This window comes from Streptomyces abikoensis, from assembly GCF_014648775.1.
Lineage (GTDB): Bacteria > Actinomycetota > Actinomycetes > Streptomycetales > Streptomycetaceae > Streptomyces > Streptomyces abikoensis.
In genome coordinates this window covers 730,859-785,131 of the sequence record NZ_BMRT01000004.1, presented here as the reverse complement: position 1 = coordinate 785,131, position 54,273 = coordinate 730,859, and the positions used below count along the sequence as shown (strand labels likewise).

Genomic DNA, 54,273 nt, shown 5'->3' with positions numbered 1-54,273 from the left:
CGCCGACGTCGTCGCCGAGGACGAACTCAACGCGAACTACATCATCCCCAGCGTCTTCAACGACAAGGTCGCCGGGGCCGTCGCGGGTGCCGTCCGGGAGGCCGCCAAGGCCGCCGGGGCCGCTGTGACAGGCACCACGACGGCCTGACGCACGGCGCGTCGAGTGGCGCGACGCCGCTGGGCCCCCCATAAGGTGTCGGGCAGACATCGGGCCGCAGAAATGCGGCCTCATCCGAGGCTGTGGCAGCTGGCCGTGGCGCTTTCCGTGTGACTCTCCAGGGTGCCGGATTGGCTTTCCCGCCACTGGTGGGGGCAGGATGCGTAACCGGGCGCGAGGGTCTGGCATACGGACCCGGGTCCGGGGACTGTCCGAGGGCCCTGGCAGCATCGGCTTCGATCTCACGCCTCATTGGCAAGAAGAACACGGGAGTACAACATGAACCGCAGTGAGCTGGTGGCCGCTCTGGCCGACCGCGCCGAGGTGACCCGCAAGGACGCCGACGCCGTTCTGGCCGCGCTCGCCGAGACCGTCGGCGAGGTCGTCGCCAAGGGCGACGAGAAGGTCACCATCCCCGGCTTCCTGACCTTCGAGCGCACCCACCGTGCCGCTCGGACCGCGCGCAACCCGCAGACGGGCGAGCCGATCCAGATCGCTGCCGGTTACAGCGTGAAGGTCTCCGCGGGCTCCAAGCTCAAGGAAGCCGCGAAGGGCAAGTAAGCCTTCAGCTCGAAGGGCGGCCACCCGGGGGTGGCCGCCCTTTTGGCGTATCAGGGGAGCATGCCCCGCCGCGTTGCCGCGTAAACGGCCCTTGCGCGGCCCGTAAAGCCCCTAACACCCCGTCAGGGTGCTCGGGCCCCACCCCGGGTCCGTTCGGGGCGCTGACGGCCCGGCAGGGGAGTCGTGCCCCGGTCCCGCCCTTTCGCCGTTTCCCGGGGCTGCCGCCCCGGCCCCCGCAGGCCCGAGGGCTTCGCCCCGGGCGCGGGTGCCCGTAAAACGCCGGACGGGGCTGACATGCGTCAGCCCCGTCCGGGGGTTCGAGGGGGCGGAGCCGCCTCGGAAACGGTGAAGGGGCGGGACCGGGGCCGGCCCCGCGCAGCGGCACCGTCAGGCGTCGGAACCGCCCGGCATCTCGACGTTCGCCCCGAGATCCCGCAGCTTCTGCATGAAGTTCTCGTAGCCGCGGTTGATCAGGTCGATGCCGTGCACCCGGGACGTGCCCTCCGCGGCCAGGGCCGCGATCAGGTACGAGAAGCCGCCGCGCAGGTCGGGGACGACCATGTCCGCGCCCTGGAGCTTCGTCGGGCCGGAGACGACGGCCGAGTGGAGGAAGTTGCGCTGGCCGAAGCGGCAGGCGGAACCGCCCAGGCACTCGCGGTAGAGCTGGATGTGCGCGCCCATCTGGTTGAGCGCGGAGGTGAAGCCCAGGCGGGACTCGTAGACCGTCTCGTGGACGATCGACAGACCGCTCGCCTGCGTCAGGGCCACGACCAGCGGCTGCTGCCAGTCCGTCTGGAAGCCGGGGTGGACGTCCGTCTCCAGCGCTATGGCGTTGAGCGGGCCGCCCGGGTGCCAGAAGCGGATGCCCTCGTCGTCGATCTCGAAGGCGCCGCCGACCTTGCGGTAGGTGTTGAGGAAGGTCATCATCGACCGCTGCTGGGCGCCGCGGACGTAGATGTTGCCCTTCGTGGCCAGCGCGGCCGACGCCCAGGAGGCCGCCTCCAGGCGGTCGGACAGGGCGCGGTGGTTGTAGCCGCCGAGCTTGTCGACACCGGTGATGCGGATCGTCCGGTCGGTGTCCATGGCGATGATCGCGCCCATCTTCTGCAGCACGCAGATGAGGTCCTCGATCTCCGGCTCCACGGCCGCGTTGGACAGCTCCGTGACGCCCTCCGCCAGGACGGCGGTCAGCAGCACCTGCTCGGTCGCGCCGACCGAGGGGTAGGGCAGGCGGATCTTGCAGCCGCGCAGCCGCTGCGGGGCCTCCAGGTACTGGCCGCCCTCGCGCTTCTCGATCGTCGCGCCGAACTGGCGCAGCACCTCGAAGTGGAAGTCGATCGGCCGGCCGCCGATGTCGCAGCCGCCCAGGCCCGGGATGAAGGCGTGGCCGAGGCGGTGCAGCAGCGGGCCGCAGAGCAGGATCGGGATGCGCGAGGAGCCGGCGTGGGCGTCGATGTCCGCGACGTTGGCGCTCTCCACGTACGTCGGGTCGAGAACCAGCTCGCCGGGCTCGTCGCCGGGGCGGACGGTCACACCGTGCAGCTGGAGCAGACCGCGCACGACGCGGACGTCACGGATGTCGGGCACGTTGCGCAGCCGGCTGGGACCGTGCCCGAGCAGGGCGGCGACCATGGCCTTCGGCACGAGATTCTTCGCGCCGCGGACGCGGATCTCTCCCTCGAGCGGGGTGCCGCCGTGGACAAGCAGGACATCGTCAGGGCCGGTCATGGATCTCGCGTTCCTGGAGTTGGGCAGGGGGCAAGAAGAAAGGGTAATGCGACCCGGGGGCCCTTCTGGCGCCCTGGAGGGCCGGAAAGCACGTCATGGGTTTGTCACAACACTCTGTGTTTATGGAACGGTCGCTACCGGTTATCGCCGGGGCGTCGCCGGACCGCCCGGCGGGCCCGTGCTCGCGCCCTGGACGGCGTTTCCGGCGCTTTCCGTGGCCGTGAGGTCGCTTTCGGTCACTTGCGCGGGCGCTGCTCTCGTACGCCCCCTACCCGCCCCGGGCGGGGGCACTCGTCCACTCCCCCCGAAGGGGCGAAATGGGGGATCATGTGCCCATGACCGAGGTGTCCTCGCTCACAGGGCGACTGCTTGTCGCGACGCCCGCGCTGTCCGACCCCAATTTCGACCGCGCGGTGGTGCTGCTGCTCGACCACGACGAGGACGGCTCCCTCGGCGTGGTCCTGAACCGCCCGACCCCGGTCGGCGTCGGCGACGTCCTGGAGCCCTGGGCCGCGCTGGCCGGGGAGCCGGGGGTGGTCTTCCAGGGCGGCCCGGTCTCGCTGGACTCGGCGCTGGGCGTGGCGGTGGTGCCGGGCGAGGCCCGGGAGCACGAAGGGGCGTCCCCGGCGGGCGGGGGCGCCGGCGCGGGCCCGCCGCCGTCGTCCGCCATGGGGGATCCCGTCGGCTGGCGCAGGGTGCACGGGGCGATCGGCCTGGTCGACCTGGAGGCCCCGCCCGAGCTGATGGCCAGGGTCCTGGGCTCGCTGCGGATCTTCGCCGGTTACTCCGGCTGGGGCCCGGGGCAGCTGGAGAAGGAGCTGGCCGAGGGCGCCTGGTACGTGGTGGAGTCGGAGCCCGGCGACGTGTCGTCCCCGGACCCGGCGCGGCTGTGGCGGGCCGTCCTGCGGCGTCAGCGCAGCGAGCTGGCGATGGTCGCCACCTATCCGGACGACCCGAGCCTCAACTGACCCGCCCCGTCCCCAGTACTCTTGGAGACCATGAGCACTCTTGAGCCCGAGCGCGGGGCAGGTACCGGCACCCTCGTAGAGCCGACGCCGCAGGTGTCGCACGGCGACGGCGACCACGAGCGCTACGCCCATTACGTCCAGAAGGACAAGATCATGGAGAGCGCGCTCTCCGGCTCCCCGGTCGTCGCCCTGTGCGGCAAGGTCTGGGTGCCCGGGCGCGACCCCAAGAAGTACCCGGTCTGTCCGATGTGCAAGGAGATCTTCGACGGCATGGGCGCCGGCGGGGACGACAAGGGCGGCAAGGGCGGCGACAAGAAGTAGGCCCCCTCCCGCTTCTCACCCTCGGGTTCGCCGACGGCTCCCAGGGCGCGTGATCGCGCCCTGGGAGCCGTTTCGCTGTTGTCGGATTCGCTCTTGTCGGAGCGCCGTCACCCCGCTTAGCCTCCTCTCAGTTGTGCGCTGCGAAACGTCCATTGCGTATGTTGCAACGCCCGGGGGGCCTCATGGCGTGGCCGTCGACGACGACGCCGGCATCGTTACGAACGCTCGTCCTGGTCGTGGTGGGAGCGCTGCTGTGCGCCGCGGGCGCCGGCGGCTGCGCGCCGCGCACGCCGGCTGGCGGCGCGGGCGGGGACCGCGCGACCGGCACCCTGCGGGTCTGGCTCTTCCGCGAGGTCGACAACGCGCCCAAGGCGGCGGTCGTCGACGAGGCCGTCGCCGCCTTCGAGAGGGCCCATCGCGGGGTGCGGGCCGAGGTCACCCACATCCCCGTCGAGACCCGGGCCCAGCGGATCAAGGCCGCGTTCAACGACCCGCGGAGCGCCCCCGACGTCGTCGAGTACGGCAACACGGACACGGCCGGGTACGTCCGGGACGGCGGGCTGGCCGATCTCACCGCCGACCTGGCGGCCTGGGACGACGCCCGCGCCCTCGACCCGGCCGCGAAGCGGTCCGTGACCGTGGACGGCAAGCTCTACGGCGCGCCGCTCCTCGTGGGCGTCCGGGCCCTGTACTACCGCACCGACGTCTTCCGGGAGCTGGGCCTGAAGCCCCCGGCCACCCTGGACGAACTGGCCGCGACCGCCCGCCGCGTCCACGCGGCCCGCCCCGGGCTGTACGGGCTCGCGGTGGGCGGCGCGTACACCTACGCGGCGCTGCCCTTCGTCTGGGCGCACGGCGGGGACGTCGCCGAGCGGAAGGGCCGGTCGTACGAGGCCACCGTCGACGACCCCGCCGCCAGGCGGGGCATCGCGGCCTACACGAGCCTGTTCGGCGACCACAACTGCCCCGCGAGCCGGTGCGCCCGGATGACCGGCAACGAGACGGTCCAGGCCTTCGCGTCCGGCAAGGCGGCCATGGCCATCGCCGGTGACTTCAGCCATCAGGCCATGGAGAACGGCAAGGTCAAGGGCGCGTACGCGGTCGTACCGCTGCCCGGGACCCGGGAGGGGCGGATCGCCCCCGCCTTCGCGGGCGGGAACAACCTCGGAGTGCTCAGAAGCAGCACCCATCGCACCCTCGCCGTGGACCTGCTGAAGTCCCTGGCCGGCAAGCGCACCCAGGCCCGGCTCTTCGACGCCATGGGCTTCCTCCCGGCCTTCACCGACGTCCGCGCCGAGGCGGCGCGGAAACGGCCCTTCGTGGAGCCGTTCGTCCGGACGCTGGCGTCGGGCGCGCGGAGCGTACCGGTGACTCCGGCCTGGGCCGCCATCGACGCCGGGCAGGTGCTGCCGACCCTGCTCCAGGAGGTCGTGAGCGGACGCGCGGACGTGGACGCGGCGACGGCCGGGGCGGCACGGAAGATGAACGCCGCCTTCCGGAAGAACGGACTCCGGTCATGAGGGCCCGAGCCATGGGAGGGACGGGAGGGAAGGGCGGCACCCCCTGGCTCCACCTCGCCCCGGCGCTCGTCGTCCTCGGCGGACTCCTCGTCTACCCGGTCTACGAGCTGGGCCTGATCTCCTTCCTCGAATACACCCAGGCCCAGGTCAGCGGGGGAGAGCCGACCAGTTTCCAGGGACTGGGCAATTACCGCGCGCTCTTCACCGACGCCCGGTTCGGCCAGGTCCTGCTGACGACCGTCGTCTTCGCGGCGGCCTGCGTCGTCGCCACCCTCGCCGTCGGCTGCGCGCTGGCGGTGCTGCTGACGCGGATCCGGGCCCTGCCGCGGCTGGCGCTGACGCTCGCCGCGCTGGGGGCCTGGGCCACGCCCGCCATCACCGGCTCCACGGTGTGGGTCTTCCTTTTCGACCCCGACTTCGGCCCGGTCGACAAAGCGCTCTCCCGGCTCGGGCTGAGCGGATTCGACGGCTACGCGTGGACCTACGACCGGTACAGCGCCTTCGCGCTCGTCCTGCTGGAAATCGTCTGGTGCTCGTTCCCCTTCGTCATGGTGACCGTCTACGCGGGCATCCGGGCGATTCCCGGGGAGGTACTGGAGGCGGCGGCGCTGGACGGGGCCTCGCAGTGGCGGATCTGGCGGGACGTCATGGCGCCCATGCTGCGCCCGGTCCTGGTCGTCGTCACGATCCAGTCGGTCATCTGGGATTTCAAGGTCTTCACGCAGATCTATGTGATGACGAACGGCGGTGGTATCGCCGGACAGAACCTGACACTGAACGTCTACGCCTATCAGAAGGCGTTCGCTTCCTCGCAGTACGGCCTCGGCTCGGCGATCGGCGTGGTGATGCTGCTGATCCTGCTGGCGGTGACGCTCGGATACCTGCGGCTGCTGAGACGGCAAGGGGAGGAGATATGAGACGACCCCGAGGTCGGCTCCTGGCGGAATCGGTCGCGCTGCTGTGCGCGGCGGCGGTGGCCTTTCCCCTCTACTGGATGGTGCTCTCGGCCTTCAAACCGGAAGACGAAGTGCTGTCGGAGGACGCCCGGCCGTGGACCGCGCACCCCACCCTGGACGCCTTCCGGCGGGTCTTCGGCCAGCAGGACTTCGGCCGCTACCTGGGCAACAGCCTGCTGGTCGCCGTCGTCGTGGTCGTCGCCTCCGCGCTGATCGCCTTTCTGGCGGCCGTGGCCGTCACCCGGTTCCGGTTCCGTTTCCGGACGACGCTGCTCGTCATGTTCCTCGTCGCGCAGATGGTGCCGGTCGAGGCCCTGACGATTCCGCTCTTCTTCCTGATGCGGGACCTCGGTGACGTCACCGGAGTGCCCGGCGTCGGCCTCAATACGCTGGGTTCGCTGATCCTCCCGCACATCGCCTTCTCCCTCCCCTTCGCGATCTGGATGCTGCGCGGCTTCGTGCGGGCGGTGCCGGAGTCACTGGAGGAGGCGGCGTACCTCGACGGGGCGAGCCGGGCCCGTTTCCTGTGGCGGATCCTCTTTCCGCTGGTCTTCCCGGGACTGGTGGCGACGAGCGTCTTCTCCTTCATCTCGACATGGAACGACTTCCTCCTCGCCAAGTCCTTCATCATCAGCGCCACCGAGAACTCGACGCTCCCGATGGCACTGCTGGTCTTCTTCAAGGACGAGGGCAACGACTGGGGCGGCATCATGGCGGCGTCGACCGTGATGACGATTCCGGTGCTCGTCTTCTTCGTACTGGTACAGCGCGGGCTCGTCTCGGGCCTCGGCGGAGCGGTGAAGGACTGAACTGAACCATGGACGATCCCGACCTCGATCGTGACCCGGGCCTCGATCTGATTCCGGCGCCGGTGTCCGTTCGCGAAGTGCCGCCCTCCGGGCGGTACGTGCTCGACGAGGAGACGCGCGTCGAGGCGCGCCCCGGCGCCGAGGGCGTGGCGCGCTGGCTGCGCGCGACCGTCGGCGCGGCGACCGGGCTGCCGCTGGCCCCGGGCGACGATGACGACAACCGCATCGTGCTCGCCGTCGACCCGGCCCTCGGGCGCAGGCTCGGCCCCGAGGGCTACCGCGTCGTGGTGGACGGCCACGCCGTGCGCGTCGACGGAGGCAGCAGCGCCGGGGTCTTCTGGGGTGCCCAGACCCTCCGTCAGCTGCTGGGCCCGGCGGCCTTCCGGCGGGCACCGATCGGCGCCCGCACCGGATGGGAGCTCCCGATGGTCGCCATCGAGGACGCCCCCCGCTTCGTGTGGCGCGGCGTCCTCCTCGACGTCGCCCGGCACTTCCTCCCCAAGGACGGCGTCCTCCGCTACCTCGACCTCCTCGCCGCCCACAAGCTCAACGTCCTCCACCTCCACCTGACGGACGACCAGGGCTGGCGCATGGAGATCCACCGCTACCCGGAGCTGACCCGGACCGGCGCCTGGCGCGCCCGCACCAAGCTCGGCCACCGGGCCTCGCCGCTGTGGGACGAGCGCCCGCACGGCGGCTACTACACGCAGGACGACCTGCGCGAGATCGTCGCGTACGCCGCCGAGCGGCACATCACCGTCGTCCCCGAGATCGACCTGCCCGGCCACTCGCAGGCCGCCATCGCCGCCTATCCCGAACTGGGCAACACCGACGTCGTCGACACCGCGGCCCTCACCGTCTGGGACACCTGGGGGGTCAGTCCGAACGTCCTCGCCCCCACCGACCACACCCTCGCCTTCTACGAGAACGTCCTCGCCGAGGTCCTCGACGTCTTCCCCTCGCCCTTCGTCCACATCGGCGGCGACGAGTGCCCCAAGGACCAGTGGAAGGCGTCCCCGGCGGCGCGGGCCCGGATGGCGGCGGAGGGGCTGGCGGACGAGGACGAGCTCCAGAGCTGGTTCATCCGGCACTTCGACCGCTGGCTCGCGGAACGCGGCCGCCGGATGGTCGGGTGGGACGAGATCCTGGAGGGGGGCCTGGCCGAGGGTGCCACCGTCTCGTCCTGGCGCGGCTACGCGGGCGGCATCGCCGCCGCGCGGGCGGGCCATGACGTCGTGATGTGCCCCGAACAACAGGTCTACCTCGACCACCGCCAGGCGCCCGGCGCCGACGAGCCCGTCCCCATCGGCTACGTCCGCACCCTGGAGGACGTCTACCGCTTCGACCCGGTGCCGGCGGAGCTCACGGGGACCGAGGCCGCCCGGATCCTCGGCGCCCAGGCCAACCTCTGGACGGAGGTGATGGAGGACCAGCGGCGCCTCGACTACCAGGCGTTCCCCCGCCTGGCCGCCTTCGCCGAGACCGTGTGGTCCCCGCTGCCCGCCCCCGCCGCCCGCGACCACCCCGCCTTCGAACGCAGGATGGCCGCCCACTACGCCCGGCTCGACGCCCTCGGCGTCGACTACCGGCCGCCCGGCGGCCCCCACCCCTGGCAGCGCCGGCCCGGAGTGCTCGGACGCCCGATCGAGGGCGCGCCCCCGATCGTGTGAGCCGCGCCGGAAGCTGACGAACCGTGCGACGGCCCCTGGCACGGTGGTCCTCCGCACACTGCCGTAAGTCGTACAAGGGCCGTACAAGAGTCAGCAAGCACCGCAATACGCTGGCAAAGCGCCCACAGTGGTGAGAGTCTCCCAACCCGGACTTTCTCCACTGGGCGGGTACGCGACCACGGCTTGCGGACCCTCGCGACAGCGGAACCGGAAGATGTGCCAAAGTTTCCACGTCCGGGCCGACAGCACGTACCGTACGGCGAGGACCTGACGGAACAGTCGGGCCCACCGGGAAGGGGCACCTGGGTTGACCACGCACGCACCGCAGGCGGCGCACACGGTGACGTTGCCGGGCTCGCTGGACGAGGCCGTGGCGGCGCTGGCCGCCATGCCCACGGCCGTGCCCGTCGCCGGCGGCACCGATCTCATGGCGGCCGTCAACTCCGGGCTGCTGCGCCCCGCGGGCCTCGTCGGCCTCGGCCGCATCAGCGAGATCAAGGGCTGGCAGTACCAGGACGGCGCCGCCCTGCTGGGCGCCGGCCTCACCCACGCCCGGATGGGCCGCCCGGACTTCGCCGCCCTCATGCCGGCGCTCGCCGCCGCCGCCCGCGCCGCCGGACCGCCCCAGATCCGCAACGCCGGCACCCTCGGCGGCAACATCGCCTCCGCCCAGCCGACCGGCGACACCCTGCCCGTGCTCGCCGCCCTCGAAGCCTCGCTCGTCATCGCCGGCCCCGGCGGGACGCGCCGCGAGATCCCCATCGGCCGCCTGCTGGCCGGGCTCGACATGCTCCGCCCCGGCGAGCTGATCGGCTACGTGCGCGTACCGCTGCTGCACGCCCCCCAGACCTTCCTCAAGGCGACCGGCCGGACGGGCCCCGGCCGCGCCATCGCCTCCGTCGCCGTCGTCCTCGACCCGGCGCGGCGCAGCGTGCGCTGCGCGGTGGGCGCGGTGGCGCCGATGCCGCTGCGGCCCTTCGACGCCGAACGCTGGGTGTCCTCGATCGTCGACTGGGACGGCGACCGCACGCTCGCGCCGGACGCCCTCGCCGCCTTCGGCGACTACGTCGCGGCCGCGTGCATCCCCGATCCGGTGCCCGAGCCGCCCAACCCGCTGTCCCCCCACGACCCCCATGACCCTCATGCCCCTCGTGACGGAGCCGAGCCCGGTACCCTGCCGCCGGCCGTGCTGCACCTCCGTCGTACGGTGGCGACCCTGGCCCGCCGAGCACTGGGGAGGGCACTCGCGTGAGTGACGACCAGCAGCGACACACCCATGCCCCCGCGCCCGGCGCGGGCGGCTGGCAGCCGATCCCGCAGGGGGCGGGCCTGGAGGCCGAGGGCACGACCTTCGTCCAGCTCCCCCCCGAGCTCCTGGCCCAGACCGGCCCCGGAACCGGCGCGGGATGGAGCCCCCTGGCGGCGCCCGGTACGGGCTACGCGCCCCCGGTCGTGGACTCCTGGCAGCAGCAGGCGCCGCAGCACCCGGCCCCGCATCAGCATGAGCCGCAGGTGCCGGCGCAGCAGCACTGGGACGCGTACGAGCACCGGTATGTGCCGGAGCAGCACGTTCCGGAGCAGCATGTACCGGATCGGCATGTTCCGGAGCAGCATGTTCCGGGTGCGGACGACGGTGGTGCCGCCGATCCGCACGCCACGGCGCAGTGGCAGGTCTCCTTCGCGGCGGACGAGGCCGTGAACGCCACCGGTCCGGAGCCGGTGAGCCACCCGGGGCCCGGGGCCACGGGGCAGTGGTCGGTCCCGGCCGCCGGTGACGATTCGGTGGAGGAGTCCGGGGAGTACGCGCTGCGCGGTTCCGCCGAGCAGCAGTGGACCGTACCGGCCGCGCGGGAGGCGTCCGCCGGGTACGGAACGGGTGTCGCCGACGTCATCGCCGAGGACCGCCCGGTCACCGGTGCGGGCGATAATCCGACCGACGAGTGGACGGCTGCGGCCGAGCCCGTCGTGGCCGGTGAGGCGACCGAGACGGCCGAGGCTGATGCGGAGGCCAAGGTCGAGGCCGAGGTCGAGGCGCAGCCGGAACAGGAACCGGAAGCGGAGCCGGCCGACGGCCAAGGCCAGGGCGAGGCTGAAGTCCTGGAACAGGGCCAGGCTGAGGGCCAGGCCGAGGCCCAGGAGCAGGAGGATCGGCCCCTGGCCTCCGACATCCCGCCTGCCGATATCCCTCCCGCTGACGCCCCGGCCCCCGCCGACCCGCAGCCCTACCTCCTCAACGAGCACCCCTGCGCCTCGTACGTCCTGCGCGTCAACGGCACCGACCGTCCCGTGACCGACGCGTGGATCGGCGAGTCGCTGCTCTACGTCCTGCGCGAGCGACTCGGCCTCGCGGGCGCCAAGGACGGCTGCTCGCAGGGGGAGTGCGGCGCGTGCTCCGTCCAGGTGGACGGCCGGCTGGTCGCGTCCTGCCTCGTGCCGGCGGCGACGACGGCGGGCTCGGAGGTCCGTACGGTCGAGGGCCTCGCGGCGCACGGGCAGCCGTCCGACGTCCAGCGGGCGCTCGCCGAGTGCGGTGCCGTGCAGTGCGGCTTCTGCGTACCCGGTCTCGCGATGACCGTGCACGACCTGCTCGAGGGCAACCACGCCCCGACCGAGCTGGAGACCCGGCAGGCCATCTGCGGCAACCTCTGCCGCTGCTCCGGTTACCGGGGGGTGCTCGAAGCGGTGCGCCAGGTCGTCGACGAGCGCGCCGAGACGGCCGCCCTGGAAGAGGAGACGGCGGCGCAGGAGGAACAGGCCCAGGGCCTTCAGACCCCGGACGCGGGCCCGGACACGATGGGCATCCCGCACCAGCAGCCCGGCCCGTACGGCGACGGCTCGTACGTCGACGGGGCGTACGCCCAGGCGCCGCCGTACGGCGAGGGAGCGTACGGAACCTACGACACGGGCGCGTACGACACGGGCTCCTACGGCAGTGGTGGCCCCTACGGTGACGGCCCCTACGGTGACGGCCCGTACGGGGACGGCGGCGCCGGCAGTGGCTTTGGAAAGGCAACGGCATGACGGGAATGGGCGGGATGACCGGTACGGGCGGAATGGCGGGCGGCGCGGGCGCGGGCGACATCCCGGCATCCGTCACCACCGCCACCCTCGTACCGCCCGCCACCCCCGAGGAGCCCCTCCTCGGCATCGGCGTCTCCCTGCCCTCCACCGACGCGGCCGCCAAGGCCCAGGGCACCTTCCCCTACGCGGCGGACCTGTGGGCGGAGGGCCTGCTGTGGGCCGCCGTGCTGCGCTCGCCGCACCCCCACGCCCGCATCGTCTCGATCGACACCTCGGCGGCCGCGACGATGCCGGGCGTCCGGGCCGTCGTCACCCACGCCGACGTGCCGGGCGAGAACAGGTACGGCCGGGGCGTCGCCGACCGGCCCGTCTTCGCCTCCGACCTCGTGCGGCACCACGGCGAGCCGATCGCCGCCGTCGCCGCCGACCACCCGGACACGGCCCGCCTCGCCGCGGCGGCCATCGTGGTGGAGTACGAGCCGCTCGACCCGGTCACCGACCCCGAGCAGGCGTTCGCCGCCGAACCGCTGCACCCCGACGGCAATCTGGTCCGCCACATCCCGCTGCGTTTCGGCGACCCGGAGGCGGTCGGCGAGGTCGTCGTCGAGGGCCTGTACCGGATCGGCCGGCAGGACCCCGCGCCCATCGGCGCCGAGGCCGCGCTGGCCGTGCCGCGCCCCGACGGCGGCGTCGAGATCTACACCGCCTCCACCGACCCGCACGCCGACCGCGACCTCGTCGCCGCCTGCCTGGGCCTGGAGAACGACCGCGTCAAGGTCGTCGTCACGGGCGTCCCCGGCGCCATGGGCGACCGCGAGGACCCGGGCATCCAGCTCGCCCTGGGCCTGCTCGCCCTGCGCACGGGCCACCCGGTGAAGCTGGTGGCGACGCGCGAGGAGTCCTTCCTCAGCCACCCGCACCGCCACCCCACCCTGCTGCGCTACCGCCACCACGCGGACGCCGAGGGCAAGCTCGTCAAGGTCGAGGCCCAGATCCTGATGGACGGCGGTGCCTACGCCGACTCCTCCTCGGACGCGCTGGCGGCGGCCGTGGCCTTCGCCTGCGGCCCGTACGTCGTCCCGCACGCCTTCGTGGAGGGCTGGGTCGTCCGCACCAACAACCCGCCCTCCGGGCACGTCCGCGGCGAGGGCGCCATGCAGGTGTGCGCCGCGTACGAGGGCCAGATGGACAAGCTCGCGGAGCGGCTCGGCCTGGACCCGGCGGAACTGCGCATGCGCAACGTCATGGCCACGGGCGACGTCCTGCCCACCGGCCAGACCGTCACCTGCCCGGCCCCGGTCGCCGAACTCCTGCGCGCCGTCCGCGACTACCCGCTCCCCGCTCTTCCCAAGGACGACCCCGACGACAACGAGGACGACTGGCTCCTCCCCGGCGGCCCCGACGGCGCGGGCGACCCGGGCGCGGTGCGCCGGGGCGTCGGCTACGGCGTGGGCATGGTCCACATGCTGGGCGCGGAGGGCGCCGACGAGGTCTCCACGGCCACGGTGAAGGTCTCCGGCTCGGTGGCCACGGTCATCTGCGCCGCCGTGGAGACGGGCCAGGGCTTCGCCACGCTGGCGCGGCAGATCGTCCAGGAGGTCCTGGGCATCGAGGAGGTCCACGTCGCCCCGGTCGACACCGACCAGCCGCCGTGCGGCCCGGCCGCGCACAGCCGCCACACATGGGTTTCGGGCGGCGCGGTGGAGCGCGCGGCGAGAATGGTCCGTACGCAGCTCCTCCAGCCGCTGGCCCACCAGTTCGGCATGTCGACGGAGCTGCTGACCATCGCCGACGGCAAGATCACGTCGTACGACGGCGTCCTCAGCACGACGGTGGCCGAGGCCCTCGACGGCAAGGAACTCTGGGCCACCGCCCAGTGCCGCCCCCACCCCACGGAGCGCCTGGACGACTCCGGCCAGGGCGACGCCTTCGTCGGCATGGCCTTCTGCGCGGTCCGTGCCGTGGTGGACGTGGACGTCGACCTGGGCTCGGTGCGCGTCGTCGAACTGGCCGTCGCCCAGGACGTGGGCCGCGTCCTGAACCCGGCACAGGCGAGGGCCCGCGTCGAGGCGGGCGTGATCCAGGGCGTGGGCGCCGCGCTGACGGAGAACCTCCGCACCAACACCGGCCAGGTCCGCCGCCCCGACCTGATGTCCTATGCCCTCCCGACGGCACTGGACGCCCCGGAGGTCCACATCGTCAAGCTGGTGGAGGAGCGCGACGTGGTCGCCCCCTTCGGCGCGAAGGCGATCAGCGCGGTGCCGGTCGTGACTTCCCCGGCGGCGGTGGCGGGGGCAGTACGGGCGGCCACGGGCCGCCCGGTCAACCGCCTGCCGATCAGGCCGCAGACGGCGGCGGTGAACGCCTGAGTAGACGTACTCAGGTGAATGTCGGTGGCAGTCAGTAGTCTTGTGGCTCTTGCTATGGGCGAGAACTGACGGCGCGACATGAGGGGCGAGGCGGGGACCGTGAGTGGGGCATCGGGGCTGCGGGCGGAACTGGAGTCCCTCGAATCCTTCAAGGGCAGGGTCGACGCCCTCCTGACCTACCTCCAGGGCACGGAGGCGTCCCCGCACCGCATGGCGGACAACCACCTGGTGCCCGCGCAACTGGGCGTGGGCTTCGCGGAGGTCGAGTCCCTCTACAGCGCGTACAACGAGGTGCACGCCCAACTCAAGGCGCTCTCCCAGCTCCTGAGCGACCAGATCGAGGCCCTGGGCACGGCGGTCCACGCGGCCAAGGTCGGCTACGCGAACGTCGACGCGGACCTCCGCGACCGCATGTGGGCGATCCAGGCCCGGACGAGGGAACTGTACGAGCCGAGCCGCGACCCCAACGCGCGGCACACGCCCGCGGCCACCCCGTCCCCCCGCCCGCAGGGCGGCAGCAACGAGGGGCAGATCTGATGACGACGCCGACGAACCCGACCCCTGCCATCCGGAAGCCCAGCAGCGGCCTGTTCACGACATCGAACTTCGAGTCGATGTCGCACGAACAACTCCGCGCGATGATCGAGCACGCGGACCCCGCGGGTACCCAGAACCTGGGCGTCAAGCTCCAGGTCGCGGCCGCCACCATCAGGAAGATCGGCGAGGACCTGAAAGGCCACATGGCCAAGGTGGAATGGGCCGGCCAAGGCGGCGACTCCTTCCGCGAGTGGGGCACCGACATGGCCAACGCGGCGCTCCGACTCGGCGAGTTCAGCCACAACACGGGCTCGTGGATGATCGACGCGGCGGCAACCCTGTCCGGCGTGAAGTCCGCGATGCCGGAGGTCTCGACGGAGTCGAAGACGGTGCTGGACTCCTTTCGGGCCAACTACCCAGGGCAGGTGGGCGCCACCGTCCCGGCACCGGACCAGGGCGGAGCCCTGTCGGCGACCGCTTCCGGCCCCTCGCAGGCACAGGCGTACGCGGCCCAGCAGCGGCTGGACGCGGACCGCGCGGAGGCGGCCCGGCTGATGCGCAAGCTGGCGGAGTCGTACTCGTGGTCGGCGCACCAGATTTCTGCGGGGGAGAGGCCTACGTTTCGGCCGATGCCCAATACGATTCCCGGCGACGGTGATGTGAGTCACGACCGGGAGTACGTCGGAGGTACAGGTGGCAGCCGGCAGGGGTATCAGGGCGGAGCAGGCAGCCCGGCGATGAGCTTGATCAGCGGCGGGTCCCGAAGCGGGGATCGAGCTGGAGTGGCCATGCCCGGTGTGGGTGGTCCCGGAAGCGCGGGCGGGGCCCCGAGCGAAGGACGTCGTGCCCCAGTTCCGCCGGATGGGAACGTCGGCACTGAGATCGATGGCGTTGCTCCGATGCCGACCGCTCCCTCCACCCTGCCAGCAGGCCATGCGGACAGCCATGCAGGCGGCCGGGTCGACGGGGGATCGCCCTCTCTGTCGGGTGTCGTTGTACCCTCCACGGCGCTGCCTGGGAACCCAGCCAGCCGCAATGGCATTCCTCCGTTGACGCGACAGCCCATGTCAACTGGACCAGGGATGGGTGCAGGACGGCCTGGCTTGGCGGTGCCGCGTATTGCCGACCCTGGGATTGTCGGGGGTAGGCCTGTTTCGCCCGGCCAGGGGCTACCGACTGGCCAGGCGTCGCGTGGCACGGCCATCGGGGCGGAAGGCCAGGGGCAAGCCCAAGGTCGACTGCCAATGGGAGCCGGCCCTGTCGTGGGTGGCTCGCCTGGGGCAAGTAATAGGACGGGCATGGTGACCGGACGGCGCTTGGCCACGGAGCCAGGCGGTGTCGTCGGTGGCCGCCCGGTCCAGCGTCCCGGTGCTGCTGGAGAATTTACCCCTGGTGGAGCGGGTTTGGTCCGGAGCCATCCGACGGCGGAAGGCAGCGCATTGCCGCGAGGCGGTGTGCAGGGGAGTGCCTTCCTGGCGCCAAGCGCGGCAGGAGGTGCCCCCTCGCGGCGTGGCCGTGGCGGGCAGCGTCCTGACTACCTTGTCGAAGATGAGGAGACCTGGTCGCAGGTCCATCGGCGTGTTGTTCCGCCGGTCATCGAATAGTGCGCCGAAATGACGAAAGGGCTGACATGCGTCGTGTCGAACGCAACGGGCTCATGAGGCGCGGGGCGATCGTAAGCTCGGCTGCCGTACTCCTTGCCTTCGCTGCCCCTGCTCCTCTGACCCAAGCTGACACGATCCGTTCGCATCAGTGGTATTTGGACGCGATGCGGGCCGAAGAAATGTGGCGGACGAGTACAGGATCCGGCATGACCGTGGCCGTGGTCGACAGTGGAGTGGATGCAGAGCTGCCGGACCTTCAAGGTCAGGTGCTTCCCGGCAAGGATTTCTCGGGCTTGGAAGGGGACGCTCACTCCGACTATGACGGCCATGGGACGAGCATGGCTGTTCTCATCGCTGGAACTGGGGGAGGCAACGGAGAAGCAGGAGCCTTTGGCCTGGCTCCCAAGGCCAAGATCCTTCCTCTGCGTGTCGTCAACGCCAAAGTGCCTGCGCCGAAGGTGCTGCCCGCAACTTCTATCGCCACGGCGATCCGATATGCGGCTGACTCTGAAGCCAGAATCATCAACGTGTCCATGGGCGGATCGTTCGAACATGAGGATGAAGCGGAGGCGGTTAGGTACGCCGTTAGCAAGGGAAAGTTGGTCTTTGCGGCAGTCGGTAACACCGGCAACGAACGTAACCTGCCCGAATACCCGGCCGCTTTCCCAGGCGCGGTGGGCGTAGCCGCCGTCGACCAGGACATCAAGGCGACCGCCGAGTCTCAGCACGGCCCCCAGGTCGACCTGGCCGCCCCCGGCGACAACATCGTCGCCACCTGCAAGGGCGGCACAGGCCTTTGCCGAAGCCACGGCACCAGCGACGCCACCGCCCTGACCTCCGCCTCCGCCGCTCTCCTCTGGTCCGCCCACCCCGACTGGACCGCCAACCAAGTCCTCCGCGTCCTCATCAACACCGCCGGCGGTCCCAAAAGCGGCGAGAAGCGCAGCGACTCCATCGGCTACGGCGTCGTCCGCCCCCGCATCGCCCTGCAGAACCCCGGCGACCCCGGCCCCGCCGACATCAGCCCTCTCCCCGAGCTGGCAGCCGCCAAGTCTCCTGCCCCCCAAGTCGCCGCGCCCCCCGCTAGCAAGCAGACCGACAAGGCGGACGGCAGCCTGCTGTCCAAGCGCAACCTGATTGCGGTCGGCGCCTGCAGCGCCGTAGCGGCAGCAGTCACGGTGGCCGTCCTCGTCATCCGGCGCCGGCGGACACTCACCAGGTGAGGAGCGGCACCTACGGCTGAACCCGTTGGTTCGGCCCAGTGGGAGCCCCCGCGCCCGCACAGACACCGAGACGATGCGGGGTGACCTACGCAGTGACGGCCGCGAGGTGCCGGCTGCTCGCGGGCCAGCCACAGGGCGGTCATAGCTTGAGCACTCCGCGCCAAGTCCACCCCGCACTGAGGACGACCTTTCGCAGCGCGTTCCTCATCTCCCGTGTGTCCAGCCGATACGTCTCGACTCGGCGTCGACGACCATCAGGTCCTCGCTCGTACGTCCATTGCCGTTCAACCGTGTGCCCTCGCCCACGGCTGTACCCGCCCGATTTGGACAGCTGGCTCCTGGCGGAAGTCCACTGCTCCTGGAGAATCCGCACCTCGTGCTCCGAAGGGGTCAGGCGCATCCGAATCCTGAGCCTCTGCTCCACCTGCTCACCGAAGGAGGAACGCGGCGGGATCCGCCACTCCGCCACCAGGTCGGCCTTCTCCCAAGGGTTGGCCTTGCGTACGTGGTACGGCACCGCTGAGCCGTTGACGGCGAGCAGAGCATCCCGGACCTCTGCTGCGGAAAGTGGTACGGCACCACTGCCGGGATATTGGGTACCGAGCCATTTGTCCCAAAGGCGGCCCATCATCGGATCCCCGTCCCGGTATCCGGGCGTACCGTGCGCACGAAGTCCTGGAAGTCCCCAAGAACGGCGTCGTGCTGGGCCACGGTGGCGGTCAGGGCCAGACGAACCACCGCCCGCTCGCGCGAGTCCGCGACGTCCAGCATGGACAGATAAACCTGGGACTGAACGAGCTCGCGACGTGCGTCACCAAAGCCGACTGAGAAGACCAGCCGCTGGATCAGGGCGGGGGCGTCAGAGGAACCGATCTCTCGGCAGTCGGTCACCACCACTGACTCGGCCACATCACGCAAACGCTCCACCGACTCGTCGGCGAGCTCGGTCAGCGTCGCTGTGTCCGGCCGGTACTCGCCATCGACGGTGATGTTGGCAGCGAAGCCGGCATCGGGCTGCGGATGCACCGCAGCAAAAGCCACATCTGCGGCGCCGGCCTTCCCGAGATCGGCCGGGAGCCAGCCTTCGGGTGTGAGGAATTCAATAGGTACCGGCAACGTCATGGCTATCTCAGGCCCTTCTTCCACGCGGGTCAGAACCAGCTTCGGACGGTGTTCTTGACGGAACCAACGGCATCACCGACCGCGTCGGCCGCATGGTCGACAGCTTTGGTGAACTTGTCCGGATCGACGGTGATCTCGACTCCCACTGCGCCGCCGAAGAACTCGGCGGCACCGTTCTTGGTGCCGATCTTCCACTTGCCGGTCTCCGGGTCTTTCATATAGCCCCACTTGGATTCCGCGCCATCGCCGGCCCATCCCTCGACCGTCCCGCCGATGCCGATGCCGGCGATTTCAAAGCCACCGGCCATGCCGCCCTTCGCCCCGGTGAACCTCTTCGCGCCGATGGTGACCTCGTCCTTGGTCGCTTTGGCGGTGAATCCGGCCTCACCTCCGGCAAATCCCTCAGCGCGCGTGTAGTAATCCATGGACCCGTGGTCTTCGCGCACTTCGGCCATGGCCCGCCCTCCTATGGACACCTCGGTGGCAGCGCTACCACCCTTGTTGCTGAATCCGTAGTTCCCTGTGAACCTTGCTCCCGCGTAGGCATCGGCGATCACCGAAACATCCGCCGATCCGTCGATCAGCGATCTTTTTGCGGTCACATGGCCCAGGTCGGCATACGCCTTGAACCTGCCCTCCTTGCCGTATGAAGGACTGTCCTTCGAGGTGAAGTCGGCCTTGGGCCCGGTCGTCGTGATCTCCCACCCATCGGTCTTCGTGGCGGACACCTCCGGCGCGCCCACCTTCGCCAAGTTGCCCTCGGCATGCGCGTTGAACCCGCCAAAGCCGTTGCTGCCTGCCGAATGGTCGATCGTCGCGCGGGTCAGCGCCCGCTGAACGCATTGGTCGGTCTCGTCCACGGCGTGTACCGCCTTGGCGATTCCGTCTGTCCAGGCCTGGGCGGCCTGTTGGGCCTGAGCCATCAGCTTGGGGAAGTCCGGGTCGCGGCGAAGGGCGTCCTGCTCAGCGGCGGAGAGCTTGGCGAATCCGACGTAGGCGGCCTTGCCGGCACTGTCGACCTTGTAGTCCTTGTCCTCGGCTTCGGTGACCAGGTCCTTCACTGCCTTCTGCAGCCGGGCCAGCTCGGTGTGCGCCTGCGCCAGGATGTCCGCAACGGCCAGCGCCTCCGTCCTCGCTGAGGCGTATTCGGATGCCGTGGCTATGGAACTGCTCTGGTGCGCGGTGAAGGAATGCCCCTGCCAGTTTCCGTTCGCCAGCGCGCGCTGAACGTTTCTTTCGTAGTCGTCCTTCAACTCGCCGAAGCGCTTGCCCATCTTCTGCCACAACTCGGATGCGTTCAGCAGCGGCGACAGATCGGCGGTTATGACATCTTGATAGCTCAGTGGCATGGTCGCTCCTCCGTCACCACTCGTCTATTCGGCTGCGCGATGGCTGCTGCTCCATGCTCACCGAGCCGATTTGAGCGCCGATCGCGCTGTCCTGCCCCTGGAGGAGAGTGTTTGTGCTGCGCAGTGCGTTGAGCTCGCGGTTCAGCCGGTTCATGAGCCAGCTCGCCTGCATCTGCCAGGTGGTCAGTGCTTCGGACATCCCTTTGTGTGCAGCCCAAGCGGACAGCCCCGTCAACCCGGTGTCCGGCTTCAGGAGACTCGACTGAGCCCCCGGGCCGGCCATGGGCGGCTGCACCGCTGCACCGCCTTCCCCCATGCGGCCGGCGGCCTCGGTGTCCGGCAGCAGATGCTGCTCCATGAAGGCCACGGCGCGCTGCTTGTCGCTCGCGGAGCTGGCCAGCTTCCCCTGTCCGCTGCCCGCCCCACCAGCGTTCACCCCGGCCAATTGCAGGCGCTGTGCTGTGGAATCCTCGGCACTCACGTGTCCCCCCTCGGTATGTCGCTTCTAGATACTCCGCATCGAGTGGGTGCGGCCCCCGCGGTCTGGCATGGACCTTACATTCCGGAGGGATGGGGGGATCGGAAACGGGCCCCTATGGCTTATGGGCCGTGCGGACTCCCAGGGTCATTCGAGGCCACTGCCGGAAGCACCGGCCACGCGGGCAATCGCCGTTCGCCGGACACCGTCGCCTGACTAGGCTGGGCCCTTCACGTCCCGATACCTGCCCCTCCTCCCGAGGCCGCCCGATGACTCACGCCCAACTCCCCGCCACCGGGGGTCGGCCAGCCGATCTCGCCCGACTGGCCGGCGAAATCGCCGCGATGTACGACGAGGCCGTACACCCCGCCGCCCTCCTCGGTGAGTTCCGCCGCACCGCCGTGCTCGTACCGCTCGACGAGGCGGGCGGACTCTGGTCCGTGGAGATGCACGGCATCCGCTGGATCGGTGGCTTCACGGACATGGCCGCCCTCGCGCGGTTCGCCGTGGCGCGCGGAATCGCCGAGGACGAGGAGTGGGAGTACCGCTCGGTCCTCGGCGCGCGCCTCCTCGACGTGGTCGTCCCGGCGGTCGGCGCGCCCGCCGGGGTCGCTCTCGACATCGCCGACGAACGTCCCGTCATGTTCCCGCCCGTACGCGGCATCGTGCCGGATGATGTGGCGCTGGACGCGCCGAAGAATCGATTCGCCATGGAGATGGAGGCTGCAGCACCGTGAGCGGTGGGGGCGGGGACGGCATACAGGCGAGCCAGGCGGCGCTCGGCAACGTCGCCAAGGGCATCAACGCGGCGATCGGCGAACTCAAGGGCATCGGCGGCGCGGGCGCGGCCTCCGTGGGGCGGGGCTTCGACGACCTCGCGCTCTCCGGGATGGAGCTCGGGCACGGCGGCCTGACGGCATCGCTCAAGAACTTCTGCGAGCGCTGGGACTGGGGCGTGCGCGCCCTCATCCAGGACGCCGACCAGTTCGCGGAACGCGTCGGCCTCGCGGCCGGCTACTACCACGAGCGCGATCGCTACGTGGCGGACACCTTCAAGATCGTCGCCAACGCAGCCATGGGAAATCCTCATCTGACCGAGGACCAGGTGAAGGAAAAGTCGGTCAGTGAGGTGCTGTCCGACAACGCGTTCACCCAGTCCCGCGACGCCGACTACAGCCTCGGCTCCTTCGCCAAGGCCGGTGAGGGCGCCAAGGACGCCTGGTCGAAGACCGGCAAGGACCTCCTGGACAGCGCCGAGACCGGCGGGTCGGGCCCGCTCGGCGTGGCGGTCCGGACGGTCAGCAAGATCGAGGACTACTGAGGGCTGCTGAGGTCTACTGATGAACGCGTTCGACAGCCTTGGCGAGTGGGGCGAGAAGAAGCTCGGCCAGGCCGAGAAGGTGGCAGGCAAGGTCATCCACAAGGGCACCGAGCTCGCCGCGGAGGGCCTGGACAAGGCCGGCCTGCACAGCGCGGCCCGCAAGGTCGACCACGTCGGTGAGGAGATCGCGTCCAGCCTCGGCGCGGAGGTCGGCGAGCACCAGCTGGGCCAGTCCGAAAACCCCAAGGACCTCGTCCACGGCGAGCCTCAGAAGATCGGGGCCACGGCGAAGCACCTGCGCAATCTCCACAGCTCCTTCAACACCACTCACACCGCCCTCCAGCAGGTCAGGGCCACTGACTGGAAGGGCCAGGGCGCCGACGCGTTCACCACGAAGTTCGTCGAGCAGCCGAAGAAGTGGGCCGAAGCGGCCGACGCCTTCGAGGCGGCGGCCGGCGCGCTCGAGTCGTACGCCCACACCGTCACCTGGGCGCAGAACCAGGCCAAGGAGGCGATCCGCCTCTGGAAGAAGGGCCGGGAGGCCAACAAGAAGGCCGTCGACGAGTACAACGCCAAGGTCCTCGTCTACAACGCGAAGATCCAGAACCTCCAGGACCCCGGCCCCAAGCCCGTCGACCCGGGAAACCCCGGCGAAGCGGACATGAAGGAGGCCCAGCGCCTCCTCGCCGAGGCCCGCAAACAGCGCAACACGGCCGCCGCCGAAGCCCAGACGAAGATCACCGCAGCCGTCTCGAACGCACCGCAGAAACCCAGCTTCACCAACCGTATGAAGGCCAACGCCCTCGACCTCAAGGACGGCGGGGCGATGGAGCTCATGCACTTCGAGGGCGGTGTCCTCCGGGCCGGTACGGACGCGGCGAAGTTCGCCCGCGGTCTCAACCCCCTCGACATCTACAACGTCACCCACCCCGCCGATTACCTGAGCACCGTCTCCAACACGGCGGCCGGCATGCTCTCCCTCGCCTCCCACCCCGAGCGGCTGCCCGCCACCCTCGTCGGCGATGGCTGGGGCAAGGACTTCTCCGAGGCGAGCGGCCGTCTCGGCGGCAACGTCCTCATGGCCTTCGCCACGGGCGGCGGCAGCGCGGGCGCCGCCGCGGCCGAACGCACGGCGATCGCGGCGGCCGAGCGGGGCGCGGCGGGCGCGGCGGGTGCGGCGGAGCGCGCGGGAGCGGCAGGCGCTGAGAGCGCCGGCGCGCGGGCGGGCTCGCGCGCCGGGCAGGAGGGGGCCGAGAGCGCCGAGCAGAGCGCGGCGCGTTCGCACGTCAACGACAACCCGCCGGAGTCCTCCCGGCCGAAGAACGCGGTCGAGTCCGGACAGACCGACCCCGTCGACCTCGCCACGGGCAAGATGTTCCTCCCGCAGACCGACGTCCTGCTGCCGGGGGTCCTGCCGCTGTCGTTCGTCCGCCAGGTGCGGTCCGGCTACCGGGCGGGACGCTGGCTGGGTCCGTCCTGGGCGAGCACGGCGGATCAGCGGCTGGAGATCGACTCCGAGGGCGTCGTCTTCGTCTGCGAGGACGGCATGCTGCTGGCCTACCCCCACCCCGCGCCCGGCGTCCCGACCCTCCCGTCCCACGGGCCTCGTCGGCCACTGAGTCGCACGGACGACGGCGGGTACGCCATCACCGATCCGATCAGCGGCCGGACGTCGTACTTCGCTCCGTATGACGACGGGCTCGCGCTGCTGGAGCAGATCTCCGACCGCAACGGCCACTGGATCACCTTCGAGTACGAGGCCGACGGCACCCCGACCGCGATCGCGCACAGCGCGGGTCGGCGCATCGCCGTCACCACGGAGTCCGGCCGCATCACCGCCCTCCACCTCGTGGGCGCCGCGTCCGACGGATCGGACGCGGAGCTGATCCGCTACGGCTACACCGACGGCGACCTCACCGACGTCGTCAACTCCTCCGGCCGGCCCCTGCGCTTCGGCTACGACGAGCGGGGCCGTGTCACTTCCTGGACCGACCGCAACGGCAGTCACTACAGCTACACCTACGACGACCAGGACCGTTGCGTCTCCGAGGGCGGCGCCGCGGGCCATATGCGGGTCAGCATCGAATACGGCGACCCCGACCCCGAATCCGGTCTGCGGACGACGACGCTCACCGACGCGCTCGGCCACACCTGGCACCACGTCTTCAACGAAGCGCTTCAGCCCGTCGCCCAGACCGACCCGCTCGGCGCCACCACCCTCATGCGGTGGGACCGCCGGAACCATCTGCTCTCCCGCACCGACCCCCTGGGCCGGACGACCGAATACCGCTACGACGAGGACGGGCGGCTCACCACCGTCGTCCGCCCGGACGGCCGCGAGGCCACGGCGACGTACAACGCCCTCGGCCTCCCGGAAACGGTCACGGCCTTCGACGGTTCCGCCTGGCACCACACCTACGACGGCTCGGGCAACCGCACCTCGGCCACGGATCCGGTCGGCGCGGTCACCCACTACACGTACGACGAAGCCGGCCACCCGGCGTCCGTCACCGACGCCATGGGCAACACCTCGCGCGTGCGGTGCGACGCGTCCGGGCTGGTGACGGAGGTCGTCGATCCGCTCGGCGGCGTGACCAGCTATCGACGGGACGGCTTCGGCCGCGTGACGGCCGTCATCGATCCGCTCGGCGCGATGACCCGTATGCAGTGGTCCGTGGAGGGCCGGCTCCTCCGCCGCGTCGACGCGGACGGCGCCGAACAGTCATGGACGTACGACGGGGAGGGCAACCGCACCACGCACACGGACGCGCTGGGCCACGTCACCACGTACGAGTACACGCACTTCGACAAGCTCGCCGCGCGGACCGGCCCGGACGGTGTCCGCTACGAGTTCACGCACGACCCGCTGCTTCAGCTGACGCGCGTCACGAACCCGCAAGGCCTGGACTGGTCGTACTCCTACGACCCGGCGGGCCGGCTGACCTCAGAGACCGACTTCGACGGCCGGACGCTGACGTACGCGCACGACGCGGCGGGCCGGCTCACGTCCCGGACGAACGCGCTGGGGCAGAGCATCACTTACGACCACGATGTTCTCGGTCGTGTGGTCGGGAAGAACGCGGATGGCGCTGTCACGACGTACACGCACGACGTGGCGGGCCGACTCCTGGAAGCGGTCGGCCCCGACGCGACGCTGACCTACAGCCGCGACCGACTGGGCCGCGTCAAGTCGGAGACGACGAACGGCCGGACGCTGACCTTCACGTACGACGGGCTGGGCCGACGCGCGCGCCGCGTCACCCCGGGCGGGGCGGTCAGCACATGGACGTACGACGCGGCGGGACGGCGCACGTCGCTGACGGCGTCGGGCCATGTCTTCGACATCGAGCACGACGCAGCGGGCCGCGAGATCGCGCGGCACTTCGGCGAGGGCATCACGCTGACACACGAGTGGGACGCGACGGGCCGCCTGACGTCGCAGACGGTGACGGCGGCTGAGGAGCTGGTGCAGCGCCGGGACTACACCTACCGCCGGGACGGCCACCTGACGGCCGTCGACGACCGGACCTTCGAGCTGGACGCGGCCGGCCGCGTCACGGCCGTCACGGCACCGGGGTGGCAGGAACGTTACGCCTACGACGACGCCGGCAACCAGACGGAGGCCACCTGGCCGACCGACCACCCGGGCACGGACGCCCAGGGCCCGCGCACGTACACGGGCACGCGCATCACCCGCGCGGGCGGCATCCGCTACGAGCACGACGAGCAGGGCCGCGTCGTCCTGCGCCAAAAGACCCGGCTGTCGCGGAAGCCGGACACCTGGCGGTACGAGTGGGACGCGGAGGACCGCCTGCGGTCGGTGACCACACCGGACGGTATGCGCTGGCGGTACCTGTACGACCCGCTGGGCCGCCGAATAGCGAAGCAGCGCCTCGACGAGTCGGGCGGCGTGACGGAGCAGGTCGACTTCACCTGGGACGGCCCGACGCTCACCGAACAGACGACGACGGCCCCCGGCCTCCCGCACCCGGTCACCCTGACCTGGGACCACGACGGCCTCCGCCCGGTCGCCCAGACGGAACGCCTATCGGCGGCGGACGCCCCGCAGACCGAGATCGACAGCCGCTTCTTCGCGATCGTCACCGACCTGGTCGGCACACCGAGCGAGTTGGTGGACGAGTCCGGCACGATCGCCTGGCGCACACGCACCACCCTCTGGGGCACGACGACCTGGGCGGCGGACAGCACGACGTACACCCCGCTCCGCTTCCCGGGCCAGTACTACGACCCGGAGACGGGCCTCCACTACAACTTCCACCGCTACTACGACCCGGAGACGGGGCGGTATGCGTCGGCGGATCCGCTGGGGCTGGTTCCGGCGCCGAATCCGGTGGCGTATGTGGACAACCCATTGACAGGGAGCGACTCCCTTGGGCTGGCGCCGGAGTGTGACCAAGGCGCACCCCAGAGAGGGCCGTTCGAAATGCGCGGCCCCAACCCTGCCCATCCGCCCAATGAGGCTGCTGTCGAGACAATGAACAGCATACCCCTGGGAGGAAATCTCGACTGCTCCGAGATAGCCGAATGGATTTTGAGGGATGTTGGAGGGGAAGGGCGGATAGTGAATTTCACCAGCCACTCGGACCCTGTGATCAAGGTTCCTGAATCCGGCGGAGCGATCATCGAGGATTATCGATACCATGATGTCTACACGGATGGCCGATATGTGTACGACCCTGCCTTCGGCGAGAGTCCCGTGCCGTTGGGTGATTATCGGAGGGCCTTGCGGCTCATAAATCCGGGGAAGAAAATATTGATGAATGAAGGGGGTTACAGTGGCCCCCTCTGGTGACGCTGTGGTGAAGGGGAGTGAGGAAACTGGCCGTTACGGCTGAGCGGGTCCTGGAGATCCTGCGCCATTATGACCCTGTCGGATGGATGAAAGTATCGATGGGCAGACATCCGCTCGAAGGGTACCTGCAGGCTCCCTTTATTGCATGGCGGTTTCAGTCGCCTCGAAAGGAACTTCAAGATCTTTTTGAGGAGGCGATCAGGGAATCCTCCGGCAGAGTGGAGTGGGTGCTCGATACTTCCGGGAAGAACTGGATCCTGGCCCCGTCGCGTCTGCTTGCAGGTGTAGCCGAAAGGGGAAGACCCGGCTTTTCTGACGTAGTGGCGTCGATCACGCTTTCCGATCAACCGTTCTGTGCTGCGGCGACGGCGGATATGGAAGGCATCCTGCAGTTTTTGGCCCACGGTGGAGAGGTGTCCCCGGAGGGGGAGTAAGTGAAGGAATTCTCTGAAGAATGCGAGGTGCGAGGTGAAGGCGCTGATCTCCGGCCGTCTGGAGCGCGCCGTTGGGGCCATTGTCGGGTCGGCTGTCGGGGATGCGCTTGGGGCGCCGTTTGAGTTTGGGCTTCCGGCAGCGTTTTCCTTGCGTTTTCCGGAGCCTGGGGGCGGGGGAGAGATGTCTGGCGGCGGTGGTTGGGATGCCGGTGAGGCCACTGACGACACGCAGATGGCGGTGCATGTCGGTGAATCGTTGCTGGAGCGCGCCGGGCTGGATCCTGCCGACATCTTTCGGCGGTTTCAGCTGTGGGCGGCCGCTGAGCCGAAGGACATCGGGCTGCAGACGGAGGACGTCCTCACCAATGGCGAGCCCTGGGATCGCGCTGCGGCGGCTCATTTCCGGGTCAATCACCGTGCCGCCGGGAACGGTGCGCTCATGCGGGCCACCACCTCCGGCGTGTACTTCGCCGGCCAGGGTCGGGCCGTCACCATGGATGCCGCCCGCCGGATCGCCGCGCTGATGCACGGAGACCGTGCGGCTTGGGAAGGCACCGCCATCTTTCATGAGCTTCTGCGCGTGGCGTTGGAAGGTGGCGACCCGATCGGCGCGGTGGGGGATACGGTCGCGCAGGTGCATCCGGAACATCGTGAGCGGTACTCGGCTGTTCTCGCCCCCACCTGGCATCCCGACGACGCCACCGAGTTCAACGGTGCCGTCTGGCCTTGCCTCGCTTCCGCTGTCTGGGCCTTGCGCACCACCACCTCCTACGAAGAGGCCGTACGCGCGGCCATCGATCTCGGAGGTGATACGGACACCGTCGCCGCGGTCACCGGCGGTCTCGCCGGGGCGGTTTACGGGTTCGACGCGATTCCCGTGCGGTGGACCGAGCCCTTGCACGTGCCTCTGCCGGGGGCCGGCGATCGTGTGTTGCGTCTCCAGGACGTGGTCCACCTGGCTCGGCGGCTGGATCGGTCCGGTAGGGCTGCGTCGGTGAAGGGGTCGGACTAGTCGGTGCGCATCGATATCACGCGGGTCCTGGAGGCCGAGAGCGGAGCCGTCTGCTTCTCTGCGCCGGTGGGGAGGGGGCGAGGCTTGTGGCGAGGAGCCGTGCCGCCGGAGGTCGGGGCGTATGACGTCGAGTTCGAGGTTCCTGATGTGGTTCGGTCGTGGGGCCTTGTTCCGTCGGCCGGGTGGGGTGTCGAAGGCGATGACGAGGGCGGTGTTTCCGTCACCGGAGTCGTGGAGCGGATCGATGACGACTCCGTTGTAGCGCTGAGGATCCAGTCGGACGTTCTTCTGGTCGAGATACTGGATGGCCCACGCCCGGTCGCAGTGGGGGACTGCTTGAGATTCACCGCTCCTCGCCTGGAGCTGTACCCGTATGAACTGTGATCCTGACGCGATCAGCCCTTGGCGTAGTTCGTTGCGCCCTGCCAGTCGATCATGACGCAGGGGGTGTCGTCGAGGACCCAGGCGTCGTGGCCCGGTGGGCAGATCATGCAGTCGCCCGGGCCGAATTCCGCCTCCTCGCCGTCGTCCATGACGACGTGCATTCGGCCCGAGATGACATAGGCCGCATGGGAGGCCTGGCAGCTGTCGGTTCCCGCGATCGGTTTGACGTGGTCGGACCAGCGCCAGCCCGGTTCGAACGTCGCCCGGCCCACCGAGCCGGGGCCCAGTTCCACCAGCTCCATCCGCCCTTTGTCAGCCTGGAAAGGACGGATTTCGTCTGGCTCGGTGAAGCTCTTGCGTACGAGGCCGGCCATGAAGTGCTCCCCTCGGCTGCTGATCTGCCCTTTCGACGATCCCACGGGGAGAGGGGGCGCGGCGAGCCGTGCGGGGCGGGCGGGTGACGGGCCGGTCAGGGTCGAACGCGTTGGGTCCGGTCGGGCGGTCCGGGTGGCGGTCAGCGTCCCGATAAGCCTGAGTACGTCCGCACCCGCGCGCACTCCCACCTGAGTACCGCTACGGATACGCCCGCCACCGCGCCCCGCCTAGCGTCTGCCGCATGGCAATGAACACTACAAACGTCGACCCCACCACCCTCGTGCTGAAGTACCTCGGCGGGGTCGCCCTGTGGGTCTTCGCGGCGTTCACGTTTCTTCTGCTCCCCCTCAACGTCATGGCCTCCGACGGCTGCTTCGACGGGGACACCCGCGCCATCTGCACCGTCGCCGGGCAGAACGCCGTCGCGTACGTCCCGATGGTCACCGCGCCCCTCGCCGGCGTGCTCGGGACGTACGGGCTGGCGGCGGAGCGGGGCCGGGCCAGGGGGCTGTACGCCGTTGCGATGGGGGCGCTCGTCGCCGCGTGGGTGGTCGTGTCGGCCATCGCCGGGTGACCCTCGGAGGCGCTCGAACAGTGCTCGAACAGGGGTCGATAAAGTCAGCGCATGGGGTTGTGGAACACAGCAGGTCAGCCGCCCATGGGCTGGGCGCGGCCGCAGGTGGCGCCGTGGCAGGGGCCGAGTGACGTCGAGCAGAAGCTGTACGAGGCACGGGTGCGCGGCGACTGGGACGCGTACTTCCACGTGCTGGCCGAGACCAGGCTGTTCCTCGCCGTGCCCCGGGCGAACGCCGACGCCGAGACCCGTACCGTGCCCTTCACCCCGTACTGGAACCCTCAGACGGGGACGCCCTGCCTCGCCGTCTTCACCGAGGGAATGCTGCCCGCGCCCGTCGAGGACCCCGTCTTCTGCGGGTACTCCCTGGGCTGGTACGCCCGGGTGTGGGAGCCCGGCGACCCGCCGTATCTGGTGGTGAACCCCGGCAGCCCCTGCGAGGCCGCCATCCCGGCGAACGCGGCGGGGCGGGAGATCTGGCAGTGGCACGCCGAGCGCGTCAGTACCTCCGGCTGCGGCTGCCCGAACCGGCACGGGCGGCTGCGCGCCCTCCACGCGGGCGGGCCCCTGCACGGGCCGCTCGCGCACGGGCTGGCCCTCACCGCCCTGCTCTTCGTCGACAACGGCGAGCTGTGGAACGCCATGGCCTACCACGGCGGCGGCTACTTCCACGAGAAGGACCGGCTCAAGGAGTGGTGGGGCATCACCGACCGGGAGGGCTGGCGGAGGGCCCAGGAAGGGCTGCTGGACGCGGACATGGTCAGCGGCTCGTGGGAGTTCGCGCTCGGTGTCCGCCGGGCCATGGCGATGGACTTCCCCGGGCTCGTCGACGTCGAGCACTGGCGCCGGACCGCCGAGCGCGTCCTGCGGCGCAGGGCCGAGCAGGCGGGCGAGGTGCGGATCACGCTGGAGGGGGTGACCCAGGGGGAGGCCCTCTCCGAGGAGGAGGTCGAGGAGTACGTCGCGGAGATCCACCAGCTGATCGGGCGGATCGCGCGCTACGAGGCCCGCTTCCGCGCGGACGGCCTGCTGGCCGAGGGCGCGTACGTGCGGACGGCGGCGGCGTGGGACCACGGGCGAGCCGCCGGGATGGCCCGCTGGGGGCTGGCCGCGCGGTACTGCACCCTCCACGAGGCGGAGGAGGCGGTGCTCCGCGCCGGGATCGCGGCCAAGGCCGCGTACGGCTCGTGGGAGGAGTTCTCCGCCGGCTACGTCCTCGCGCGCTGTCTCCACTTCGACGAGGAGAAGTTCGGCAAGTGGTACGAGGACGCGCTCGCCGCGCACCGCGTGCTCACCACCGATCCGGCCAGTCCTTGGCTGAACATTCCCTGGGGACGGTGAGCCGCTGAGACAGCAAAGCAGAAGCAGGGACAGCAAAGCAGAGACAGAGGCCGTGGCGGGAATCGAACCCACGTAACTCGCTTTGCAGGCGAGCCCCTAAGCCACTCGGGCACACGGCCGGAACGGGAAGCCATGGGCCTCCCCGACGGCTACGACCATACGTTCACCCCGGCCCCGCTTCAATGGTGCGGTCGCCACTGTCATATGGCGGACATACGCCAGCCATGCCCCCGTACCAAGGACGGCGCCCTCACGCGCTCACCCCCCGCAGGAACTCGTCCACCAGCGGCCGGAACATCTCCGGCTCGTCGACCCACGGGAAGTGACCCACCCCGTGCAGCGGGCGCGTCACGCCGCGGGGGAAGGAGGCGGCGACGAGTTCGCCCGCGCGCATGCCGGTGACGGCGTCCAGGTCGCCCGTCACCACCAGGGCGGGGCAGTGGACCTGGCGCAGGCCGCGGAGCAGGGTCAGGCGCAGGGGCTCGTCGACGCCCTGCCAGAAGGCGGCGCGGGGGACGGGGTTGAGCTGGTCGGGCTCGGTGGCGGCGTGGGCGCGCTGTTCGGCGTCCCAGCGGCCGTAGGCCATGGGGGCGGCGCGGCGGAGGAGGGAACGGACCTCGGCGAGGTTGTCGGCGGTGGCCAGGGAGTGGACGGCGACGTAGGCGTCGACCCACCAGTCCTCGGTGGCGCGGGACTCGAAGATCTCCTCGGCGTCCGTGGGGAGTTCGCCCTGGAGCCGGGAGCCCGGGGCGATCAGCACCAGGTGGGTCAGGTGCTCCCCGTGGGTGGCGGCGTAGGCCTGGGCCGTGGCGCAGGCGGCGTCGTGGGCGAGCAGAGCGAAGCGTTCCAGGCCGAGGTGGACGCGGAGCGCCTCGACGTCCTCGGCGAGGGCGGGGAAGGCGTAGCCGGCCACGTCGGGGGAGGGCGGGGAGGCGCCCGTCCCGCGGCTGTCGGGGACGACGAGCGTGTGATGGGCGTCCAGGCCGCCGAGGTCGCCGAGGTAGGCGGCGTCACGGCCGGGACCGCCCGCCAGGCAGACGACGGGCGGGCCGGCGCCCTCGCCGAGGACCCGGTAGGCCAGTTCCACCGAGTCGTATGAGGTGTAACGATTCATAAGTCCACCATGCCGGAAATGTTGATTGATCCAGAAGCAAGCCACCCCTCCTCCTCCCCCTATCCCAAATTCCGCTTATGATTCCGGCGTGTTCGACTCCCGGCACATCAAGACGTTCCACGCGGTCGTCACCGCGGGCTCCTACTCGGCCGCCGCCCGGGCCCTGGGGTACACCCAGCCCGCGATCACCCAGCAGATGAAGGCGCTGGAACGAGCCGTCGGCACGCCGCTGTTCACCCGGGTCGGGCGCAGGATGCGGCTGACCGAGGCGGGCGAGGCCCTCGCGCGGCACGCGGAGGTCATCCTCGACAGCCTGACCGCCGCGCAAAGGCAAATGAGCTCCCTGACCCGGCTGCGCGCCGGGCGGGTGCGGGTGTGCGCCTTCCCCAGCGCGGGAGCCACCCTCATACCCGAGGCGCTGGCCCGGCTGGCGGCCGACCACCCGGGGGTGCGGGTCGAACTGCAGGAGGGCGAGCCGCCGGACTCGCTGCGCCGGCTGGTGCGCGGCGAGTGCGACATCACCCTCGCCTTCACCTACCCCGGCCTGCACGAACAGGTCCCCGACGAGCTCGTCGAGATACCGCTGTTCGAGGACCAGCTGACGGTCCTGCTGCCGATAGGCCATCCGCTGGCCCGCCGCCGCGCCGTCAAACTCGCCGATCTGGCGGAGGAGCGCTGGATCGCCGGCTGTCTGCGCTGCCGCACCAATTTCCTCCACGAGTGCGCCGAGCAGGGCTTCGCTCCGGACATCGCGTTCACAACGGACGACAACCTCGTCGTGCAGTCGCTCGTCGCCGAGGGGCTGGGAGTGGCGATGATGCCGGGGCTGGTGTTGTCCTTCCTCCGGCACGACAAGATCACCGGACGGGCCCTCGACCCGGCCTGCCGGCGGCAGGTCTCCGCCTACGTCCTCCGCGAGCACCTGCGCATCCCCGCCACGGCGCTCGTCCTCGACGAGCTCAAGGCCGTCGCGGCGCGCCGGGTCGGGTGCTGAGTCCCGGCCGCGGAGGTCACGGACGCCGGCGGATCCATAAGCGCGTGTTGGTGGTCGGGTTAAGAACTGTCGTTGGACGTGATGGATCCGGCGCCCCGACGCTGCACCCATGACCACCCCCACCGCACCCCCGACGACAGCGACGACCGCTCGCCTCGGCCGGCTCGTCGACGAGATCCGCGAGACCGTCGGCCGCGGCCTGGCGCCCGACGCGACGGCCTACCTCGTCGGCGAGCGGCTCGCGGCCCACCTCGGCGCCCCGGACCTGCTCACCCCCGAGCAGTGCGAGGGCGACCCCGACCGCTACCGCCAGCACATCCTCCACGCCGAGGCCGACGGCAGCTTCTCCGTCGTCGCGCTCGTCTGGATGCCCGGACAGCGGACCGCCATCCACGACCACGTCTCCTGGTGCGTCACCGGCGTCCACCAGGGCACCGAGAGCGAGCGCCGCTACCGCCTCGTCCCCGACGTCCCGACCGCGCGCCTCGTCGCCACCGAGGACGTCGTCAACCGGCAGGGCGACGTCTGCGGCTTCGCGCCGCCCGGCGACATCCACCGGGTGCGCAACGCCTGCTCGAGCATCGCCATCTCCCTCCACGTCTACGGCGCCGACGTCTCCCGCCTCGGCTCCAGCGTGCGGCGCGTGTACGACCTGCCCGCCGACGAGTTCTGATGGCGGTCGTCGACTCCCGGACCGCCACCCGGCCGGCGCCCGTCCCCCGGGCGAAGGCCGGACCGGGCAAGCTGCCCGGCCTCGCCATGGCCGCCGCCGGCGTGGCCCTCGCCTGGGGCACCCACCGGCTCGTACCCGCCGTCCCCATGCTCACCGCCGCCGTCGTCCTCGGCATCGCCGCCGCCCACCTGCCCGGCGTACGGACCCGGGTGCGGGGCGTCGGCAAGCCGGGGCTGACGCTGGCCGGAAAGCGGCTGATGCGCGTCGGCATCGTGCTGCTGGGACTCAAGCTGAGCCTCGACGACGTGCTCGGGCTGGGCTGGGCCACCGTCGCGATGGTATTCGCCGTGGTCGCCGCGACCTTCTTCGGCACGCTGTGGCTCGGCCGCCGGCTCGGGCTGCGGGGCGACCAGCCACTGCTGATCGCCACCGGCTACTCCATCTGCGGGGCCTCCGCGATCGGCGCGGTCAGCGAGGTGTCGGGCAGCGACGAGGAGGACGTCGCGACGTCCGTGGCGCTCGTGACGCTGTGCGGCACCCTCGCCATCGCCGTCCTCCCGCTGCTCCACCACCCGCTGGGGCTCGGCGACGCGGCGTTCGGACGGTGGGTGGGCGCGAGCGTCCACGACGTGGGACAGGTGGTGGCGACCGCGCAGACCGCCGGGCCCGCCGCCCTCGGCGAGGCCGTCCTCGTCAAGCTGATGCGGGTGGCGCTGCTGGCACCCCTGGTCGCGGCGGTGGCCATGGCCGTACGACAGCGCCGCGCCGCCGCCGGTGCGCCCGCCGAGGGCAAGCGGCCCGCGCTCGTCCCCCTCTTCGTCCTCGGCTTCCTCGCCATGGTGGCCCTCCGGACCACCGGCCTGCTGCCGGGTGGCGCGCTGGACGCGGCCGCGCACGCGCAGGAACTGCTGCTCGCCGCCGCCCTCTTCGGCCTGGGCAGCGCGGTGCACCTGCCCTCGCTCGTCCGGACGGGCGGCCGGGTCGCGGCGCTGGGGCTGTGCTCGTGGGTGGTCGTCGCGGGCGTGTCGTACGGGGGCGTGCTGCTCACGACGTGAGGGGTGCGGGGGAGCGTCCCCCCGCACCCCCGGGGCGTCACGAGCCGGAGAGCTCGACCATCTCGATGATCTTCTTGTCCGGGCCGAGCGTCACGTTGTAGTAGTTCTGGCCGGCGCACCATTCCTTGTGGTCGGCCTTGCTCTGGTTGTCGTACTGCTGGTGGTTCGGGTCCGCGCACTCCTTGACGTGGCCGATGCCCGAGAGGGTCTTGTCGGTGGGCTTCGTCGGGCGGACCTGGGGGCCGTCCAGGCTGAGAACGGTCACCTTCGCGTTCTCGTTGTCGAAGGCGTAGGTGTACGTCGGGCCCTCGGGGCGGTAGAAGGCGCCTTCGTCCATCTTCGTGTTGCAGGACACCTTGGCGTCCTGCGCGATGATGTTGTTCATCGCGCCTTCGACGGAGTTCACCTTGATGAGCTTGTGGCCCTTGGGCAGCGGGGCGCAGGGGTCCTTGTAGTCGCTCTTGTCCTTGCTCTTGCCCTTGTCCTTGCCGTCGGCGGGCTGCTGCGACGGGGCCGCGCTGGCGGAACCCTTCTCGTCGTTCTTCCCGCCCTCGTCGGTGGGGCCGCAGGCGGTCAGCGCGAGTGCGCCGGAGACGACCAGCGCGGCCGTGACGACATGACGAATGGACATAAGGGATTCCCCCAGCGAGCTGAACTGTCTATCTGAACCGGCCGGAAGCATATGGGCATGAGCATGGCGGAAAGTCGCCTGTTTGCATGGCCATGATCAATCTGGGACCGAACCACGACGGACCCGTGTCCGACCCGTGGCCGAGCCCCGCCCGACCGTGCGACTAGGCCTCAAGGCCGAGTGGATCTCCGCCGCACGACAGGGGTCAAACCGGCTTTCGCCACTTACTGTGAAGGCCATGACCGCCGCCGATCCCATATCCGCCCCCCAGGCCGCAACGGACACAGCGGAAGGCGTTCTCGGACGCCGCCACCGCGCCCTCACCCTCGGCATCGTCTCCGTCGTCTCCCTCATCGCCTTCGAGGCCAGCGCCGTCAACACGGCGATGCCCGTCGCGGCCCGCGCGCTCGACGGCATCGGGCTGTACGCCTTCGCCTTCTCCGCCTTCTTCACCGCGAGCCTGTTCGCGATGGCGCTGTCGGGGGAGTGGTGCGACCGCGCCGGCCCCCTCATACCCCTCTTCACGGGCATCGCCGCCTTCGGCACCGGGCTGGTGGGCGCGGGCGCCGCGCAGGAGATGTGGATGTTCGTGGCCGCGCGCGGCATGCAGGGCATCGGCTCCGGGCTCGTGATCGTCGCCCTGTACGTGGTCGTGGGACGGGCCTACCCGGAACGGCTGCGGCCCGCCGTGATCGCCTCCTTCTCCGCCGCCTGGGTCGTCCCCGTGATCGTGGGACCGCTGGTGGCCGGGACGGTGACCGAGCGGCTCGGCTGGCGCTGGGTGTTCCTGGCCATCCCCGTGCTGATACTGCTGCCGCTCGCCGTGATGCTCCCCGCGCTGCGCGCGCTGCCGCCGGGGAGGAACACGGGCGCGATGGACCGGCGCCGGATCCTCCTCGCCCTCGGCGTCGCCGCCGGGGCGGGACTCCTCCAGTACGCGGGCCAGGACCTCCGTCCGCTCTCCCTCCTCCCCGCGGCCGCCGGGCTCGCCCTCCTCGTGCCGTGCGTCCGGCGGCTGCTGCCCGCCCGCACCTTCCTGGCCGGGCGGGGGCTGCCCTCCGTCGTGCTGCTGCGCGGCCTCGCGCAGGGCTCCTTCCTGGCCGCCGAGACCTTCGTCCCGCTGATGCTCGTGACCGAGCGCGGGCTGTCGGCCACGCTCGCCGGGCTGTCGCTCACCGGAGGCGGGCTGACCTGGGCCCTCGGCTCGTTCACCCTGAGCCGCGCCCGGCTGGAGCCCTACCGCGAGCGGCTGATGAGCCTGGGCATGGCGGTGCAGGCGCTCGCCGTGGCGGTGGTGCCGCTGGTGCTGATCGACGCGGTGCCGGTGTGGCTGGTGGCCGTCTGCTGGCTCCTCGTCGGATACGGGATGGGGCTGACGATCTCCAGCGTGGGCGTCCTCACGCTCCGGCTGTCGCGGCCGGGCGAGGAGGGCACGAACGCGTCCTCGCTCCAGGTGTCGGACGCGCTGGGGAGCGTGGTGCTGGTGGGGCTGGCGGGGGTGCTTTTCGCTCTGGCCGGGGGGTCTTCGTCCGCGGCCGCGCACGACACGGCCGCACCGGCCGGGGCGTTCGTGGCGGTGTTCGTGCTCTCGGCGGGGGCGGCGCTGGCGGGGGCGTACGTGGCCACGCGGCTGCGGCCGCGGGGGTAGGCCGTGGGGGAGGCCCGTTTCCCGGGGGCTCCGCCCCCGGACCCCCGCTCCTCAAACGCCGGAGGGGCTGGATTTCAGCTGTGAGGTCCGTCCCACCGCCGGGTGGACCCGGCACGTAGCACACGGACGGCGTTGCCGACGCGGGTAGGCTGACGCGGTTGCCGACCGCCGACCCCACCGACGGAGACCGTGACTACCACCACCGCGAATCACCATCTCTCACCCGCCTTCCCCGGACGGGCACCCTGGGGTACCGCCAACAAGCTGCGTGCCTGGCAGCAGGGCGCCATGGAGAAGTACATCCAGACGCAGCCCCGCGACTTCCTCGCGGTGGCCACCCCGGGCGCCGGCAAGACCACCTTCGCCCTGACCCTGGCCTCGTGGCTGCTGCACCACCACGTCGTCCAGCAGGTGACCGTCGTCGCACCGACCGAGCACCTGAAGAAGCAGTGGGCCGAAGCGGCCGCCCGCATAGGCATCAAGCTCGACCCCGAGTACAGCGCCGGGCCCCTGGGCCGCGAGTACCACGGCGTCGCCGTCACCTACGCCGGCGTGGGCGTGCGCCCCATGCTCCACCGCAACCGCTCCGAGCAGCGCAAGACGCTCGTCATCCTCGACGAGATCCACCACGCGGGCGACTCCCGCTCCTGGGGCGACGCCTGCCTGGAGGCCTTCGAGCCGGCCACCCGCCGCCTCTGCCTCACCGGCACGCCGTTCCGCTCCGACACCAACCCCATCCCCTTCGTCACCTACGAAGAGGGCGACGACGGCATCCGCCGCTCCTCCGCCGACTACACCTACGGCTACGGCAACGCGCTCGGCGACGGCGTCGTCCGCCCGGTGATCTTCCTCTCCTACAGCGGCAACATGCGCTGGCGCACCAAGGCGGGCGACGAGCTGGAGGCCCGGCTCGGCGAGCCCATGACCAAGGACGCCGTCTCCCAGGCCTGGCGCACCGCCCTCGACCCGCGCGGCGACTGGATGCCGAACGTGCTGCGCGCCGCCGACCGGCGGCTGACCGAGGTCCGCAAGTCCATCCCGGACGCGGGCGCGCTCGTGATCGCCTCCGACCAGGAGTCCGCGCGCGCCTACGCCAAGCTGATCCGTGAGATCACCGGCGAGGGCGCGACGCTCGTGCTGTCCGACGACAGCGGCGCCTCCCAGCGCATCGACGACTTCGCGCAGTCCGACGACCGCTGGATGGTCGCCGTCCGCATGGTGTCCGAGGGCGTGGACGTGCCCCGCCTGGCGGTCGGCGTCTACGCCACGACGATCTCCACGCCGCTGTTCTTCGCCCAGGCCGTCGGCCGCTTCGTCCGCTCCCGCCGGCGCGGCGAGACGGCGTCCGTCTTCGTCCCGACGATCCCCACGCTGCTGACCTTCGCCAACGAGATGGAGGTCGAGCGCGACCACGTCCTCGACAAGCCCAAGAAGGAGGGCGAGGAGGACCCCTACGCCGAGTCCGAGAAGGAGATGGACGAGGCGAACAAGCAGCAGGACGAGGACACCGGCGACCAGGACCAGCTCCCCTTCGAGGCCCTGGAGTCCGACGCCGTCTTCGACCGCGTGCTCTACGACGGCGCCGAGTTCGGCATGCAGGCCCACCCCGGCAGCGAGGAGGAGCAGGACTACCTCGGCATCCCCGGGCTGCTGGAGCCCGAGCAGGTGCAGCTACTGCTCCAGAAGCGCCAGGCCCGGCAGATCGCGCACAGCCGCCGCAAGCCGGACGAGCAGGCGGACCTGCTCGAAATCCCCGCCGAGCGGCGACCGGTCGTCACCCACAAGGAGCTCCTGGAACTCCGCAAGCAGCTCAACACGCTGGTGGGCGCGTACGTCCACCAGAGCGGCAAGCCGCACGGTGTCATCCACACCGAGCTGCGCCGCGTGTGCGGCGGCCCGCCGAGCGCGGAGGCCACGGCGGGGCAGCTGACCGATCGCATCAACAAGGTGCGGGAGTGGGCTACGCGCATGCGGTGACGCTCGCGCTGTGCGGTTCGCACGAGGAAGGGGTGCCGCCCTGGTAGGGCGGCACCCCTTCGCGTGTCAGCCCTGCGCGTTCGCGCGGCGGCGGGTCGCGACGACCATGCCGGCGCCGGCGATGATCGCCGCGGCGCCGCCCGCGGCGATCCACGGGGTGGCCGGGTCGGACCCGGTCGCGGCGAGCTCGGTGCGGCCGCCGTTGGCGGTGGTACCGGAGCCACCGGAGGTGGTGCCGGCTGCGGCGGCGGTCGTCGAGGACGACGCGCTCGGACTGGCGCTCGCGCTCGCGCTGGCGGAGGGCTTGGTCTTGCCGCCGGGGGTCGTCTTGCCGGACTCGGTCGCGGTGGGGGAGGCCGAGGCGGTCGAGCTCTTGCTCGGGTCGGGCTTCGGCTTCGGCTCCTTGGCGGCCAGGACGGAGAAGCCCTGCTCGGCCGTGGCAATCACATTGTTCCCGGCCGTCACCCGGAGGCGGGCCTCGTGGGCCGGGGTCTGCTTGTCGAAGCTCAGCTGTACATCGAACTTCGCGATCTGACCCTTCTTCAGCACGTGGGTGCTGAGCGAGCCGGAAACCATGAAGGCGGTCTTCTTGGCGTCGGTGTACGACGTGGTCAGAGGGGCCACCGGCACCCAGCGGGCGTCCGGGCCCTCCGGCTGCCAGAGCTTGATGGCGTAGTCGTCGGCCTTGCTGCCATCGGGCTTGGTGGGGATGTAAAGGACTTGCGGCGTGAAGGACACGTCCTGGTCGCCGTTTTGGTTGTCGTACCAGATCTGGAACGTCACCGGGCTGTCCGCGCCCGCCCGGAGGGACTTCGGGATCCCGTGCACCGAAACCGGGATCTGGGGCGCGGCCTTGTTCTTGTCGCTCGTCTCCGCCTTCGGAGCCGGGTTCGTGTCCGCAGGGGCAGCCACCCCGCCGTCCTGCTGGGTCGTCGTCTGTCCCGTCGTGGCCGGCTGCTCCTCGGCGACCGCCGGCGTGGTCAGGAAGAGGGCCGGGGTGATGACACCGGCCGCCACGATCGTGGCTATTCGGGAAATCTGCATGGCGATCACACTAAAGCCCCGCAATGCCAATAGCCCCCCTGGATTACCTTCCCCACAAAGCGGATTGCTCAATTCCCCTCCCCGGTGCCCGGATTGTGGGCAGACTCTTCCGCTGAGCGGACCGGCGGCGCTACCGTGCCGGTCACGCACACGCCCCGTGGCAGCGCCGCCGCGGAGCGCAGCCGGACCATAACGACAAGCCGCCGGCGGCCTCTCCTCGCGCGCTGCCGGAACGGGACCGGCGGCGCGACCCCCACCGCGACGGGAGCCGCCACTCATCGGAGGAGGGGCGTCGTGACCGCGGAGACTTCGCAGACGCTCGATCGGGGACTGAAGGTCCTCAAACTGCTAGCGGACACCGACCACGGACTGACCGTCACCGAGCTGTCCACCCGGCTCGGGGTCAACCGGACCGTTGTCTACCGGCTCCTGGCCACCTTGGAGCAACACGCGCTCGTCCGCCGGGACATAGGCGGCCGGGCCAGGGTTGGCCTCGGCGTGCTGAGGCTCGGTCGGCAGGTGCACCCGCTCGTGCGGGAAGCGGCCCTGCCCGCCCTGCGCTCGCTGGCCGAGGACCTGGGAGCCACCGCCCATCTCACCCTCGTCGACGGGGCCGAGGCGCTCGCGGTCGCCGTCGTCGAGCCGACCTGGACCGACTACCACGTCGCCTACCGCGCCGGGTTCCGCCACCCCCTGGACCGCGGCGCGGCCGGACGGGCCATCCTCGCCGCCCGCCGCGGCGAGGTCGACAACCCCGGCTACGCCCTCACCCACGGCGAGCTCGAGGCCGGGGCGAGCGGGGCCGCCGCACCCCTGATCGGGGTGTCCGGCCTTGAGGGGAGCGTCGGAGTGGTGATGCTCGCCGACTCCGTGCCCCCGAGGGTCGGCCCCCGCGTCATGGAGGCCGCGAAGGAGGTGGCCGACGCCCTCCGGTAGCCGGTGGCCCACCGGCGCAAGGGGGCGGGGCGGGGCGGACGGGCCCTGGTAGGGGCGTGAAGAGCTCTTCGCCGCTGGAGACACCTGCGGGGCGACCAATCCCGCGATACCAGGCACCGCGAAGAGCTCAGCCCCGTAAGGGCCCGTCCGACCCGACCCGCCCCCGACTCGTACCCCCAGGCGGTCCCGGATGCCGCGTACACCCACCGCGTGAATTAGATTCGCAGCATGCCAGCCGCCCCCACCCGCGTCCTCGCCGTCTGCGCCGCGCCCGTCGTCGCCCTGCTCGCCGTGGCCGCGCTCGTCCCCCTGCCGTTCGTCATCGCCCAGCCGGGCTCCACGACGGCGAACGTGCTCGGCCTGCACAAGGACAAGCCGGTCATCACCATCTCCGGCGTCCCGACCCGCGAGACGAGTGGGCAGCTGCGCATGACCACCATCGAGGCCACCGGTCCGGATACCGAGATCGGCCTGACCGACGTGGTCGACAGCTGGTTCCGCAGGGACCGGGCCGTGATGCCGCGCGACGCGGTCTACCCCCCGGGGCAGTCCGACACGGAGATCGAGAAGCACAACGTCGCGGAGATGAAGAAGTCCCAGGACGCCGCGGCCGAGGCCGCCCTGCGCTATCTCCACCGCTCGCCCAAGGACGTGAAGGTGGAGCTGAGCCTCGCCGACGTCGGCGGGCCCAGCGCCGGCCTGCTGTTCACCCTGGGCATCATCGACAAGATCGCCGGTGACGGCCGGGGCGGCGACCTGACGGGCGGCCGGGTCATCGCGGGCACCGGCACCATCGCCCCGGACGGCAGCGTCGGAGCGGTCGGCGGTGTCTCCCTCAAGACCCAGGCGGCCGGGCGCGACGGCGCCACCGTCTTCATCGTGCCGAAGGGCGAGTGCTCCGAGGCGGGGGCCGAGCTGCCCAAGGGCATGCGGCTGATCCCGGTCGACACGCTGAGCGACGCCGTCACGTCCTTGAAGGCGCTGAAGGACGGGGGCCGCGTCCCCTCCTGCCCGGCCTGAGCGCTCCGGTCCCGTCACCGCGGGCCGGTGGGGGCTGGTCGCGCCCACGCGGCGGCAGCCGCATATCGACACCGCCCCGCGCCCCTTCGGGGCGCCACCGCACCGCGTCAGTCCTCCGACGCCTGCTGCACCAGCGGGATGATCCTCAGCGGCACCGGGTTCTCCATGACGATCGCCGTGGACGCCCGCACGATCCCCTCGAAGCCCACCACCCGGTCGATCACCCGCTGCAGGTCCGCGTTCGAGCGGGCCACCAGCCGGCACAGCATGTCCCCGTGCCCGGTCGTCGTGTGGAGCTCCAGCACCTCGGGCACCGACGCCAGGTGCGTACGGACGTCCGCGCCCTGCCCCTGCTTGATCTCCAGCGTCGCGAACGCGGTCACCGGATAGCCCAGCGCCGCCGGGTCCACATCCGGGCCGAACCCCCTGATCACCCCCTGCGACTGGAGCCGGTCCAGCCGCGCCTGCACCGTACCGCGCGCCACGCCGAGGCGCCGTGAGGCCTCCAGCACCCCGATCCGGGGCTCCCGGGCGAGCAGCTCGATCAGCCGCCCGTCCAAACGATCGATCACCCTGATGCTCCTTTCGTGGTCATCCTGCACAGATCGTCCGGGGCTTCTCGACCGCCTCTATGCATAATGCCCAGTGAAATCGCAAACTATTGCGCACCTTGTGGTTCGGAGAGACTCTTCGCCCATGACTCAGACCACCGATCACACCCCGCACACCGCACGGCAGGCCGACCCCTTCCCGGTCAAGGGGATGGACGCGGTCGTCTTCGCCGTCGGCAACGCCAAGCAGGCCGCCCACTACTACTCCACCGCCTTCGGCATGAAGCGCGTCGCCTACTCCGGCCCGGAGAACGGCAGCCGTGAGACCGCGAGCTACGTGCTGGAATCCGGCAGCGCCCGGTTCGTCTTCACCACCGTGATCAAGGCGAGCACCGAGCACGGACGTTTCCTCGCCGACCACGTCGCCGAGCACGGCGACGGCGTCGTGGACCTCGCCATCGAGGTGCCCGACGCCCGGGCCGCGTACGCCTACGCCATCGAGCACGGAGCCACCGGTCTCGCGGAGCCGTACGAGCTGAAGGACGAGCACGGCACCGTCGTCCTCGCCGCCATCGCCACCTACGGCAAGACGCGCCACACGCTCGTCGACCGCTCCGCCTACTCCGGCCCGTACCTGCCCGGCTACGTCGCCGCCGAGCCCATCGTCGAGCCCACGCCCCGCCGCTTCCAGGCCATCGACCACTGCGTGGGCAACGTCGAGCTCGGCAAGATGGACCAGTGGGTGAGCTTCTACAACAACGTCATGGGCTTCACCAACATGAAGGAGTTCGTGGGCGACGACATCGCCACCGAGTACTCCGCGCTCATGTCGAAGGTCGTCGCGGACGGCACCCGCAAGGTGAAGTTCCCGCTCAACGAGCCGGCCATCGCCAAGAAGAAGTCCCAGATCGACGAGTACCTGGAGTTCTACAACGGCCCCGGCGTCCAGCACATCGCGCTGGCCACCAACGACATCGTCGCGACCGTACGGGCCATGCGGGAGGCGGGCGTTCAGTTCCTGGACACCCCCGACTCCTACTACGACACCCTCGGCGAGTGGGTCGGCGAGACCCGGGTGCCCATCGACACCCTCCGTGAGCTGAAGATCCTCGCCGACCGCGACGAGGACGGCTACCTGCTCCAGATCTTCACCAAGCCGGTCCAGGACCGCCCCACGGTCTTCTTCGAGATGATCGAGCGCCACGGCTCCATGGGCTTCGGCAAGGGCAACTTCAAGGCCCTCTTCGAGGCGATCGAGCGGGAGCAGGAGAAGCGCGGCAATCTTTAGCCTCGCGGCGTGGCCCGCCGGGACGCGGTCGTTTCGGCTGCGGACCGGCCTTGGCCGGTCGCGCAGTTCCCCGCGCCCCTTCGGGCGCGCGATCTTTCCGGCGGGGGCGCTCGGTGGCAGGGTGGGCCCATGGGTGATCTCATCGATCAGTTGCGCACAGGGCTCCCCGCCGAAGCCGTCCTCACCGACCCCGACGTCACCGGCTCCTACGCCAAGGACATGGCCGGCTTCTGCGAGGCCGGCGTCCCCGCCGTCGTCGTCCTGCCACGCACCGTCGAGCAGGTCCAGCACGTGATGCGCACCGCCACCGCCCTCCGGGTCCCCGTCGTGCCGCAGGGCGCCCGCACGGGGCTGTCCGGCGCGGCCAACGCCGTCGACGGCTGCGTCGTCCTCTCCCTCGTCAAGATGGACCGCGTCCTGGAGATCGACCCGGTCGAGCGGATCGCCGTCGTCGAACCCGGCGTCGTCAACGCCGTCCTCTCCCGCGCCGTCGCCGAGCACGGCCTGTACTACCCGCCCGACCCGTCCAGTTGGGAACAGTGCACCATCGGCGGCAACATCGGCACCGCCTCCGGCGGGCTGTGCTGCGTCAAGTACGGCGTCACCGCCGAATACGTCCTCGGCCTGGACGTCGTCCTGGCCGACGGCCGGCTGCTGACCACCGGCCGGCGCACCGCCAAGGGCGTCGCCGGGTACGACCTCACCCGCCTCTTCGTCGGCTCCGAGGGCAGCCTCGGCATCGTCGTACGGGCCGTCCTGGCGCTCAAACCCGCGCCGCCCGCGCAGCTGGCGCTGGCCGCCGAGTTCCCCTCCGTCGCCGCGGCCTGCGAGGCGGTCCGCAGCATCATGGCGCGCGGGCACGCGCCGTCCCTGCTGGAGCTGATGGACGCCACGACCGTACGGGCCGTCAACTCCCTGACGCGCATGGGCCTCCCGGAGACCACCGAAGCCCTGCTGCTCGCCGCCTTCGACACCCCCGACCCCGCCGCCGACCTGGCCGCCGTCGCCGAACTGTGCCGCGCCGCCGGCGCCACCGAGGCCGTCCCCGCCGAGGACGCCGCCGAGTCGGAACTGCTGCTGCAGGCCCGCCGGATGTCCCTCCCCGCGCTGGAGCGGCTGCGGCCCGCCACGATGATCGACGACGTGTGCGTACCGCGCTCCCGGCTCGCCGAGATGCTGGACGGGACCGCCGCCATCGCCCGCGAACACGGCCTGACGATCGGCGTCGTCGCCCACGCGGGCGACGGCAACACCCATCCCGTCGTCTGCTTCGACCCCGCCGACGCGGACGAGGCACGACGCGCCCGGGACTCCTTCGACGCCATCATGGCCCTGGGGCTGGAGCTGGGCGGCACCATCACCGGCGAGCACGGAGTGGGCCTGCTGAAGAAGGACTGGCTGGTCCGGGAGGCCGGGCCGGTGGCGATGGAGCTCCAGCGCGGCATCAAGGCCGTCTTCGACCCGCTCGGGCTGCTCAACCCCGGCAAGGTCCTCGATCCGGGCCTCGGTCCAGGCGAGGTCCTCGACCCGGCGGCCGGGGGCGCGGGGGAGTGACCGCGGGGCCCGGGGGCCGGCGCGGCGGTCACTCCATCGGGTAGCCCGCCCGCGCCCGGCCCTCCCCGAACCCCGGCCCTCCCCGAACGGCGCCTTCCGCCTCACGCACCGGAGGCCAGCAGTTCCTCCAGGGCCTCGTCGAGGGCGAGCCACTGGCCCTCCAGGCCCGGCGCCACGAGCCGCAGCGTCCGCTCCAGCCAGCCGGACACCTCCTTCACCGGCACCGTCACCAGCGCCCGGCCCTCCGGGGAGGACAGCGCCAGACAGACCACGGAGCGTCCGTCGACCTTGCCGGGGAAGATCTGCACATCCCCCTCACCGGCTTCCCGGAACACCCCCTCGATCAGCAGGTCCCTGGAGAAAGTCCAGGTCACCTGCCGTGGCGAGGTGATGTGGAAGCTGAGGTGGACGGCGTAGGGGTCCTCCGTCCGGTAGGTCAGCCTGGCCGGGATCGGAACGCTGCGTTCCGGCGACAGCACCAGGTCGGTCTCCAGGTCTCGTACCACCTCGGTGTGCATGGGCGCACCCCTTTCCACTCGTCTTCTGCTCGTCCGCTCGGGATCGGTTACGGGCGAAGAGAGTGCGCCGGACGGGTTTCATTACGCGGTTTCGGCGAACAGTTTCAAGATTTTCGTGCCGGGGCGCGGCCGGGTCGCGCTCGCACGTGTGAGTGGCCCGGGCCGAGGACGGTCACAGAGGAAGGGGCGTTCTGGTAGACCTGGTGACCACCCCTTATGTACGGCCGAGCAGATACGGGACACCGGAGACCATGAGCGCACCTATCTCGGGATCCGCCGACGGCAGCCCCCCTCAGGGTTTTTATCCGGACCCGTCGATTCCGGGCTACATCCGTTACTGGAGCGGTGCGGCCTGGGTGCCCGGTACGAGCCGGCCCGCGCCCGCCAAGGGGGAGCCGATGCCCGCGCCGCCGCCGTCGGTGGCCGCCGCACGGCCGCCCGCGCCGGTGCCGCCCGTTGTGCCGTCCGCGTCCGCCGGGCCCGTCGCGTCGCCCGCCTCCGCCGAGCCGGTCGCGCGGCGCGCGGCGGACGAGACGGGCCCGGTGTTCCTGGACGAGGAGCCGGAGCCCGAGCCGGGGCACGGTACCGGTCCCGGGCCGGCCGGGGGCGGGGCCTGGCAGGCGGCGGCCGGTGCCCAGGAGCAGCAGGTCTCCTGGGGCGGTGCCGCGGCGCTGCCCAGGGCGCGTGACCCGCGGCTGCCCGAGCCGGCCGCGGCGGAGCCGGTGGCCCCGGAGCGGGCCGAGCGTCCCGTGCCCGGCCAGGGCACCCTGGACCTGCGGCCCAAGCCGCACGGCTCGGCGCCCGGCGGACCGCCCGCGCCGATCCCGGCGGACGCGCCGGCGGCCCGTCAGGCGTGGCCCGCCCAGCGGGCCGGGGAGGCGGCCCCGGTGGCCCCGGCCGTTCCGTCCACCCCGGTCGCCCCGGCCGGTGGTTCCCAGGGGGCCGCGCTGCCCGCCCGGCGCCCGGAGTCCGCGCCCGTTCCCGTGGAGCGGCAGCAGCCGGTGGGCTGGGCCCAGCAGGTGCACCAGCTCGCCCAGCAGGGGCCGCAGGCCGCGCCCGCCGGCGCGGCGGCCGAGCCGGTCGCGCCGCCCACGGCGTGGAAGCCGCCCAAGGACGACCCGTTCCTGCGCGCGGCCCAGGCACAGGGCCGCCCCGCCGCGCTCGGCCGCAGGCTCGCCGCCCGGCTGGTGGACTCCGTCGTGCTGGGCGCGGTGGTGAGCGCGGTCGCGGTGCCGCTGTGGGCGAAGTCGGTCGAGCACATCGACGAGAAGGTGGAGCAGGCCCGGCAGACCGGCCGGACGGTGACGGTCTGGCTCCTCGACGGCACGACGGGCACGTACCTGGCGATCGTGCTGGGCGTGCTGCTGGTCGCCGGCCTGCTGTACGAGGCGCTGCCCACCGCCAAGTGGGGACGCACGCTGGGCAAGAAGCTGTTCGGGGTGCGGGTGCTGGACATCGAGTCGCACGACACGGCGCCGGTGGGGGCGGCGGTGCGGCGTTGGCTGGTGTACGGGGGGCTCGGGGTGCTGGCCGTCGGGCTGCTGAACGTGCTGTGGTGCGTCTTCGACCGGCCCTGGCGGCAGTGCTGGCACGACAAGGCGGCGCGCACGTTCGTGGCGTCGGCGGGGGATTAGCCCCCGAACGGCACAGCGGCGGATGCGTCCCGTAGCGCCCTGGGTTCTACTCGGGCCATGAGCACCGATCAGCCGCCGCCCCCGCCGGAGCCGCCGGAGGACGATCCGTTCCTGAAGAAGCCCCAGGAACCGCCCCCCGGAGGCGCCCCGCCCGGGGGTCCGGGGCCGTACCCAGGCCCGCCCCCCGGCGGCCCTTATCCCGGTGGCCCGTACCCCGGTGGCGGCCCGTACGGAGGCCCCTACGGCGCCCCCCAGGGCGGCGGCCCCTACGGTCCCGATCCGCTCGCCGGTATGCCTCCGCTCGCGAACCGGTTCAAGCGGCTCGTCGCCCGCATCATCGACGGGCTGATCGTGAGCATCCCGATCAGCGTGGTCTTCTCCCTCTCGACGCGGAACTACGACCCCTGGAACGACCAGGCGCGGTCCACGAGCCTGTCCATCATCGTGGCGGTCGTCTACTTCGTGTACGAGGGCCTGATGCTGACCACGCGCGGTCAGACGGTCGGCAAGATGCTGATGAGGATCCGGGTCGCGATGCTCGACAACGGCGCGATCCCGGAAGGGCGGCCGGGGTGGACGCGCGCCGCGGTCTACTCCCTGCCCGAGATCGTGCCGTGCTGCGGTTTCGTCTTCTGGCTGGTGAACGTGTTGTGGTGCACCTGGGACAAGCCGTACCACCAGTGCGTCCACGACAAGGCGGCCAGGACGGTCGTGGTCTCAACTGTTGAGTGAGTGCTCTCCCACGGCCGAACCGGCGTGCGCGGGCGTGCGCCGCTCGGGCAACCCGGCGGCGGCGCCCGTCGCTTGACGTTCCCGGCGGGAGCGGGCCGGGACGGTGACGGCTACGGCGCAGCCGAGGAGGAGCGAGGCCAGGGCCAGGGCGCCGAGCATCAGGACCGACCCGGTGGGGGTCAGCAGCAGGAGCGCGGTGGCGGAGAAGACTACGGTGGCCGATCCGTAAGCGATCTGTGCAGGAGTCGGACGCGGCATGGCGGTATCCGTCCTCAAGGCATCGATATGCGGGGGGATATAAGGGGCCGGAGTCTGGCGGTACGTCTGTCGGTACGTGCCGTTGGTACGTACCGCTCTTCGACTCTACGGTCCTGTCTGCCCTGGCGGAACTGCTGGTAAGCGTGACCTAACCCACGGTGCCCGGAGCGAAAGGGGCGCACGGGGGCGTTTGGTATGTCGTCAAGTGAGTCGAGCGCGCCCGGTCTCGCCCATTGACGCCCGTTATCCGCAACTTAAAGGCCGGATAACGTACTTGCTTTGCTCGCCATGGTCAAGATCTGTCTTTTCTTGCGTCACTCAGGTCAAATACCTCCACAGTTCTTACTGGGGAGGACATTCACAAGTGAAGATCAGCCATCGGAGGGTCGTCCGATCCGCCGCAGCGGCCGTCGTGGTCGCGGCGCTCGGCACGGGCACCCTGGCGGCGGGTGTCGCGCAGGCGGCGGGCGTGACCGACCCGTCCGGCGCGGGCCAGGCCCCGGCCAAGATCCAGCGTCAGGACCCGGCGCAGGTCAAGCCCGGTGTGGAGCACGACCTCAAGGGCCCGTTCAGCAAGAAGCAGGAGGCCCAGCGCAAGGCGGCGCTGGAGCAGGTCGTCGCGGGTGACGCCAAGCCGGAGCAGCGCGGCGCCTCCAAGGTCGTCCAGCTGGGCAAGGGCAAGTACGTCGAGCTCGGCCGCGAGAAGACCGACAAGATATTTACGATCCTGGTCGACTTCGGCGACAAGGTCGACAACACCACCATGTACGACCCGGACGGGCCCGACGGCCCCAAGCCCCCCGTGGTCAAGTACGGCGGCACGCCCGGCCCGGCGCACAACACCATAGCCAAGCCGGACCGTGCGAAGGACAACAGCACGGCCTGGCAGAAGGACTACAACCGCCAGTACTTCCAGGACCTCTACTTCTCGCGCGACAAGGACAAGGAGTCCCTCGCGAAGTACTACGAGAAGCAGTCGTCCGGCCGTTACTCGGTCGACGGCCAGGTCACCGACTGGGTCCGCGTCCCCTGGAACGAGGCCCGTTACGGCTCCAACTACTGCGGCTCCACCAACTGCCCCAGCGCCTGGGACCTGATCCGCGACGCCGTCAACCAGTGGGTCTCGGACCAGAAGGCCGCCGGTCGCAGCGACGCCGACATCAAGGCGACCCTCGCCCAGTACGACCAGTGGGACCGCAACGACTACAACCACAACGGCAACTTCAACGAGCCCGACGGTTACATCGACCACTTCCAGATCGTCCACGCCGGCGAGGACGAGTCCGCGGGCGGCGGCGCGCAGGGCAAGGACGCCATCTGGGCCCACCGCTGGTACGCCTACGGCTCCGACGCGGGCAAGACCGGCCCCGCGAACAACAAGGCGGGCGGCACCCAGATCGGCGACACCGGCGTCTGGGTCGGCGACTACACCATGCAGCCCGAGAACGGCGGCCTCGGTGTCTTCGCCCACGAGTACGGCCACGACCTGGGCCTCCCCGACGAGTACGACACCACCGGCACCGGTGAGTCCTCCGTCGCCTTCTGGTCCCTGATGTCCTCGGGCTCCTGGCTCGGCGAGGGCAAGGACACCATCGGCGACATGCCCGGCGACATGAGCGCCTGGGACAAGCTCCAGCTCGGCTGGCTCAACTACGACAAGGCCAAGGCCGCGACGAAGTCGACCCACAAGCTGGGCGTCGCCGAGTACAACACCAAGGACAAGCAGGCGCTCGTCGTCAGCCTCCCCGACAAGAAGGTCACCACCGACGTGGTGAAGCCCGCCGAGGGCTCCTCGCAGTGGTGGAGCGGCCAGGGCGACGACCTGAAGAACACCCTCTCCCGCCCGGTGGACCTCACCGGCAAGTCCAAGGCCACGCTGGACCTGTCCGGCTGGTGGGACATCGAGGAGAACTACGACTACCTCTACACCGAGGTGTCCACGGACGGCGGCGCCAACTGGACGCCCGTCGACGGCACGGCCGACGGCAAGGCGATCACCCGTGACGGCGGCGACAAGCCGGCCCTGACCGGCACCTCCGGCGCGTACAAGAAGCTGTCCTTCCCGCTCGACGCCTACGCGGGCAAGAAGATCGACCTGCGCTTCCGCTACGCCACCGACGGCGGCACCTCCGGCAAGGGCTTCACCGCCGACGCCATCGCCCTGACCGCCGACGGCGCGAACGTCTTCACCGACGGCGCGGAGAACGGCGACAACGGCTGGACGGCGAAGGGCTTCTCGCGCATCGGCGCGTCCTTCAGCAAGGACTACCCGCAGTACTACATCGCCGAGAACCGCCAGTACGTGTCGTACGACCGCACCCTGAAGGTCGGCCCGTACAACTTCGGCTGGCGGAACACCAAGCCGGGCTGGGTGGAGCACTACCCGTACCAGAACGGCCTGCTGATCTGGCAGTGGGACACCTCGCAGGTGGACAACAACGTCGGCGTCCACCCGGGCGCGGGCCGCATCCTGCCGATCGACGCCCACCCCGCGGCCGAGAAGTGGAAGGACGGTTCGCTGATGAAGAACCGCTTCCAGGCCTACGACTCGACCTTCAGCTGGTACCCGACCGACGGCTACACCGTGCACAACAACGGCGTCGCCACCCGCGTCAAGGGCAAGCTGGGCGTCCCGGTGTTCGACGACCACAAGAACACCTACTACGACCAGGCGAACCCCACCGGCGGTGTGAAGATCCGGGACACCAACACCCGGATCCGCATCCTCACCGAGTCCCTCACCGGCTCCTCGATGACGGTCCAGGTCGGCCCGGCCGGCAAGTGACCCAGCGGTAGCCACCGGCGGCCGTCGTCCCCTGGCGGACGGCGGCCGTCCGGCTTGAGAATGCCTCTCATGATGGTCTTATCAACGGAGACGAGAGGCTGATGGCAGGCGGTGGATACGCCCGGCTCCCCGACGGCAGCGTGGTCGTCGCCCTGTCCCTGACCGCCCCGCCCGGCGGCGGGGCCCCACCGGACACCCGGGTGCGGGTGCTGGTCCACGCGGTGAACCGCCAGCGGGCGCTCACCCGGCTCCGCAACCTCGGCCTGCGGGCCGTCTACCTGCGCGGCAACACCGAGCCGCCCACCCCCGACGAGATCACGGCCGTGCTCCACCATCCCGACGGAGTGGTCTGGCAGCCGGTCGACCACGACGACACGGAGTCCTGGCACCCGATCCCCCGGCTGATGAAGGCACGATCGAGCTCCCCCGGCGTCTGAGACCGGCGTCCGGTTTTGAGGGGTCGGCGTCCGGGGCGGAGCCCCGGGCGGCGGCTCAGCCGCCCTGGACCACCGGCTTGCCGCTCAGCTCCACGCCCGCGTCCTGGAGCTCCTCCAGGGCGCGGTCCGTCGTCTCCCGGGAGACCCCCGCCGTCAGGTCCAGCAGCACCCGCGTGGCGAACCCCTCCCGCCGGGCGTCCAGCGCGGTCGCCCGTACGCAGTGGTCGGTGGCGATGCCGACGACGTCCACCTCGGTGATCCCGCGTCCGCGCAGCCAGTCCGCGAGCCCCGCGCCGTTCTCGTCGACCCCCTGGAAGGCGCTGTAGCCCGCCTCGTAGGCGCCCTTGTCGAAGACGGCCTGGACCGCCCCCGAGGCGATCGCCGGCGCCAGGTTGGGGTGGAAACCGCTGCCCTCGGTGCCCGCGACGCAGTGCCGGGGCCAGGAGTCGACGAAGTCCGGGCGGTCCGAGAAGTGGGAGCCCGGGTCGATGTGCATGTCGCGCGAGGCGACCACGTGCGCGTACCCAGCGGGGGCTTCGCCCACCAGGTCCGTTATGGCCGCGGCCACGTCGGCGCCGCCGGCCACCGCGAGGCTGCCGCCCTCGCAGAAGTCGTTCTGCACGTCGACGATGATCAGTGCACGGGTCATGTGCGGATCCTTCTGTCGAGGAGCCCTCGGCCGGTTGTACGGATCAGCCTTATGTGACCGAGGGTAGTGAGTCCGGTTCCTTAATGGGAGGGGCACTCGGAGGCCCGGTCAGGGGTGTTCCGTGGGCAGCACCGGCTCGCCGCGCGACAGCTGCGTCGCCGACATCGGCAGCGCCGCGCGCGCCGCCGCGTGCCGGTCGCGCGCCGCGCTCAGGGGCTCCCTGGCGACGGTCTCGCCGCCCCGGACGAGCGGGACGAGCAGCTGCCGCTCCACGAGCTCCGCCGGCACCTCGCCGGTGCCCACGACCTCGGCCTCCGCCACCCCGTACGCGTCGAGGCGGCGCGCGGCCCACTTGCGGCCGCCGACGGACGCCTTGCCGCCCATCGACTTCTTCGCCACCGGCCGCAGCGGCGCGTCCGCGCCGTCCTCGTCCGCCCGGGCGACCAGCTTGTAGACCATCGAGCACGTCGGGTGACCGCTGCCGGTCACCAGCTGGGTGCCCACCCCGTAGGCGTCCACGGGCGCGGCGGCCAGCGAGGCGATGGCGTACTCGTCCAGGTCGCTGGTCACGATGATCTTCGTGTCCCGGGCGCCCAGCTCGTCCAGCTGCCGGCGCACCCGGTGGGCGAGCAGCAGCAGGTCGCCCGAGTCGATCCGGACGGCCCCCAGCCCCGGCCCCGCGATCTCCACGGCCATGGCGACGGCCTCGGCCACGTCATAGGTGTCCACCAGCAGCGTCGTGCCCTCGCCCAGGGAGTCCACCTGCGCCCGGAACGCGTCGCGCTCGCTGTCGTGCAGCAGGGTGAACGCGTGGGCGCTGGTGCCCACCGTCGGGATGTTGTAGCGGAAGCCGGCCGCGAGGTCCGAGGTCGAGGTGAAGCCGCCCACGAAGGCGGCGCGCGCGGCCGCCACGGCCGCCAGCTCGTGGGTGCGCCGCGCGCCCATCTCGATCAGCGGCCGCTCGCCCGCCGCCACCGACATCCGCGAGGCCGCGGCGGCGACCGCGGAGTCGTGGTTGAGGATGGACAGGATCACGGTCTCCAGCAGCACCGCCTCGGCGAAGGTGCCCTCCACCCGCATCACCGGGGAGCCCGGGAAGTAGACCTCGCCCTCGGGGTAGCCCCAGATGTCGCCGCGGAAGCGGTAACCGGCCAGCCAGCCGAGGGTGGCCTCGTCGACGATCTTCCGGTCGGCGAGGAAGTCCAGCACACCGCTGTCGAAACGGAAGTTCTCCACCGCGTCCAGGACCCGCCCGGTGCCTGCCACGACGCCGTAGCGCCGCCCCTCGGGGAGCCTGCGGGTGAAGACCTCGAAGACCGAGCGCCGGTGCGCCGTGCCGGACCGCAGCGCGCCCTGCAGCATCGTGAGCTCGTACCGGTCGGTGAAGAGGGCCGTCGAAGGGACGTCGACCGGGAGCCTCAGGTCCGCAGCGTTCATGGGATCAGATGCTACCCCGGTACTCGTCAGAGTGACGATTTCTGGAAGGCGTTCAGGAAACCGTTCGTACGGGGGCCGTTCGCGCGTCCCGCACGGGGGGCGTTTATGCGTGGGGACACGACGAGTGGCAGCATGGGAAGCGTGAGTGTTGCACCGGTCGAGATCGAACGACCCGAAACGGGCGAGTCGCCCTTCGCTGTGGCCGACCCCGACGTCCCCTGGGTGACCCTGGTTCATAACGACCCCGTGAACCTCATGAGTTATGTGACATATGTGTTCCAGGCCTACTTCGGCTACCCCAAGGACAAGGCGCACCGGCTGATGCTCGACGTCCATCACAAGGGCCGCGCCGCGGTCTCCAGCGGCAGCCGTGAGGAGATGGAGCGCGACGTGCAGGCGATGCACGGCTACGGGCTCTGGGCGACCCTCTCCCAGGACCGTTGATGGCGGGGCACTTCGAGCCGCTCGCGGGCGGCGGGGCCGCCGTCGCCCTGGACGAGGTCGAGATCTCCATCCTGCGCAGCCTGGCCGTCCAGCTCCTGGAGCTGATCGGCCCCGGCGAGGCGGAGGGCCCCGAGGCCGCCGACCCGCTGGCCAGGCTCTTCGCCGAGGGCCCCAGCGAGCCGCCGTCCGACCCCGCCCTGGCCCGCCTCTTCCCGGACGCCTACGGCACCCCCGGCGCCGAGCAGGA

The 54,273-nt window shown here is 71.0% G+C and carries 48 protein-coding genes, 1 tRNA gene and 1 pseudogene (1 of these 50 running past the window's edge); 36 read left to right on the top strand and 14 right to left on the bottom strand.

Going from position 1 to position 54,273, the window contains the following annotated elements:
- A pseudogene (locus IE096_RS17820) lies at nt 1–148 on the top strand (NAD-dependent malic enzyme); the annotation flags it as partial.
- Between the two features lie 288 nt (nt 149–436).
- The gene (locus IE096_RS17815) at nt 437–718 is read left to right on the top strand and encodes an HU family DNA-binding protein (RefSeq protein WP_004951951.1); all 282 of its coding nucleotides are present in this window, start codon (nt 437–439) and stop codon (nt 716–718) included.
- A 387-nt stretch (nt 719–1,105) separates the two neighbouring features.
- Here IE096_RS17815 and murA read toward each other — a convergent pair whose 3' ends face one another.
- Nucleotides 1,106–2,446 carry a UDP-N-acetylglucosamine 1-carboxyvinyltransferase gene (murA, locus tag IE096_RS17810; RefSeq protein ID WP_189452752.1) on the bottom strand — a complete coding sequence of 447 codons (1,341 nt, stop codon included), beginning with the start codon at nt 2,444–2,446 and terminating at the stop codon, nt 1,106–1,108.
- A 335-nt stretch (nt 2,447–2,781) separates the two neighbouring features.
- Here murA and IE096_RS17805 point away from each other — a divergent pair, with 335 nt between their 5' ends.
- The 11 genes from IE096_RS17805 (at nt 2,782) to mycP (ending at nt 17,444) form a co-directional block, all read left to right on the top strand.
- On the top strand, nt 2,782–3,414 hold the full coding sequence (locus IE096_RS17805) for a YqgE/AlgH family protein (protein ID WP_189452750.1): 633 nt from the start codon (nt 2,782–2,784) through the stop codon (nt 3,412–3,414).
- 30 nt (nt 3,415–3,444) lie between these two features.
- A complete protein-coding gene (locus tag IE096_RS17800) occupies nt 3,445–3,735 on the top strand; it encodes a DUF3039 domain-containing protein (protein WP_109281359.1) in 291 nt (96 codons plus the stop codon).
- Nucleotides 3,736–3,917: 182 nt separating this feature from the next.
- Nucleotides 3,918–5,255: an extracellular solute-binding protein gene (locus tag IE096_RS17795; RefSeq protein ID WP_189452748.1), complete on the top strand. Its 1,338-nt coding sequence runs from the start codon at nt 3,918–3,920 to the stop codon at nt 5,253–5,255.
- A complete protein-coding gene (locus IE096_RS17790; RefSeq protein ID WP_189452746.1) occupies nt 5,252–6,172 on the top strand; it encodes a carbohydrate ABC transporter permease in 921 nt (306 codons plus the stop codon). Before IE096_RS17795 ends, IE096_RS17790 begins: the two co-directional genes overlap by 4 nt.
- A complete protein-coding gene (locus IE096_RS17785; protein ID WP_189452744.1) occupies nt 6,169–7,020 on the top strand; it encodes a carbohydrate ABC transporter permease in 852 nt (283 codons plus the stop codon). The genes IE096_RS17790 and IE096_RS17785 overlap by 4 nt, the downstream gene beginning before the upstream one ends.
- A gap of 8 nt (nt 7,021–7,028) precedes the next feature.
- Complete coding sequence (locus IE096_RS17780) at nt 7,029–8,690, top strand: beta-N-acetylhexosaminidase (protein ID WP_189452742.1); 1,662 nt, start codon at nt 7,029–7,031, stop codon at nt 8,688–8,690.
- A 307-nt stretch (nt 8,691–8,997) separates the two neighbouring features.
- Entirely contained in the window at nt 8,998–9,942 is a 945-nt protein-coding gene (locus IE096_RS17775) for an FAD binding domain-containing protein (protein WP_189452740.1), read from the top strand.
- A complete protein-coding gene (locus tag IE096_RS31860; protein ID WP_268248324.1) occupies nt 9,939–11,711 on the top strand; it encodes a 2Fe-2S iron-sulfur cluster-binding protein in 1,773 nt (590 codons plus the stop codon). The genes IE096_RS17775 and IE096_RS31860 overlap by 4 nt, the downstream gene beginning before the upstream one ends.
- Complete coding sequence (locus tag IE096_RS17765; protein WP_373298146.1) at nt 11,708–14,080, top strand: xanthine dehydrogenase family protein molybdopterin-binding subunit; 2,373 nt, start codon at nt 11,708–11,710, stop codon at nt 14,078–14,080. The genes IE096_RS31860 and IE096_RS17765 overlap by 4 nt, the downstream gene beginning before the upstream one ends.
- Before the next feature lie 99 nt (nt 14,081–14,179).
- Entirely contained in the window at nt 14,180–14,617 is a 438-nt protein-coding gene (locus IE096_RS17760; protein WP_189452738.1) for a DUF2563 family protein, read from the top strand.
- A 1,630-nt stretch (nt 14,618–16,247) separates the two neighbouring features.
- Entirely contained in the window at nt 16,248–17,444 is a 1,197-nt protein-coding gene (gene mycP, locus IE096_RS17755) for a type VII secretion-associated serine protease mycosin (protein WP_189452736.1), read from the top strand.
- A gap of 627 nt (nt 17,445–18,071) precedes the next feature.
- Here the strand turns inward: mycP and IE096_RS17750 are convergent.
- Genes IE096_RS17750 through IE096_RS17740 form a run of 3 tightly spaced genes read right to left on the bottom strand, consistent with a single transcriptional unit; the run spans nt 18,072 to nt 20,396 of the window.
- The gene (locus tag IE096_RS17750; protein WP_308430352.1) at nt 18,072–18,566 is read right to left on the bottom strand and encodes a hypothetical protein; all 495 of its coding nucleotides are present in this window, start codon (nt 18,564–18,566) and stop codon (nt 18,072–18,074) included.
- Between the two features lie 29 nt (nt 18,567–18,595).
- Entirely contained in the window at nt 18,596–19,915 is a 1,320-nt protein-coding gene (locus tag IE096_RS17745; RefSeq protein ID WP_189452734.1) for a hypothetical protein, read from the bottom strand.
- A gap of 13 nt (nt 19,916–19,928) precedes the next feature.
- Nucleotides 19,929–20,396, bottom strand: a complete 468-nt coding sequence (locus tag IE096_RS17740; protein ID WP_229820275.1) for a hypothetical protein — start codon at nt 20,394–20,396, stop codon at nt 19,929–19,931.
- A gap of 266 nt (nt 20,397–20,662) precedes the next feature.
- On the opposite strand from IE096_RS17740, the gene IE096_RS17735 reads away from it, so the two are divergent.
- From IE096_RS17735 to IE096_RS17710, 6 genes are read left to right on the top strand one after another with little or no spacing between them, the layout of a single operon-like run.
- Entirely contained in the window at nt 20,663–21,130 is a 468-nt protein-coding gene (locus IE096_RS17735) for a hypothetical protein (protein WP_373298145.1), read from the top strand.
- Nucleotides 21,127–21,714, top strand: coding sequence for a hypothetical protein (locus tag IE096_RS17730; RefSeq protein WP_189452733.1), 588 nt, complete (start codon nt 21,127–21,129; stop codon nt 21,712–21,714). The genes IE096_RS17735 and IE096_RS17730 overlap by 4 nt, the downstream gene beginning before the upstream one ends.
- A gap of 19 nt (nt 21,715–21,733) precedes the next feature.
- Nucleotides 21,734–26,527, top strand: a complete 4,794-nt coding sequence (locus IE096_RS17725; RefSeq protein ID WP_189452731.1) for a putative T7SS-secreted protein — start codon at nt 21,734–21,736, stop codon at nt 26,525–26,527.
- Between the two features lie 17 nt (nt 26,528–26,544).
- Entirely contained in the window at nt 26,545–26,961 is a 417-nt protein-coding gene (locus tag IE096_RS17720; RefSeq protein ID WP_189452729.1) for a hypothetical protein, read from the top strand.
- A 34-nt stretch (nt 26,962–26,995) separates the two neighbouring features.
- A complete protein-coding gene (locus IE096_RS17715) occupies nt 26,996–27,973 on the top strand; it encodes an ADP-ribosylglycohydrolase family protein (protein ID WP_229820273.1) in 978 nt (325 codons plus the stop codon).
- A gap of 3 nt (nt 27,974–27,976) precedes the next feature.
- Nucleotides 27,977–28,357: a hypothetical protein gene (locus IE096_RS17710; RefSeq protein ID WP_189452727.1), complete on the top strand. Its 381-nt coding sequence runs from the start codon at nt 27,977–27,979 to the stop codon at nt 28,355–28,357.
- 11 nt (nt 28,358–28,368) lie between these two features.
- Here IE096_RS17710 and IE096_RS17705 read toward each other — a convergent pair whose 3' ends face one another.
- A complete protein-coding gene (locus tag IE096_RS17705; RefSeq protein ID WP_189452725.1) occupies nt 28,369–28,731 on the bottom strand; it encodes a cupin domain-containing protein in 363 nt (120 codons plus the stop codon).
- A gap of 242 nt (nt 28,732–28,973) precedes the next feature.
- On the opposite strand from IE096_RS17705, the gene IE096_RS17700 reads away from it, so the two are divergent.
- Together IE096_RS17700 and IE096_RS17695 are read left to right on the top strand one after the other, a co-directional pair.
- Entirely contained in the window at nt 28,974–29,306 is a 333-nt protein-coding gene (locus IE096_RS17700; RefSeq protein ID WP_189452723.1) for a hypothetical protein, read from the top strand.
- 51 nt (nt 29,307–29,357) lie between these two features.
- A complete protein-coding gene (locus IE096_RS17695; RefSeq protein ID WP_229820271.1) occupies nt 29,358–30,647 on the top strand; it encodes a DUF1266 domain-containing protein in 1,290 nt (429 codons plus the stop codon).
- A 47-nt stretch (nt 30,648–30,694) separates the two neighbouring features.
- Here the strand turns inward: IE096_RS17695 and IE096_RS17690 are convergent.
- Together IE096_RS17690 and IE096_RS17685 are read right to left on the bottom strand one after the other, a co-directional pair.
- Nucleotides 30,695–30,766 (bottom strand) — tRNA-Cys (locus IE096_RS17690).
- A 131-nt stretch (nt 30,767–30,897) separates the two neighbouring features.
- On the bottom strand, nt 30,898–31,761 hold the full coding sequence (locus IE096_RS17685; protein ID WP_189452721.1) for an alpha/beta fold hydrolase: 864 nt from the start codon (nt 31,759–31,761) through the stop codon (nt 30,898–30,900).
- An 88-nt stretch (nt 31,762–31,849) separates the two neighbouring features.
- Here IE096_RS17685 and IE096_RS17680 point away from each other — a divergent pair, with 88 nt between their 5' ends.
- From IE096_RS17680 to IE096_RS17670, 3 genes are all read left to right on the top strand, one after another.
- Complete coding sequence (locus tag IE096_RS17680; RefSeq protein WP_126914348.1) at nt 31,850–32,755, top strand: LysR family transcriptional regulator; 906 nt, start codon at nt 31,850–31,852, stop codon at nt 32,753–32,755.
- Between the two features lie 109 nt (nt 32,756–32,864).
- Nucleotides 32,865–33,428: a cysteine dioxygenase family protein gene (locus tag IE096_RS17675; protein ID WP_189452719.1), complete on the top strand. Its 564-nt coding sequence runs from the start codon at nt 32,865–32,867 to the stop codon at nt 33,426–33,428.
- Complete coding sequence (locus tag IE096_RS17670) at nt 33,428–34,483, top strand: YeiH family protein (RefSeq protein WP_189452717.1); 1,056 nt, start codon at nt 33,428–33,430, stop codon at nt 34,481–34,483. The genes IE096_RS17675 and IE096_RS17670 overlap by 1 nt, the downstream gene beginning before the upstream one ends.
- Nucleotides 34,484–34,520: 37 nt before the next feature.
- On the opposite strand, the gene IE096_RS17665 is transcribed toward IE096_RS17670, so the two are convergent.
- Nucleotides 34,521–35,114: a hypothetical protein gene (locus IE096_RS17665; RefSeq protein WP_189452715.1), complete on the bottom strand. Its 594-nt coding sequence runs from the start codon at nt 35,112–35,114 to the stop codon at nt 34,521–34,523.
- Between the two features lie 238 nt (nt 35,115–35,352).
- Here IE096_RS17665 and IE096_RS17660 point away from each other — a divergent pair, with 238 nt between their 5' ends.
- Both IE096_RS17660 and IE096_RS17655 read left to right on the top strand, forming a co-directional pair.
- Nucleotides 35,353–36,762, top strand: a complete 1,410-nt coding sequence (locus tag IE096_RS17660; protein WP_189452712.1) for an MFS transporter — start codon at nt 35,353–35,355, stop codon at nt 36,760–36,762.
- A 189-nt stretch (nt 36,763–36,951) separates the two neighbouring features.
- Complete coding sequence (locus tag IE096_RS17655; protein WP_189452711.1) at nt 36,952–38,739, top strand: DEAD/DEAH box helicase; 1,788 nt, start codon at nt 36,952–36,954, stop codon at nt 38,737–38,739.
- Between the two features lie 66 nt (nt 38,740–38,805).
- Here the strand turns inward: IE096_RS17655 and IE096_RS31985 are convergent, their stop codons facing one another.
- Nucleotides 38,806–39,783 carry an LAETG motif-containing sortase-dependent surface protein gene (locus IE096_RS31985; protein ID WP_189452709.1) on the bottom strand — a complete coding sequence of 326 codons (978 nt, stop codon included), beginning with the start codon at nt 39,781–39,783 and terminating at the stop codon, nt 38,806–38,808.
- Between the two features lie 294 nt (nt 39,784–40,077).
- On the opposite strand from IE096_RS31985, the gene IE096_RS17645 reads away from it, so the two are divergent.
- Nucleotides 40,078–40,719, top strand: a complete 642-nt coding sequence (locus IE096_RS17645) for an IclR family transcriptional regulator (RefSeq protein WP_189452707.1) — start codon at nt 40,078–40,080, stop codon at nt 40,717–40,719.
- A 228-nt stretch (nt 40,720–40,947) separates the two neighbouring features.
- Entirely contained in the window at nt 40,948–41,739 is a 792-nt protein-coding gene (locus tag IE096_RS17640; RefSeq protein ID WP_126914340.1) for a S16 family serine protease, read from the top strand.
- A 107-nt stretch (nt 41,740–41,846) separates the two neighbouring features.
- Here the strand turns inward: IE096_RS17640 and IE096_RS17635 are convergent, their stop codons facing one another.
- Entirely contained in the window at nt 41,847–42,311 is a 465-nt protein-coding gene (locus tag IE096_RS17635) for an Lrp/AsnC family transcriptional regulator (RefSeq protein WP_126914339.1), read from the bottom strand.
- A gap of 124 nt (nt 42,312–42,435) precedes the next feature.
- Between IE096_RS17635 and hppD the strand changes: the two genes are divergently transcribed.
- Both hppD and IE096_RS17625 read left to right on the top strand, forming a co-directional pair.
- Nucleotides 42,436–43,578 (top strand): 4-hydroxyphenylpyruvate dioxygenase, encoded by a 1,143-nt coding sequence (hppD, locus tag IE096_RS17630; protein WP_189452705.1) that lies wholly within the window; start codon nt 42,436–42,438, stop codon nt 43,576–43,578.
- Nucleotides 43,579–43,707: 129 nt separating this feature from the next.
- Nucleotides 43,708–45,132 carry an FAD-binding oxidoreductase gene (locus IE096_RS17625; protein ID WP_189452703.1) on the top strand — a complete coding sequence of 475 codons (1,425 nt, stop codon included), beginning with the start codon at nt 43,708–43,710 and terminating at the stop codon, nt 45,130–45,132.
- 101 nt (nt 45,133–45,233) lie between these two features.
- Here the strand turns inward: IE096_RS17625 and IE096_RS17620 are convergent, their stop codons facing one another.
- Nucleotides 45,234–45,650, bottom strand: a complete 417-nt coding sequence (locus IE096_RS17620) for an SsgA family sporulation/cell division regulator (protein ID WP_189452701.1) — start codon at nt 45,648–45,650, stop codon at nt 45,234–45,236.
- A 251-nt stretch (nt 45,651–45,901) separates the two neighbouring features.
- Between IE096_RS17620 and IE096_RS17615 the strand changes: the two genes are divergently transcribed.
- Nucleotides 45,902–47,284, top strand: a complete 1,383-nt coding sequence (locus IE096_RS17615) for an RDD family protein (protein ID WP_189452699.1) — start codon at nt 45,902–45,904, stop codon at nt 47,282–47,284.
- Nucleotides 47,285–47,341: 57 nt separating this feature from the next.
- Nucleotides 47,342–48,016, top strand: a complete 675-nt coding sequence (locus IE096_RS17610) for an RDD family protein (RefSeq protein ID WP_189452697.1) — start codon at nt 47,342–47,344, stop codon at nt 48,014–48,016.
- On the opposite strand, the gene IE096_RS17605 is transcribed toward IE096_RS17610, so the two are convergent.
- On the bottom strand, nt 48,002–48,274 hold the full coding sequence (locus tag IE096_RS17605; protein WP_189452695.1) for a hypothetical protein: 273 nt from the start codon (nt 48,272–48,274) through the stop codon (nt 48,002–48,004). The two genes, IE096_RS17610 and IE096_RS17605, sit on opposite strands and share 15 nt — an antisense overlap.
- A 364-nt stretch (nt 48,275–48,638) precedes the next feature.
- Here IE096_RS17605 and IE096_RS17600 point away from each other — a divergent pair, with 364 nt between their 5' ends.
- Entirely contained in the window at nt 48,639–51,059 is a 2,421-nt protein-coding gene (locus IE096_RS17600) for an immune inhibitor A domain-containing protein (protein WP_229820269.1), read from the top strand.
- 101 nt (nt 51,060–51,160) lie between these two features.
- Entirely contained in the window at nt 51,161–51,496 is a 336-nt protein-coding gene (locus IE096_RS17595; RefSeq protein ID WP_189452693.1) for a hypothetical protein, read from the top strand.
- A 55-nt stretch (nt 51,497–51,551) separates the two neighbouring features.
- On the opposite strand, the gene IE096_RS17590 is transcribed toward IE096_RS17595, so the two are convergent.
- Both IE096_RS17590 and IE096_RS17585 read right to left on the bottom strand, forming a co-directional pair.
- On the bottom strand, nt 51,552–52,145 hold the full coding sequence (locus tag IE096_RS17590) for an isochorismatase family protein (protein WP_189452692.1): 594 nt from the start codon (nt 52,143–52,145) through the stop codon (nt 51,552–51,554).
- 108 nt (nt 52,146–52,253) lie between these two features.
- A complete protein-coding gene (locus tag IE096_RS17585) occupies nt 52,254–53,582 on the bottom strand; it encodes a nicotinate phosphoribosyltransferase (protein WP_189452689.1) in 1,329 nt (442 codons plus the stop codon).
- 132 nt (nt 53,583–53,714) lie between these two features.
- Here IE096_RS17585 and clpS point away from each other — a divergent pair, with 132 nt between their 5' ends.
- Together clpS and IE096_RS17575 are read left to right on the top strand one after the other, a co-directional pair.
- Nucleotides 53,715–54,026 (top strand): ATP-dependent Clp protease adapter ClpS, encoded by a 312-nt coding sequence (gene clpS, locus IE096_RS17580; protein WP_189452687.1) that lies wholly within the window; start codon nt 53,715–53,717, stop codon nt 54,024–54,026.
- A protein-coding gene (locus tag IE096_RS17575; RefSeq protein WP_189452685.1) for a DUF2017 domain-containing protein crosses the window boundary here: on the top strand, nt 54,026–54,273 show its 5' end (the start). 346 nt of this gene lie beyond the right edge of the window; only the first 248 of its 594 coding nucleotides appear in the window; its start codon is at nt 54,026–54,028; the stop codon falls past the right edge of the window. Before clpS ends, IE096_RS17575 begins: the two co-directional genes overlap by 1 nt.

Bases quoted from the DNA above. Each gene is read 5' to 3' on its own strand.
- IE096_RS17815 (WP_004951951.1), top strand. From the start codon at position 437: ATGAACCGCAGTGAGCTGGTGGCCGCTCTGGCCGACCGCGCCGAGGTG.
- murA (WP_189452752.1), bottom strand. From the start codon at position 2,446: ATGACCGGCCCTGACGATGTCCTGCTTGTCCACGGCGGCACCCCGCTC.
- IE096_RS17805 (WP_189452750.1), top strand. From the start codon at position 2,782: ATGACCGAGGTGTCCTCGCTCACAGGGCGACTGCTTGTCGCGACGCCC.
- IE096_RS17800 (WP_109281359.1), top strand. From the start codon at position 3,445: ATGAGCACTCTTGAGCCCGAGCGCGGGGCAGGTACCGGCACCCTCGTA.
- IE096_RS17795 (WP_189452748.1), top strand. From the start codon at position 3,918: ATGGCGTGGCCGTCGACGACGACGCCGGCATCGTTACGAACGCTCGTC.
- IE096_RS17790 (WP_189452746.1), top strand. From the start codon at position 5,252: ATGAGGGCCCGAGCCATGGGAGGGACGGGAGGGAAGGGCGGCACCCCC.
- IE096_RS17785 (WP_189452744.1), top strand. From the start codon at position 6,169: ATGAGACGACCCCGAGGTCGGCTCCTGGCGGAATCGGTCGCGCTGCTG.
- IE096_RS17780 (WP_189452742.1), top strand. From the start codon at position 7,029: ATGGACGATCCCGACCTCGATCGTGACCCGGGCCTCGATCTGATTCCG.
- IE096_RS17765 (WP_373298146.1), top strand. From the start codon at position 11,708: ATGACGGGAATGGGCGGGATGACCGGTACGGGCGGAATGGCGGGCGGC.
- mycP (WP_189452736.1), top strand. From the start codon at position 16,248: ATGCGTCGTGTCGAACGCAACGGGCTCATGAGGCGCGGGGCGATCGTA.
- IE096_RS17750 (WP_308430352.1), bottom strand. From the start codon at position 18,566: ATGACGTTGCCGGTACCTATTGAATTCCTCACACCCGAAGGCTGGCTC.
- IE096_RS17745 (WP_189452734.1), bottom strand. From the start codon at position 19,915: ATGCCACTGAGCTATCAAGATGTCATAACCGCCGATCTGTCGCCGCTG.
- IE096_RS17735 (WP_373298145.1), top strand. From the start codon at position 20,663: ATGACTCACGCCCAACTCCCCGCCACCGGGGGTCGGCCAGCCGATCTC.
- IE096_RS17725 (WP_189452731.1), top strand. From the start codon at position 21,734: ATGAACGCGTTCGACAGCCTTGGCGAGTGGGGCGAGAAGAAGCTCGGC.
- IE096_RS17705 (WP_189452725.1), bottom strand. From the start codon at position 28,731: ATGGCCGGCCTCGTACGCAAGAGCTTCACCGAGCCAGACGAAATCCGT.
- IE096_RS17700 (WP_189452723.1), top strand. From the start codon at position 28,974: ATGGCAATGAACACTACAAACGTCGACCCCACCACCCTCGTGCTGAAG.
- IE096_RS17695 (WP_229820271.1), top strand. From the start codon at position 29,358: ATGGGGTTGTGGAACACAGCAGGTCAGCCGCCCATGGGCTGGGCGCGG.
- IE096_RS17685 (WP_189452721.1), bottom strand. From the start codon at position 31,761: ATGAATCGTTACACCTCATACGACTCGGTGGAACTGGCCTACCGGGTC.
- IE096_RS17675 (WP_189452719.1), top strand. From the start codon at position 32,865: ATGACCACCCCCACCGCACCCCCGACGACAGCGACGACCGCTCGCCTC.
- IE096_RS17670 (WP_189452717.1), top strand. From the start codon at position 33,428: ATGGCGGTCGTCGACTCCCGGACCGCCACCCGGCCGGCGCCCGTCCCC.
- IE096_RS17665 (WP_189452715.1), bottom strand. From the start codon at position 35,114: ATGTCCATTCGTCATGTCGTCACGGCCGCGCTGGTCGTCTCCGGCGCA.
- IE096_RS17660 (WP_189452712.1), top strand. From the start codon at position 35,353: ATGACCGCCGCCGATCCCATATCCGCCCCCCAGGCCGCAACGGACACA.
- IE096_RS31985 (WP_189452709.1), bottom strand. From the start codon at position 39,783: ATGCAGATTTCCCGAATAGCCACGATCGTGGCGGCCGGTGTCATCACC.
- IE096_RS17640 (WP_126914340.1), top strand. From the start codon at position 40,948: ATGCCAGCCGCCCCCACCCGCGTCCTCGCCGTCTGCGCCGCGCCCGTC.
- hppD (WP_189452705.1), top strand. From the start codon at position 42,436: ATGACTCAGACCACCGATCACACCCCGCACACCGCACGGCAGGCCGAC.
- IE096_RS17625 (WP_189452703.1), top strand. From the start codon at position 43,708: ATGGGTGATCTCATCGATCAGTTGCGCACAGGGCTCCCCGCCGAAGCC.
- IE096_RS17620 (WP_189452701.1), bottom strand. From the start codon at position 45,650: ATGCACACCGAGGTGGTACGAGACCTGGAGACCGACCTGGTGCTGTCG.
- IE096_RS17615 (WP_189452699.1), top strand. From the start codon at position 45,902: ATGAGCGCACCTATCTCGGGATCCGCCGACGGCAGCCCCCCTCAGGGT.
- IE096_RS17610 (WP_189452697.1), top strand. From the start codon at position 47,342: ATGAGCACCGATCAGCCGCCGCCCCCGCCGGAGCCGCCGGAGGACGAT.
- IE096_RS17605 (WP_189452695.1), bottom strand. From the start codon at position 48,274: ATGCCGCGTCCGACTCCTGCACAGATCGCTTACGGATCGGCCACCGTA.
- IE096_RS17595 (WP_189452693.1), top strand. From the start codon at position 51,161: ATGGCAGGCGGTGGATACGCCCGGCTCCCCGACGGCAGCGTGGTCGTC.
- IE096_RS17590 (WP_189452692.1), bottom strand. From the start codon at position 52,145: ATGACCCGTGCACTGATCATCGTCGACGTGCAGAACGACTTCTGCGAG.
- IE096_RS17585 (WP_189452689.1), bottom strand. From the start codon at position 53,582: ATGAACGCTGCGGACCTGAGGCTCCCGGTCGACGTCCCTTCGACGGCC.
- clpS (WP_189452687.1), top strand. From the start codon at position 53,715: ATGGGAAGCGTGAGTGTTGCACCGGTCGAGATCGAACGACCCGAAACG.